Here is a 44,911-nt window from a genome sequence, read left to right as displayed (position 1 = left end):
GACAGACCATTATGCGGGTTCGCGACGAGGGTTCACGATCCGTTCGACCTTAGCGTACGATTTTGCACTGCTCTTGTTCCGACCCCAACTCCTCCCAGCCCTTCGAGCGCGCGAAGGACGTGTCGTGGTTCATCATTTTTAGAAGCTGGAGCGAATAGGGGTGGACAGCGCCCTTTGGATGCGAGCCGGCGGAGAAGGCTCTGAAACTCCCCTGCCCCTCCCGGTTTAGGATCGCCTCGGCGAGGATCGAGCGGGCCGAATTGCCGGTGCAGAGAAACAGGACGTTGAAGATCTGATCACTCATGGCGCGCCGCCTCCCTGACGGCGGTCTTCTTCGGTGTGCAGCACGGTGAAAGATCCGCGATCAGCGGCGTGCAGATCTCCGGGTGACCGCCGCAGCAATCCTTCACAAGGAAGCCGGTGAGATCGCGCACCGCGTCAAGCCTGGCCCGGTAGATGATCGACCGGCTGTGGCGTTCGGCCTCTATCAGCCCGGCACGGCTGAGGATCGCGAGATGCGTGGACATAGTGTTGTGGGGAACCGCCAGATGGCGGGCGATGTCCCCCGCCGGCAGCCCGCCCGGCTCGTGCTCCATCAGCAGGCGGAATACGTCGAGGCGTGTCGCCTGGGCAAGTGCTGCGAAAGCGAGAATGGCTTGCTCTGATTCCATATGTCGAGACTATTCGACAAATGAGCCGGAGCCCAGAGGCCGGTGATCGGCATATGGCCGCTAGTCCTCGATCTCGACGGCTTCCTCCCGGCCATCGGCAAAGTCGGGCATGATGTCGCCGGCCAGCAGCTTTTCCTTGGACAGCAGTCCCGCGTCCTCGAGCGCCTCGCGGTCGGGAAGATCGTGCAGCGTGTCGAGCCCGAACTCGAGCAGGAACTCTTTCGTGGTGACATAGGTGTAGGGCGCCCCGGGCTGCGGCGCGCGCGGGCCGGATGCAATGAAGCCGTGCGATCGCAGATTGCCGATCAGGTCACGGCTGATCTCCTTGCCGAAGAAGGACGACAGTTCTCCACGGGTGATCGGCTGGAAGTAGGCGATGCACATCAGCACCAGCACCTCCGACAGCGTCAGATCGACCGCGCGTTCACTTCTCCCAACCGCGGTGCGGATGACGTCGGCATAGGCGGGCCGGGTCAGGTGCTTCCAGCCGCCGGCGACCGCAACCAGATCGTAGGGGCGGCCGCGCAGTTCCTCGCGGATGTCGTCGATGAGAAGATCGATGCTGCAGCTCTTTCCCACGATCCGCGCCAGCGTCTCGCGGCCGACCGGCTCGCTGGCGGCAAAAATCGTCGCCTCGACGCGGTTCATCCATTCCCGCCAGCGTGCCTCCGGCGGCAGATGGTCGAGCTCCCGATCAAACAGACCGTCGTCTGCTCGTCCCTTCCCCCGCCTCGCGCGCGCCTCCGCCATGGCCGTCAGATCCCGTAAATGCGGAAGGCCGATCGTCCGGAGAGCTCGCGCACGGCGCCGAATTCAACCAGGCGCTCGAACAGGCGGCGCAGGCTGCGGTCGCTCATGCCGGCGATCTTTGCCGAGGCGACGATCGCGTCGTCCGACAAAAGCCGGTCGACGACGACGTCCGCGCCTCGGGCGCGAAGGGCGGGCGCCACGGCGATCAGGCGCTCCGCCCGCCGTTCGATGTCGGCCGACTGGTCGACTGCGCGCACCGCCGCCCGCGCCTGCGCGGCGAGCAGAGCCCTCCCACGTTCGGGATCGGCCTCGCTGCCTTTCGGCGCAAGGACGGTCGCCGCGCGTCGCGGCCGAGCGGAACCATTTGCGCCGGCAGCTTCACCACCGAGCAGCGGCACGGCGTGCGTCCAGCCCAGCCGCTGCGCAAGCATGGCGTCGGCAAACCAAGATCCAACGGTGCGTGGAAGGCCGCGCCGCTCGACGGCCGCAAAGGCGCCGACCAGCGTTCCGACCGCCCCTTCCGTCGCCGCAAGCTGCCGAACCTCGTCGGCCAGGTCGGCCGCCGCCTCGTCATCCCGGGCGAGGCCCAGGGCATCGAGCACGCCGGCGATGCTCGCCTCTGTCAGAAGTTCCTCCGCGGGCCGGGCGGCCAGTCGGCGCCAGGCCAGCAGCACGCGGCCGGCCGGACCGACATCGTCGCCGGGCCGTGTGAGCAGCACGGCGTCGCGCAGCGCCGCTTCGTCCTCGACCCGTCCGGCCTGTCTGGTCGTCACCGCCGCCGCGGCGAGCGCCAGCCGCTGCCGCCATACGCCGGCCCATCTTTCCTGTCGCCGGACCACGGCATCGAGCGCGCCGATGGCGGCCCCCGCGGCGATCGCGACCTCCTCAAGGCCATTTGGCCCATGCCCTTTCGCGGCAAGGCTTTGCGCATCCGGAACGGCGCGGCGCAGCCAGCCCGGCAACGTGACCACCGGCGCGGACGTGGCGGCGCCGAGCGTCGGCGCCTGGTGGCGCGGAGAGGATTTGGGGCGCAGAATCATCGCCAACAAGGATGAATCATGGCGGCGGTTCTGGCAACGAAAATGGGTAAAAAGCGCCGCGCTTGTCGATTGGATAAAACGAGTGATAAAATTGCATTATCCGTCGTTTTCGTCTTTATATAGAGAATGGCCCGAATCGTCGATCAAAACACCGAAAATCGTACTCAGCTCGGCTCCGCTCGATCACAGGAAATGTCCCCAGGTGTCGAACTGGCCGCGCCGACGGGCTCGGCCGAGCACGACGCGCCGATCGCCGACGACCTGCCCGACATCGTCGATGTCGTCCTGGAGATGGGCCGGGCGCCGGAAGAGCCGCCGGCGGAAGCCCCCTCCCCTCGCCTTCCGGTCGTCTTGACTCCACGCCTGCCGGCGCATCTCGACGCGCTCGCCGATCGCGCGCGCGATTATGTCGAGGCGGCGAGCTCGGCGAATACCCGCCGCGCCTACGCCTCGGACTGGAAGCAGTTCGCGAGTTGGTGCCGTCGGCAGGGCGTCGAGATGTTTCCACCCGATGCCCAGGTGGTCGGCCTCTACATCACCGCATGCGCCTCGGGAAAGGCGACCGGCGATAAGAAGCCGAACTCCGTGTCGACCATCGAGCGTCGGCTCTCGTCGTTGACGTGGAACTATGCGCAGCGTGGCCAGCCGCTCGACAGGAAGGACCGTCATATCGCTACCGTCATGGCCGGTATCCGCAACAAGCACGCCGCCCCGCCCCGCCAGAAAGAGGCGGTCCTGCCCGAGGACTTGATCGCCATGCTGGAAACGCTTGACCGCGGCACGCTGCGCGGCCTGCGCGATCGGGCCATGCTGCTGCTCGGCTTTGCCGGCGGTCTGCGCCGCTCGGAGGTGGTCGGCCTCGATTGCGGCCGCGACCAGACCGAGGATTCCTCCGGATGGATAGAGATCTTGGACAAGGGCATGCTGTTGCGGCTGCGCGGCAAGACCGGTTGGCGCGAGGTCGAGGTCGGACGTGGCTCGTCCGATGCGACCTGCCCGGTCGTTGCGCTGGAGACCTGGCTCAAGCTCGCACGCATCGCTCACGGTCCCCTGTTCCGGCGTGTCACCGGCCAGGGCAAGGCGGTCGGCGTCAATCGGCTGAACGACCAGGAGGTCGCCCGTCTCGTCAAGCGGACCGCGCTGGCGGCCGGTGTGTGCGGAGATCTGCCCGAAGGCCAGCGCGGGATGATGTTTGCCGGCCATTCCCTTCGCGCCGGCCTAGCCTCCTCGGCCGAGGTCGACGAACGCTATGTGCAGAAGCAGCTTGGCCACTCGAGCGCTGAGATGACCCGCAAGTATCAGCGGCGGCGCGATCGTTTCCGGGTCAACCTCACCAAGGCGTCGGGACTGTAGAATGCCCCCCTCCCCTCCCCGCTTTCGGCCGTCGAATAGCGGCTCGGGAGGGTGGGGTTTTCAGCTTAGCGCTTCAATTGAAATCGGGAAGTAAAACCGACAGTGGCGCGGGCGACGGGCCCGATCAGGGTCTCCAGAGGAAGATTTGCCAGCGCGTAAGCCATTGATTTCAGGGTAGCTGATTCGCGTTGGTCAAGCTAACCGGTATTTAAGTTGACTTGCAGGGGATTTTCTCCGGCGCGCTTCTCACTATCGATAAGTACCTCTTATCGATAGTGATGGATTTCGCAGCGCAAATCAGCCAGAATCGCGCTTCAGATGGTCGCCGGCGACGTCCCGTGCGGCCGGGATTAAAGCGGAGACGCGGCTTTTCCGCCGCACGAGGAAGGGGCCGGCATGGCCGAGGAAAAACCTGTCCGGCTGCCCGACGCCGCAACCGTCGAGGCCGTGCTCGCCGCCATCGATCCGGCGGCGGCCGACGCCGAGCTCGCCCCTGCCCTTTCCCGCACTTTTCCCGGCTTCGAATTCACGACCGCCACAGTCGACGACTTCTATTGGCGCGGCGACGGTCGCACCGTTTTTGCGGCCGACGGCATGCGGCTTGGCGACCACCGCGCCTGGGTCGAACATGAACTGACCCAAGCCGGCGGCGACCTCACCGCCTTCTGGACAAAACACCGATCGGGCGCGCAAAAATTCGCCGAATGGCGTGGAACCTCCGTCTTCGCCTTCGCCTCCACTGGTCCCGGCGTCGCCGACTTCGTCCAGCTCTCCCTCGGCCGCGATCTCGAATATCTGGCGGGCCCAGTGGTCGATCCCGACTACCGCCCCTGCAGCGCCGACGACCTTTTTGATCCATCCTGGGTACGGCGCGAGCTCGACAGTGCTGCCGAGGTGCTCTCGGGACCCGTCTACCGGCTGCGCGGCCGCACGGGCGGCGGCATCGTCCACATGCGCAGTTTTCTGGCGCGGCGGGCACGCATCGAACGCGAGCAGCGGGAGGCGCGTCGACCGGACCTCGAGAACCGTGTCATTCACGAGGTCGGCTCCGAGGGCATGCGGGACATTCTGTTCCTGGACGCCAATCCCGACTGGTTCGATTTCGTGCCGCGCGAGATCCGCTTTTTTGCCGACTGGGAGCGCTCGAGCGCGGCGGCCGACCGCATTTTTGTCCACTGGGTCTTTGACATCCACGACCTCGAGGGGCGCGGCAAAAAACGCGAGATCGGATTTATCCCGCGGCCGCTGAAGAATCCGGCCGAGCGGCTGCTGCCCGCCGAGGGCGTGTCCGTGCATCGGCTCATGGAGCGGATCGAGGCGATCGACGAAGAAATCGGTCTGCCCTTCGCCTGGTTTTTCCTCATGACCCACGGCCACTGGGTCGATCCGGATGTTGGCCATGCGATCGCGGACGGCCTGCGCGCTGGCCGGGTGCGGCTCCCGGACCGCGACGCCGCCGTGCTGCTGGCCTGGGCCGACAGGCCATATCTGTTCTGAGCCGCCGCCATGGACCTTCGCCTGCCGAAGCCCGCATCCGACCAAAAACTGCGCCGCGCCGAAGCGCTCGACGCGCTGGATTCCGTGCTGCCCTTCGATCGCCGCGAGTTTTTGGCCGAAATCCTCTCCGACGACGACGTCGAGACGTTGCGCCACCTAGCCCGCGAGGGCATTGGCGAGAACTCGTTGCGCGCGCTCGCCTCCGACGTCGGCTATCTGGAAGCGTGGTGTCAGGCGGCAACCGGATCACGCCTACCGTGGCCGGCGCCAGAAGCGCTCCTGATAAAATTCGTGGCGCATCATTTGTGGGACCCGGCCAAGCGCGATCTTTTGTCCACGCATGGCATGCCGGCCGAGGTGGCAACCAGCTTGAAAGCCCAGGGCCTGCTCCGCGCTGACGGTCCGCACGCGCCGAACACGGTGCGCCGGCGGCTGGCGAGCTGGTCGACGCTGACGCAATGGCGCGGCCTCAAGGGAAAAGTTCAATGCGCCCGGGTTGCGGTCGGCGCTAAAACTGGCCGTCCGGGCCAGTCCGCGGCCGCGCGGCAGAAAGAGCCCGAAGTCGGTGACAGCCGATATTCTTGCCGCCGTGCTGAAGGCCTGCGCCGGCGATCGGCTGGTCGACGTCCGCGATCGCGCGCTGCTGCTTGTCGCTTTCGCCTCGGGTGGTCGCCGTCGCAGCGAGGTTACGTCGCTTCGCGTCGAAAACGTTCTTGAGTAAGATCCGGTCCCGACCGATCCGAAAAGTCTCGACGGCGGCACCCTGCCATGTTCGAAAATCCTTCTCGGCCGGTCAAAAACCACTGAGGCCGACGATGACGCGTTTGTGCTGCTGGTCGGCCGGCCGGTGCTGGCGCTCGAGGAATGGCTGGAGCGTGCCAAGATCAGCGAAGGCGCTCTGTTCCGCGGCATTGACCGCTGGGGCCATCTCAAGCGAAGGGCGCTCACTCCGCAAGCCGTTAACCTGATCCTGAAGCGCCGCATCGCTCAGGCCGGCCTCGATCCAAAGGTATTTTCTGCCCACGGCCTGCGCTCCGGTTTTTTGACCGAAACGGCTCGCCGTGGCATTCCCCTTCCCGAAGCCATGCAGCAGTCCCAGCACCGCTCCGTGCAGCAGGCTTCCCGCTACTACAACGACGCCGAACGCCAGCTGGGACGCGCGGCGCGGCTGATCGTCTAGCCGACAGCGCGGTCACCGGTCCCAGCCCCGCTTTTTGAGATTGTCGAGCAGGGCGTTGGAGGACCTCGGTGTCGGCTCCTTCTGCGTGGGAGCAAGACTGCCCTCGCCCACGTCATTCCCGGCCGAACCTTCGCCGGCCATGGCTTTGGCCCGGGCGTCGAGCTTTACTCGGAGCAGCGCCATGATCATCGGCCAGACAGAAAATTTCTGCTCGCGGGCCCGTTCCGTCAGGTTGCGCAGATAGCCGCCGCGGCTGCTGATCTGGTCGGACCGCTCAAGGATCGCGGCGACGGTAATCGCCGCCTTTTCCGCCCCCATGACCTCGACGGCGTCCTGCCAGGCGCTCGGGCTAATCCCCATGGTCGGCCGGGCCACGTCGGCGGCGGCCACAAGATCCCGCCACATCCGGATTGGTCCGCCGCGGGCAAAACTCAAAATTTCCGGGCAGGCATCCAGCACCATTCCCAAGGGCAAATCCCGTTTGGGCAAGCTGTGCACGTTGTCGGTTTTCGCGGCGCTGCCGCTCGCTTCATCTATTTTTCCTAAGCCGTATTCAGATTCATCGGTAGAATTTAAATCTGGGTTTGAATTTTGTATGTGACGCTCAGAATGGGACTCATTGGCGTTCGAATCTTGTGATTCTACAAATAATTCCAACGTCTGATGCACATCGGCCCATAGGTCTTCCAACTCGTCGGCGATCGCTTCGAGCACCTGGCGTGGAGCCGTGCGTGGCAGCCGACCGACAATGGTCTCGTAGCGCCACTGAAACCCGCGCCAGTTACCCGGGACATCTTCGTTGATGCCCGCCTCGATCATCTTGACCACATCTCGCCGGCAGATGGTCAGGCGTTCCTTTACCAGCCTGAAGGCCTTGCGCTCGGCTGCGACCGCATCGGCAAGCTCCCTGAACTCCTCAGCACGCGCGAGGATCGGCGACAGATCGAAACCGTAGGCCTGCTCGATCGCGCCGCCCTGCCCCTTACGAGCGAACCGTTTGCCATTCGGGCTGTCGCGGCGGATCACCAGGCCGCAGGTGACAAGCACGGCAAGATGCCGTCTGAGCGTCGCCGGCGACATGCCGTTCGCGCGGTGGATGAGCTGCTCGTTCGAGGGAAACACGACCAGGTTCCCCTCGCCGGTCAGATCGTCATCCCGATGAAAAGTCAGCAAGGCATTCAGGATCGCCAATGCGCGATCCGTCGCCCCGAGCGCGTCCTTGGCTTCTCGGATGTGCCGAAAGACCTGCCACTTCGAGACCGTGGCGTTGTGTTTCACCGTCTTGGCCGTGAGCTGGCTTGAAATCAGTCCAAGCGTCATCGGCCGCCGCCCAAACGGCGTCGTTGCTGTATGCGTCCCCATTTTCCTTCACCTATCGCTAGGCAAAAGAAATCTGCTCGCCAAACAGGCGCCGTTGACTCTTGACAGTGATTCGCGGATTTGCGATTCTCTAGGTGTTCAAGCTACGAGAAGGGCTTCCGCGACGGCGACGTTCGGGGGCCTTTTTCTTTTGCGGTCTCTACTCTCCTGCTGCTTCCATGTTGGACTTCCGAAAGGCCTCGTAGAGGTCGTCCAGCCGCCCGGTGATGAACTCGGCGAAAAGCGGCGCTTCACCGGATTCCAAGGTGACAATGGCCTTTTTCGCCTTCTTTTTCAGAGTAACGCTGATTGACTTGTCGGCAGGAACCCAAGATTTGGTTGGCGCTCTTTGCGCAAGCGTTGTCTCTTTGCCTGCGGCCTTAGCTGACAGATGTCTAGCCAGCATCTCCAGCCTATCGTCGCTGGTGGCCGCCTTGAAATCGGGAGAGCCAATGAGCTCCCTGACAGACATGCCCCCTCCCCTGATCTTCTTGGCGAGGTCGTACCAACGGTCTCGGCCGCTGTTCTTGGCAGGTCCGACAGCTTTGATGATCTCGTCCGGAATGTCCTTGGTGACAGATATCATCTTCGAGACAACGGTCTTGTCGACGGACAGCGCTGCCATGATGACGTCGCGATCGTAGTTGTTGCGCTCCAGATTGCTGGCAAAGACGGCCTTCTCAATGAAAGAGAGATCCGCCCTCGCGCTGTTCTCCTGCCCTTGGGCGATCACATGGTCTTTGTCGCCAAGATCCTTGACGACTGCCCTCACTGGTCTTCCGAGGACTTTGGCAGCCCGTGCGCGCCGATGGCCGAAAACAGTCATGTAGCGGCCGTCCACTCCGGGATGCGGTCGCACCAGGATCGGACTATCCTGCCCTCGTTGGCGAATGGCTTCTACGAGTTCTTCGAACGCTTCCTTATCCTCGTCCATGCGGTCGGCGACGAACGAAGCATCGATTGTATCGGGATTGAGATCGACAACGGTCTCGCCCTCGAGAAGCCGGGCTTCGAATTCTTTGGCTGCCTGCGCCTTCTCGGCCAACTCGTCAATTGACCTCGTAATGGCCCCGAAAGCTCCCCGGCTCCTGTTCCGTTCGAGCGCTGGCGACATCGAAGTTACCGGATTCCCCGTCGCGGGAGCCGAGTTGACTGCAGTCAACTTTCGATCCGTTAGCGAACTCAGCAGATTCTTTCTGGACATCACCGTCCCCATGCCCTGTGGATCAGACTTGTGATCTCGGCATTCACCCGATGCAGGGATTCCATTGCACGGTCATACGTTGAACGAGTGAACTGGACGCGTTCGACCTCGTAGAGTGATTGCTTTGTGATCCCGGCATCAGAAATGGCCGTGCTCTTGAGCATCTCGTTGACGAGCACGTGCTGTTTGAAAAGCGAACGCATGAAGGCGACCATCTGGCTCTGCGGGCCATCGGTCGGCTCGTAGCGGGTCACCAGGTACCGCAGCCAATCAAGCCGCATATTTGCACCCGCCCGCTTCAGTGTGCCCATGACCTCGCCCATCATCAAAAGGAACTGACACATCGACATCACATCAAGCATTTGCGGATGCACGGTAATCAGGATGCCAGTCGACGAAGAAAGCGCCGTTAGTGTCAGGTACCCGAGCTGGGGAGGGCAATCAATGATGACAACATCGTAGTCCTTCGCCACGTCAGCCAATGCGTCATCGAGGCGGCCAAAGAAGATACGTCCCATGGAGCCGTCTTTCTGCGAAAGGGCGAGGGGGGTGTCGTATTCGAATTCCTGCAGCTCGAGGTTCGCCGGAACGATGTCGAGACCCGGGAAATTCGTCTTCTGAACAAGCGCTGATAGTGGCTTCCGTTCGTCATCGTAGCGGAGGGATTCATAGAGGGATTCGTTGTGATCGATTTCGGGTTGGAAACCGTGCAGGGCAGACAGTGAGGCTTGCGGGTCGAGGTCGACTGCGAGGACCCGATGTCCCGTGAGCGCCAGGTGCTGAGAGAGGTGAGCGGCCGTCGTCGTCTTGGCGGAGCCGCCTTTGAAATTTACCACCGCAATAATCTGCAAGTGTTCGATCCCACGTCGGTGGGGGACATATTTCGCCGCTGTTCGGCTATTTTTGTCGAGGAAATGTCTCATCTCGAGTAATTGCTCGGCGGTGTAGGAGCGACGGCCTGACGGTGTTACCATCGGCTGCGGACCTTTGCCTTCGAGCGACAGATTCTTCAGGTATCCGCTTGTTACGCCGAGATACTGAGCGGCCTCCGATAACTGGAGTGGCCTGAGAGTTTTCTGGGCATTAGGAGGGAACATCTCCAGCCGATGCTCGTGAAGCATGGCAGACAACTCGCGAGCCTGCTCGGTCAACAGCACATCGACCTCTGCAATCTCCTCGCGGAGCGTCGGCTTCACATTCATCGAAATATCCCGCACATGCGCTTTGAAGGCCACTTGAGCCTGCGAACCGCATGTAGCCCTGATTCTTTCGATCCGGCAAGAAGTTTAAGGTTAACGAGAGGTTAACGGAGCCGCCGCTCTCGAGAAAGTTGACCGCAGTCAACTTTGGCTTTCGCAGTTCGACTCACGTGAAACTCGAACGCAAAGTCACCCATGATGGGATAGTAGGGCCAACGTTAAGCCGACTCGATAGGGAGTGATATTCGGATCGCAGTCCCGTTTCCTTGCCGCGAGACAATGCTAAATTTTCCTCTTAGAGCGGCCACCATCTGCGAGCAGCCGGTCAGGCCCAATCCTGTGTGCGATCCCGCTCTGGTCGAGAAAAATGGCGTCCTCGCCAGTGCGAGAACCTCAGGCGACATGCCCTCGCCGTTGTCAAGAACCTCTATCAGCAATTCCCGTCGTCTGCGGAATGAGCCGCCTCTGACCTGTGCGGCGATTGAGATCTTTCCGTCGGGATTGCCGCCGAGGGCTGCGTTCGCATTGTGCAGGAGCTCTTCGAGGATCAGGCGTATCTGTGTCGCGGGCACCATGGCCTCAGCTGCATCCGGATCGACCCGCAGTTCAGGCTTCACTTTATTGGTCCGGATCGCCTCAAGGATAGCTGAGAGCCGCTCACGCCGGGTATCTTTGTGCGCATAGGCGATGTTGCCAAGGCCGTTTGTTATTGCCTCCAGTTGCTGCGCGGCATCCCTTGCAGCGGTCAACATCTCGGGATGCTTGACGCTCGATTGATCCTGGTAACTCAGGAAGAGGTTCAGGGCAGCGACGCGTGACCGCGTCATATGGGCATAGAGCGACGAGAAGGACCTCAGGTACTGGTCCTGCCGCCAGGCAAGGACGTTCCGGAGGTGAATGATCGTGTAGCCGACAGCGGCAAGCACCAGCGCAACCGCAAAGAGGAACCGGTTTCGAGAGGCGGCAGCTGCAATATGCGAGGCCGCGTTCAGTGTCTCAGCATGTGCAACGGCTGTTCCCGAAACCTCGAACATCCGCTGTTCCAGATCCGGCATGGTCCGCAGCGCGCGGTCGAAATCCGTGGCGCCTTCCACAATTGGGGTAAGGTGCGTGGTCGTAATAGCCTGCAGGCCATTCAAAAGTTCGATATCCCGATCCCGCAGAAACTTGGGGGCATACTCCAATTTCAAAAGCTGGCCCACGTTTGCGTTGAGCAGAAACACCTGGCGGCCGAGATCGGAGGCCGTGTGGCCGGTCGCGGCTGCTAGTTGAAGACCGCCGTGAATTCGCGCCAGATGTTCTCTGATTTGGGTGGTCCGCCATTGAATCTCGTATGACTGGCTGAAATTCAGGTCCGACTCCGCCCGGTATTTTTCCGACCGAAGGAAGGTCCAGCCGCAGAGAACGAGAGCGGCTCCTAAGCATAAGTAGGGAAGGGCGGCTTTGACCCGCGGCGCCGTGGGCCTCATTGCACCGGCCGAACGGCAACAACGAACCAAACCCAGATCGAATTTCGAGCGGGCACGTAGGCTGTCGGGAGCCGGTCGTAGGGCCACACAAGGAATATCGGACCCTGCTCGTCGGGAGATAGCGGTGTGAACTGCTGATCGGCCGAGCATCTCCCCAGCTTGCGGTCCATGTTTTGGCAAGCCCGGTCGATCGCGAAAATTGGATTGTAGGTGTTGATCTCCTCGAGCAGGATCTCCGACGTGAAGTTGTCGTACGCGATGAACTGAACCGATTTGCTCGAACTCAGGCCGTGCTTGCGCAAGACGTCAGCGATCCTTGGCCCTCGAAACTTCACCACCTCGCCGTCCTTGGTCCACGGTGTACGCGTTTCGATCTCGATGTTCTGGAACTCGGAACGCAACCGTTCGACAGGATAGCGGTCGGACACAGTCCGTTGCTCTCCTTCGATCGTCAGGATGCTTGGATCGGTGTAAGCAGCAAGCGCCGTGCTGACAACGCCGACCAACCCCGCGATCCCCGCAATCAATGCCTTAGGTCGCATGGGCTATCTCCGCGTCAAATTCCCTTTCGCCATCGTCGACCGAGTACAGGACACAAGGTCCGCTTGATCCCCGTGGATCGTAGATCAGGCCCCGGCGCGCCATGGCCGTTGTGATTGCCTGCACGCCTGCCAGGCCATAGAGATGATCGTGCAGTTCGAGAAAGACGCGTTCTATTCCCGGAAGCTCTGCGTTCTGCAGCAGTTCGAGCTCTGCTCCTTCAACGTCCATGACAAGGACATTGATACCGTGTTTCCCTATAAAGGCGTCGACGTTCCGCGAGGTAATCTCAATCACTCGTTCGTAGGGTCCTTGTTCGACGAATCCCGACGACATCCAGAAGTCCGCCCGCTGATAAAAGGAAATCTTCCTAGGTGGGCCGGCAGCAAGAATCCCGTTAGAAAGGTCGACATTGCCGTTGCAGTTCAAGTCGATCACGCGTTTAGCGAGTTGGACCGTTTGCGGATCTGCCTCAAAACTCCAAACGCGAACATCGTCGATTGCCGCAATGATCGACGTGATGACACCCAATCCAGCACCAAGCTCCAGAACGCGATCGCCCGGCCGGATGGCGCGCGGAATGCGGCGTGCCTCGTTCGCCTCGTAGCGCCCGGTCTTCAGGGCAGACCAGATTTCCTCGGAGACCTCTCCATAGCTGATCGGTACGCGCACCCCGTGGACGTTAAGCTCACCCATCCGTCACAGTCCCTTTGGGAGTCGACCGAGCTTCAGGAGCTTGGCGCGGGCTTGCTTGTAGTATTTTTCAGAGCTTGCGGCGTTTATTCCGAGCTGGTTTGCCATCTCATCAAATACCTCTCGGCGCTTCGTGCCCGGCTCGCGGCGCATCATCATGGCTATGATCTCGTGTTCACGGGGAGTGAGGGTAGGAAAGCGGAGATCCGGATTTGGCGTGTGTGGCTTGGACAGCCGGAGTGAGAACTCGCCCCTGTCGATCTGCTCGAGTACAAGGGGAAGCTCTCCCTGTGATAGACCGGTCTTGCAGACATAGCCTTGGACGCCGAGCAATCGACAGGCCCTTGCCTCATCCTCGTCATCCGATCCCGTGACGACTATGTGCGCGGAGTTGGGCGCTGCTCCGACTATTGTTTCGACGACGTGAAGACGATCCTCCGGAGAAGTTGGATCGAAACCTGGCAAACCGGGATCAGTGATCACAAGATCGAACTGGTCCTCTTCGAGAAGCTGACACGCGACTGGAAGGGCTTGCGCGCCCGCCACGTAGCAATCCCGCAGGCAGGTACGAAGTTCGGCCATCAGGGCCAAACGCATCAGGTCTTGGTCTTCGACAACGAGGGCTCGGTGCACGGGTCGGTCTCCCGATCAATCGAGTCACCCGCCGCCCAACGACGAATATATGACCTCATTTTGCACTGCAAAAAAAGGGGATGGTGGCATCCCCCTTTCCAAAAAACGGGAGTCCGACGCCCCTTTCAATAATTGGCTATTGCTGACAGGACTTGAACCTCTTCAGAGAGCACCGCTCGCACGCGCTGTGACGTCATTTGTCTGAGAGGTCCGGATGCGATTTCAGACCCGCCCTCGTGGCCGAACAGTAGAGAGCATCATCTCTGTTCATCGAAAGACGCGATCTATAAAGTTTTTCATTCAGAACAACTCAACCATTCTTTCGTGGATCGTATTTTCTTCTGCAAATAGACTGGTCGGTCTATACGAAGCGCGAGTTTTAAGAAAACTCATCACAGTCGGTCCCATCACTGCCGAAGATGCCCAGAAGAAGTTACTTTACTTGACCGCGCTCCTCGCAGCCAAGTCAATAGACCCCTCAACCCGCGAGATAGAGGCAGCAATCCGGACATTGCGTCCTTTCAAGGCGGAGTTGGCTGCCACCGTGTGCCGAAGGTCGGACGTTTCAGTTCACCCGTCGCGGTAGCCTGCGGCAGAAGTTGACGTCAGCGACTCAGGCGCGCGGTCACCATCGGCTGGAGAACGATGCGCTTCCACCTGGTGCACATTCCCCAACCGATCATGGCCACGAAACATCGTCTACCAACTCAAGCTGAACCAATGACGCGTAGCATTGCCGTCGTCGTGCCTGATATCGACATAATACGGATTCTCGCGGACAGGGCGAGGCATGCTGACGATCTGCTGGCAGTCCTCGCGACTGCGAAAGCCGGCGGGACAGGTATTGCGGACCTGCACGCAGAGGTTGGGCTCTCCGCCGCCGCGATCCTGATTCCTATAGCCGACACTCCAGCCTTCGGGACACTCGTCGTAGCGTTCATACCCGGGTCTACCCGTGCCTGCCTCAGGACAGGTTGGCCACGAAAAACCCGGCCGATCCATTGCCGATATAAGTCGATGCATAGGAGGATGGCACGCTGGCACACCCCGCCAGGACGGGTCTGACGAAGAGGCGCATAAGAGCACTTCGCATCCCCACTCGCTTGCCTCAGTATGATCGGCGAGCGATGCCCACGCGCCCGTAAACACGACTGTCGCAATCGACGCGAGCTTGGCCACGTTCATCCGACGTTTCCTTCGATCAACCTATCGATCTGTTCGATTTGGGCGCCTGCGCGCATCTTCGAAGGGCGGCGAGATTTCGCTTTGGCGTTCTGCAAGGAGGTTGAAATCTGCAATCGGCTGTCGTGACAGTGTTCGGTCGACGGCTTTTGCGCGCCATTCCGGCATGTCGAGCACATAGGTAGCCCACAGGCCGTGGCGGGCGGACATGGCGTAGTTCTGCCACGTGATATATTCTGCAGGTGCCGGCGGGATCGTCAGGGCCCAGCCGACCCGCAACATCTCCAGAGCAAGGTCACGCCCGCGGACTGTGCAGCGGCCGAGGAGGGCGCCATCGGCATCGTGTGTCTGAACCACGCAGGTCACCTGAGCGCTGCCAACCGTTCGCTTCAACCACGCTTTCGCCAGGGGACCGCATGGAACCGGCTTCGGGATCGAGCTGTCGCCATGCCGGCGGGGGTCATAGGACCACTGCGGCAGTTCGCACGTGTCGATTGAGGCAAGTCGCACCATCTTGCCGCTGTTTGGGAACCAAAGGGTTCGTCCATCAATGACGGACGTGCGGCCGGAGATTTTCAGGGGTGGGGCCGTGTAGGGACCAGTATGAGCGTCGGCCGACGATGGTCCTTGGCCATGTAATAGGTCGGCGGTATGAGCGGGGTAGGGCAGGGCGGTCATCAGCAGCGCGACCACCCTCGACCGGACAGCCACGGATATCATGGTTCGATCCTTTCATGGCCCGCGGCCTGACCAAGCAGAATGGCCGGGTGCTGGACATCGTCAAACTGCCAGAGACCGACTCTCTTCTCCCGCGCGGCCTGCTCTGCCACAGCGTAGGGAGCGTGATAGGGCAGGCCGCGCGCGTCGAGCGAGGCGAACGCAAAACCCGAAGCGATCATGAGATTGGCGAGATCCAGCCGATCCGCTCCGATCGTCGCATAGCAAGAGACGACGACAGTTTCGGCCGATCGTGCAACCTGCGCACATTCAGGTTTCGTGTCGGCAATGTAAGCTGCGAGGACGGCAAGCGATGCCTCCCCACAGTCGCGACGGTTACCAGCTTTGTCGGTATAGAACGTTCCTCGAAGACAGGCCTGCATGCCAAAGAGGCGGAAGTGCTGGTCGCCATCCTTCCAGCTGTCGCCGCTTTCGAGTGTCACACCCGGCTTGAGCCAGAAATAACCTTCGGGTGGAGCGGCCGCCGCCGGCGTAGAACTGAACGCCAGCGCCAGGAAAAGGGCAGGGGACTTCATTGCCCCGCGATCCTTGGATCGGCCCACATGCCAAAACCGCGGCGGCCGATTTCTTCGGCCTCCGTGAGGTCAGTTCGCGCCGGTGTTCCATCTGGCCGGCGGGCAATGCGGTGGCTGCCCAGCGAGACAAGCTGTTCCTCGAACATGTCGATCGTGTCGAGGCTGCCCGGATAGTTGTAGTAGCCGTAGCAAGTGGCGTCCTGCGCCTTTGCGCCTGTCTCGCTGACGAAGGCCCTGCAGTAGATCACTTTCGGCGACCGGAGGAGCGTCTCGAGCCCGCGCCGCGCATAATCATCGCACGAACCCGCGAAACCCTCCTTGCGATTGACCATCTCGCCTTGGCACGGCTCGATGCCGTAGAGGTGAACGGTTAGATCGGCGTCCACACGAAAGTCGGTGGCCGATATGGCCCGGAAGCCAGAGGCGGACGCATAGCCTTTGCGTTCCGATATTTTTCCCTGCCCATCATAGTACTCCATGACCAGGACGGTTTTTCCCGGCGCTGCCAGCGAGCGGATATAAGCCTCATCGACGGGCTCGGCTGCGTAGGCCGGTAGACACACGCCGATAGCCAAGAAGCACCCGGCCGCACGTCTCATTCGCGGTCGTCTCAAGATTGTCATCGTACATGACATTGGCGTGCCTCCATCCGGATTGCAAGAAGAAATCACAACCTATTTGACATTGTTTCTTTCCTCGCATAACGATTCGAACACGCATCGCTACAAGACTCTGGCAGCGACACCATGGCGCTACAATGCTCAATACGATCGGCCGCACCGCTGTTTGCGGTGACACTTCTCACGAGCATATGCGCAATCATACCAGGCGAATCGCACTCATCCGAACCAATGGAGCAGCCGGCAATTCATAAGGCACTCCCAGCAAGGAACGGCAAACGGTGGGCGACTCCGTTCTCTGCCGATAACGTTGCCGAGGCCCGCTGGGCAAGACCGCAGCGCGAGTACGTGCTTGACGGCACCGGTCGAGCTGTTCCTAGCGAGGGGATGGCCGAGGCTGTCACGCCGGACAAGGCCCTAGCGTTCGCGGGCGAACCTCAGAATAATCATTTTGATAGTGTTTTTTCTGGTGAGGCAGTGGGGATCGCAGCTGAATGCGGCCCGTCGCCAGCTACACCCGAAGACATCAGGCGCCTCGTTGTCGAGGCCGCGCAACGACACAAGGTCGACGTTGACTTTGCTGTTGCGATCGCGACGGCCGAAAGCCGGCTCGATCGGCTGCGAAACTCTCCTAAGGGCGCACGCGGACCCATGCAGCTTATACCCGAAACAGCCGAGCGTTTCGGCGTAACGGACATATGCGACCCAGCAGAGAACGTCGATGGCGGTGTGCGGTATCTGCGCGAGCTGGCCGACGAATTCCGCAATCCGCTCCTGGTCGCTGCCGCCTACAACGCGGGCGAGGTACGCGTACGCGAGCACGGCGGCATCCCTCCCTTCAAGGAGACGGTGGGCTACGTCGCGGAAGTCCTCAACATCCAGATGCAACTTGAGGGAAGCGGTTTTGTCGCCCGCCAACCAGACGGCTTGGCCGACGCGCAGCAGCGCCCGTCCAATGTCAGCGGGGTCATTACCGCACGCGAACGCCGCCAGTGGGTCGGCGGGGTCATGCATTTCTAGCCGGAGGCCAACATGAACAGCCCTTCTCACCACTCTGCCCAGATGTCTGCAGGCAGAATGACCGCGCTCACGACAATCGTGCTCTTTTGCTCGATGCTGGCTGATCCAGCCTTTGCCCAGTCCTCTGGCGCGTTCGCACCGCTCGAAACCGCGGTGCAGATGATCGTGGATTTCATAACCGGTCCCTTCGGGCGACTGCTCGCAATCATAGCGGTGATTGCGCTTGGCTTTCTCGCCTTCGCCGGACGCCTCTCCTGGTTCACGGCCGGCGCGGTGGTGCTCGGCATCGGCCTCGTCTTCGGCGCGCCGGCAATCGTCGACGAGATGATTGCGGCCGTGGGGAACTGAGCGATGGTCGAAGTCACGGACGAGAAGCCCCATCTCACGCCGCTGGTGATCGGCCTCACGCGGCCGCCGATGATGTGGGGGATTCCGCTGAATGCCTTCTACATCATCGTCGGTGTCACGCTCATCGCCTTCCTGGTTAGTGGGAGCTTCTGGTCGGCGCTGATAGCGCCGCTGACCTATCTCGCCCTTTTCGCCTTCTGCAGCCGCGACATCAGGATCCTCGACCTTGCCCAGGTCGTCGGACGCCGCACCCCGCGAACGCGGAACCGACTGTTCTGGCGCACCAACTCCTACGGACCGTGACCATGCTGAACATCGTCGCAGACGAACTTGGATTTGGCCGGGAACAGCGCCGCGAACGTCCGATGTCTACCCACATTCCCTATTTGCGCCAGGTCGCCGACACCGTTGTCGGTCTCGAAAGCGGTGCGATCCTGTCGGTGATCAAGCTGGACGGGCTGTTTTTCCAGACGGAGGATCAGGCGGAGCTCAACATGCGCGCCGCCGTGCAGAACACCATGATTAGGGCGCTGGGGTCGAGCCGGTACGCCCTGTGGTCGACGGTGATCCGCAAGGAGGTCAGACCTTCAATCGAAGGGAGCTTTTCGGACCCGTTCTGCGATCTCTTAAACACACGCTACATGGCGTCGCTGCGCGAAAAGCGTATGTTCACAAACGAGCTGTATCTCACGATCGTTCGCTCGGGCATGCGTGGGGCACTGGGAGCAGCCGAGAGCTTTTCGCGTCTGCTCGATCGCTCGTCCGGCGCCGAGGTCCAGCAGCAACGCCTGCACGAGCGCATCAACGAGCTCGAAGAGATTGTCAGTAACATCACTCGCGAGCTCCAGAAGTACGGCGCGCGGCCGCTCGGGATCGTTCATCGCGACGGTCAGCCCTATTCGGAGCCGTGTGCGTTTTTTAACACGATCCTGACCTGCGGCGTCTCCCGCGACATGCGACTGCCGCGGATGGGTATCGGCAGCTATGTCGGCACGTCGCGGCTACATTTCTCGAAGCGGACGATGCAGGCGCAGGGGCCGACCGAGGCCGAGACCCGCTTCGGCGCGATGCTGTCCATCAAGGAGTACCCACCCTTCTCCGGACCGGGGATGCTCGATGGTCTTCTGCAGATGAATCACGAGTTCATCTGTACCCAGTCGTTCACGCTTGCCGACAAGCCGATCGCCCAGGAGCGCATCTCCCGCCTGCAGCGCCAGATCCACGCTTCGGATGAATCCGGCAGCACCGTCGAGACCGACATCGACTTCGCGCTGAACAGCCTGCTCAACCAGGAGGCCGTTTTCGGCTATCACCATTTCAGCCTGCTATGCTTGTCGCGCGATCTCGCCGGTCTCGATAAAGCCGTCGCGGAACTCGGCTCGTGTCTCACCGACATGAACATCAATTGGCTGCGCGAGGACCTCAACATGGAGGCCTCTTTCTGGGCGCAGCTTCCCGGCAATCATGCCTACATCGCGCGCTCCTGCATGCTGTCGAGCGCCAACTTTTCCGGGTTCTCGTCACTCCATAATTTCGCGACAGGCCGGGCGAGGGGAGTTCATTGGGGTCTGCCGATCTCCATCCTTGAGACGACGTCGCAGACGCCATACTGGTTCAACTTCCATCAGCGCGATATCGGACACTTCCTGGTGACTGGCCCGACTGGTTCGGGCAAGACGGTGGCGCTCACCTTTCTGCTCGCCCAGGCTTTCCGCATTTCACCCGAGCCGCGCGCCGTCTTCTTCGACAAGGATCGTGGCGCCGAGATTTTCATCCGAGCCGTCGGCGGCGACTACGAGGTGCTTCAGCCAGGCGTAGCGACCGGCTTCAATCCGCTCCAGATGGAGAACACCGCGTCCAATCGCGAATTCCTGCATCGGCTGTTAAAGGCCATGCTCGATCCCGCCGATGGCCGCGGGTTCTCACAGGAGGAAGAAGACACGCTGGAGCGCGCGATCGGTCGTATCTGTCAGGAACCGATTGAGCAGCGCACCCTAGCCAACCTCTCCGGGCTCCTGATGGGCAGGGTGCGTTCTGACGCGAACGATCTTCAGTCGCGCCTGCGTCCCTGGTTCGAGCGCGAGAAGGCTTGGCTCTTCAACGCGCCGCGGGATGTCCTGTCTTTCTCGGGCCGCCGGATTTTCGGTTTCGACATGACGCACATCCTTGATAATCAGGACGTGCGCACGCCAGCGCTGATGTATCTCTACCACCGTCTTGATGAGTTGCTCACCGGCGAGCCGGTCCTCATTTTCATGGACGAAGGCTGGAAGCTTCTGCAGGACCCGGTCTTTTCCAATTACATTGTCGACAAGATGAAGACGATCCGAAAACTCAACGGGATCGTCGGGTTCGGCACTCAGTCAGCGGCCGACATCGCACGGGCACCGCAATCGCACACGCTGATCGAGCAGTCCGCGACCAATCTGCATTTTCCCAATCCGCGCGCAGACGAGGAAAGCTACATCCGCCGCTTCGGCCTGACCGCCAAGGAGTTCGCCTTCATCCGCAATACGCCGCCCGAGCGGCGGACTTTTTTGATCAAGCACGGCAACGACTCGGTCATCGCCAGGCTCGATCTCTCCTCCATGCCGGACCTCGTGCGCGTGATGTCAGGGCGGAAGGAGACGATCGAGCAATGCGCCGCACTCCGCGCGCGGCTCGGTGACGATCCGGCAAACTGGTTGTCCGAACTCTGCGGCTGGGAGCATGCGGCATGATCAGGCGAGTTTCCATTCTGCTGGCCTTTGCCGCTTCGCCCGCATTTGCCGACATTCCGACCGTCGACAAGACCGTACTCGGGGAGCGTGAAGACCGCGACCAAAAAACCTCCGAGATTGAGAAGGTCGACGAGGATCGATACGCCAATAACCAGAGCGTCACCTGCTCCATGTATCGCCCGGCCAGGAAGGATGATCCCGTCACTGCCGCGAATGCAAATCCGGCGATTGCCGGCCTGGTGCGACGCATCGCCCGCGAGGAGGGAATAGACGAGAACCAATTCCTGGCGCTTGTTTATCAAGAGAGCCGCTTCAATCCATGTGCCAAATCCGGTGCGGGAGCAATCGGACTTGCCCAACTCATGCCCGGCACCGCCGGCGACCTTGGCGTCAATCCCTATGATATCGAGCAGAACCTGCGGGGTGGCGCGCGCTACTACAAGCAGCAACTGCGGCGGTTCAACGGGGACGTCTCGTTAGCGCTCGCCGCCTATAATTCCGGGCACGGCAACGTCCAGAAATATGGCGGCATCCCGCCGTTCCGCGAGACCCAAGGCTATGTCGCCAGCATAACGCAGAAATGGCTCCCAGCCTTCGGTGGCTCCGACAAGTCCGGCATCCCGCTCAACTATGGCGGCGGCGGAGCCTATGAGGGCGCGCGCGCCAGCACCATGAACGCAATGGGGCTGACCTCTGCGATCGGGGAGGGTTCCGGCGACGTGGTGTCGTGGCTCCAGCAGTTCGGAGGGCTCGAGACCGGAACCATCCAAGACAGTTGGGATCACAATTCCGGTGCGCGCAATGCGAACCTCGAACTCATCAACCGGCTGATCTTGCTTAGCACGGCCTTTGCCGATCTCAGCAACTCCAGCAACGCGATGACACTTGGCGACCTGTCAGGCTCAAACCGTTCTACTCGTTACGAGACAGGCGGAGAGGAAGCCGATCGGCCGGTGGCCGGTTTCTGCGATGAGCGGGAGGGCCTCGTCTGGGATGCTGACGCCAAGGGCTGTGTCCAGCGCATCGACACGCAGGCGGAACTACTTCTCGAGACACAGTGATGGAGATCAATATGAAAAGCTTGGCAGTCCTGGCGCTTATCGGCGCAAGTGTCGCCCCTGCCGCGGCCGATATCCCTGTCATCGACAAAACCAACTATGCCGTCGCGCGCGACACTGCCGAAAAGACCGGGAAGATCCTGGATACGAACAAGGAAATCCTGACCACTGTGGAAGAGACGCTGAAGGCCGTGACGGGAGATCGCGGCGGCGACGCCGGACCTCTGAAAGATCTGGCGATCGGCAATGGTTTCAGCGTCTCGTCGATGCCCTCCTTTGACCAACTCCTCAAGGGTGGCACGGCCGATTTTGGTTCTCTCGACTCCAAGGTCGTGCAGGCAGCGACTCTGTTCATCAATGGGCTTCAGCTCGTCCGCTCGCTGTCCGGCAAGGAGGACAGTTCGCTTGCCAGCGACAAATCCTACGAGGAGCTGATGAAGACCGTCATGGGTGTCTCGGCGCTGATCACCGGATCCCAGCAGGCAGTGGAGACGCGTCGCTCCGCCCTTGAAAGCGCCGGCGGGGAGATCGGACGGGCAGAAGACATCAAAGGTTCGATCGATCAGAACACGCAGCTGCAGGTTCAGACGGGGCTCACGCTCAACGAGATGATCGGCGTGCTGAATGCCGGCGTGCAATCGCTGCATGCGGAGAACCAGCGCAAGCTAACCGACATGTCAAACACCCGGAAAGCGCTGCGGTACGAATGAGAAGCGGTCGATGCATCACGACCGCTCTTGCGCTCTCCCTGGCCGTGCTCGCCAGCGGATGCGGTACGCCGCGCGAGAAGACCGCGCCGTGCAAACGCCCGGCCAATCTGACGAGCTATGCCAGCGTGGAGGGAGAGTGCGGACCGATGAAGCCGCTCAATGCGAATCGGGCGGCTGCATTGGCAGCGATCCAGGAGCTGACATCCGGGGACGAGAAATAGGGCAGGGGCGGTGGACGATTTTATCGGCGAACTGCTGGATCGGATCGACGCTTCGGGGCAAAATTTCTCGCAGCGTGCGTTCGAAGCGCTCGGCCAGGATATTGAGCCCCTTCTTCGCCTGCTCTTTGTCCTCGCCGTTCTCTTCTATGGCGTGCAGCTCTTCCTGGGAACGTCTCGGCTCAGCGTTGCCGAAATCATCGGCAGGCTCGCGCGCGTTCTGATCATCTTCATCATCGTCACATCGTGGGCCAACTTCAATTCGCTCGTTTACAAGTGGATCACGACGGTCCCCGAGGGCGCTGGCCGAGCCATCCTCGCAGCGTCAGCAACCGGTGTCACCGAGCCCTCCAACGGGCTTTCACAGATCTGGAAGACGGCCAACGTAGCTGCTGCTGCCTTCTCCGAACAGGCGGGGTACCTGTCCGTCCTGCCTGCTTTGATCGGGCTGATTATCATGGTTTTCGCCGGCCTCTTCGTCGCGGTTGCCCTCGGCATCCTTGTGCTGGCCAAGGTCGTGCTGTGGGTGCTGCTCGGCACGGCGCCGATTTTCATTTCCTGCTTCTTCTTCGACGCGACCCGCAGCTATGCGATGGGCTGGCTGAACCAGTCGCTGCTCTACGCACTCATTCCTTTGTTCGTCTACGTCATCGCGGCTTTCCTAATTGCCGCTATGGAACCCGAATTGACGAAGATCGACCAGATCTCCGGCGATCGAGAACTGAAGCTCAGCGACTTTGCCGCCTTCATCATGCTCTGTCTCGCCGGCAGCTTCGTTCTGATTCAGGTCCAGTCGCTTGCGCAGGGCATAGCCGGCGGATTGGCCACACCGATTGGGCCTCGCTCGCGACAGCTGACTACGAGGGGCATCTTCTGGAGTCGCGAGGCAATCGGCCAATCGGCCAGACAGACGCAAGCGGCCGTCCACCGGGTGCAGGCACGACTTCACTCGCCGAGGCAGGATGGCGCGGCCGCCTCTATGCAGCGGGCGATCACGTCAAACGGAACGCCAAGGCAAACATGATCGGGAGCCGATGGTGAACCTCGAGCGACAGGAAACCAGCAGGGATGGCAGACAAGTCCGAAACCGCACTGCGGTCTTATTTCCAGCAGGGCGATATCTGGGAGCAGGAAATCATCAAGCGGGCGAAGCGCTCGGCGCGCGTAGCTTGGTTCTTCTCGATCGTCTTCGCCGGGATCGCCCTGCTCAGCCTGCTCGGCGTGGTGTTGATGCTGCCGTTGAAAAGCTTCGAGCCGTATATCGTGACCGTCGACCGGACGACGGGCTACATCGAGGTGAAGTCGGGACTGACGCGGCCGGCCAACCTCACGGAGCAACAGGCTGTCACCCAGGCCAATGTGGTGCGCTATATCCGCGCCCGGGAAGGCTACGATCCCTATGCCATCGAGGAGAACTTCGGGATCGCCGCACTGCTGTCCACAGACGAGGCAGCGCGCGAGTTGCAGGCGCTCTACAGCGCCGCCAATGCCCAGAACCCGGCGAAAGTTTACGGGCGCCTGAAACGGGTTCTGGTCGAGATCAAGTCGGTCACCTTCCCCAATACCAGCACGGCGATCGTGCGATTCTCGACCAACGAACGCAGCGACACGGAATCGATCGTGCGTCATTGGATTTCGGTTGTCCGCTTTCGCTACACCGACACGCCGATGCGCAACGAGTGGCGCTTCGAGAATCCACTGGGCTTCCAGGTCTACTCGTATCGCCGCGACCAGGAGACTGTCACACCCGGGGACGCGCAATGAGGGGCCGGTCGTTCACGGCCGCGCTCGTGCTTCTCGGCTCCCTCTGGCCGGCCCTGGCAGCGCAGATGCCTAAGGGCGGCTCGCTCGATGCGCGAGTGACCAGTGTCACCTACCAGGAGAACAATGTCGTCCAGGTTTTTGCGACCTACGGCATCTCGACCATGATCATATTCGACGAGGACGAGAAGTTCGAAACGATCTCGCTGGGCGACACCGAAAGCTGGCAGGTCGTCCCCGCTGAGAAAGGCAACATCCTCTTCGTCAAGCCGATCGCGAAGAATGTGGCAACGAACATGAACGTCGTCACCGACAAGCGCATCTATTACCTCGAGCTGCACGACTTCGCTCCGGAAGCTGGCCGCAAGGTTTTCGGAATCCGCTTCCACTACCCAGAGAAGAACCTCAATTCCGCCTTGCGGAAAGAGGCTGAGCAGCGCGCCGCATGGCCAAACATCTCCGGCATCGACAAGGCCAACGTCAACATCGACTATTCGTTCTCGGGCGATGTGCGCCTGAAGCCCCTCATGGTCTTTGACGACGGCAACAAGACCTTCTTCAAGTTCGATCGTCGCGCGCCGGCGATTTTTGCCGTGAATTCCGATTTTTCGGAGACGCTGAGGAACTTCCGCCGGGAAGGTGAGTACATCGTGGTCGATGGAACGGCGACGCAGTTTACGCTGCGGGACGGTGATCAATGGATTTGCATCTTCAATCTGAGAAAGCCGGATTTCGGGGCTCCGGACCCGGCCATTCTCGGACCGGTTGAGGATGACCAGGCCAAACGACGGCGCCGGAGCGGCAACTGATGAAGCGCGCGCCGGAACTCGACGCCCTTGGCCAAAGCGACAATCCAGTCATCGCTGACACATCGGTCCGGCGAAAGCAGCTGGTCGGCGGCGCGGTTCTGATCCTGCTCGGCCTCATTGCCGGCTACATGGTCCTTGCCGGAAGGCAACCCCCCGTGCGCGATATGCTCGACGGGGACGAGGAGTTCACGACCACGACGTTTCGCCCGCCGTCGTTCGTGCGTGAGGGCGAACCAGAGCCCGAACCGCCGGCGCCGGAGGTGGTCGAGATACCTCCCCCGCCACCACCACCACCTCCCCAGGAGAACAGCGATACGACCCAGTTCGATGTGCCACCCCCGCCGGCGCCGGGTGCAACTCCGCCGTCCCCTGAAGCTGCCGAAACACCTGTTGAAGAGTTTCCGTCGCGCCTCCGCTCGAACATGGTCGTGCTCGACAACCCGAAGACGAGCGAGGCTGGGAGTCTGACCGGAGGAAATGGAGAAGGTCTCACCGTCGCTGGCGAGGATCGCAGCAGCAAGTTCCTCGCCGCGGCTGCAGGCATTGGCGACCGGAGCGCCAAGGCCAGAAAGATCGAGCGGATCGACGCCCTTGTTCCGGAGGGCACGCTGATCCCCGGCATCCTGGAGACGGCCATCGTCAGTGATCTGCCGGGCCAGGTGAGGGCCATCGTCTCCCAGGATGTCTACTCCTTCGATGGCCGACGTGTTCTGATACCGACTGGCACGCGGCTTATTGGCGAGTACCAGTCTGAGATCACGCGCGGCCAGACGAGGATTTTCGTCGTCTGGACCCGCATGCTTCGTGATGACGGCGTTTCCGTACGGCTGAACTCGATCGGCGCCGACAGTCTCGGTCGCGCCGGATTGACGGGGCACGTGGACAAGAAATTTCGCGAGCGTTTCGGTGCCGCCATTCTGCTGTCGATCGTCGGTGCCGGTGCTAGTTACCTGACCGGCTATGGGAGCGAGGCTGCGGCCGGCGACAGTGATGATGCGCAGGAGGCGGAGGAGCTCGCACGCGAGACCATCGCCGAAACGTTTTCAGACATGGCCAACCAGGCCGTGGGAGACTCGTTGAGGATTCCGCCCACAATCAGCGTGAGCCAGGGCGAGCGCATCTTCGTGTTTGTTCGTCAGGATCTCGATTTCTCAGCCATGTACGAGGATCCAGTCACCGAAGCACTGGGGGAGATCCGTCGTGAACGTGGCCTCCCCTGAGCTTGCGTCGGACAACCGGCACTACTTTCTTTATCGCGCGCTGGCGCCGCTGAAACCGTTCCTTGACGATCGCGACGTCGTCGAGATTTCTGTCAATCGGCCGGGACAGGTCTATGTGGAGCGCCTGGGCGCCGCGCACATGGCGTTTCATGAGATTAAGGAGCTCACCACGGCCGAGATCGTCAACATCGGTGAGCGTGTGGCGGCCAGCACCAACCAGTTCGTCAGCCCAGCAAACCCAATTCTCAGCGCAGCACTACCCACCGGCGAGCGTATCCAAGTCGTCTTACCTCCAGCCGCCCCTGACGGCGGCACGCTGTCGATCCGCAAGCAGGTCATCAGCAACTTCACGCTCGAGGATTATCGTGACAGGGGATCGCTCGACCAGGTGACGGTTGCCGTCGGCGGCCTCAGCGAGATCGAGCAGGTGTTGATCGAGCAGCTCTCTGCCAAGGACATCTACGGCTTCATCCGCACAGCGATCGTCAATCGCGTGTCGATCCTGATCAGTGGCGGCACCTCGAGTGGAAAGACGACGTTCCTCAACGCCTGCCTAAAATCCGTTGATCCCCATGAGCGTATCATCACGCTGGAAGACACGCGCGAGCTGTTCCCGCCACAGAAAAATGCTGTTCACCTGCTTGCATCGCGTGGGGACCAGGGAACTGCCAATGTGACGATCCAGTCCTTGCTCGAGGCGTCGCTGCGCATGCGACCGGACCGCCTCTTCGTGGGCGAGGTGAGGGGATCGGAGGCCTTCGCGTTCTTGCGCGCCATCAACACAGGTCATCCCGGGTCTATGTCTACGGTCCATGCCGACACGCCGCTTGGTGCCTATGAGCAGCTCGCCATGATGGTCATGCAATCGGGTCTGTCGGCCGCCTACCCGAAGGCGGATCTGATCTCCTACATCAAACAAGTCATCCCCATCGTGATCCAGTTGCGTAGGGAAGGGGGCCGACGCGGCGTCTCGGAAATCTTCTTCGCGCGCGAACGAATGGAAGTGCCATGACCGGATCGCTGCGTATCTTTTACATCGGCTTCTGCCTGATCGTCGCCCTTGCCGTCTGGCTGCTGGCCTACGGACTCGGGTTGCAGTTGCTCTATGGCGACGGTCGGATCCTGCAGGCGATCATCACGACAGATCCCTTCGCACCATTCCAGCAGCTCATGGCCTATGGGGAGAGCAGCGTCCTCCGCACGATGGCACTGGGCTCACTCCTTCCAGCTGCCCTCGTCGCCTGCATAGTCGCCTATGCGGGCCTTCGCCCGAACGCGAGCCCCCTCGGCGATGCCCGCTTCCAGACGGTGATGTCGCTTCGGCGTGACGGATGGTTCAGGAGGAAAGGAAAGATACTCGGCCGCTTCGGACGCCGGATTCTTCGCGTCGATGACGATCGGCATCACCTGATCATCGGTCCGACGCGCTCGGGGAAGGGGGCCTGCTACGTCATTCCCAACGCGCTCGCTCATGAAGGCTCGATGATCGTTACTGACCTCAAAGGGGAGATCTTCCGCAGCACCGCAGGCTACCGCAAATTGAAGGGCAACCAGGTCTTCCTATTCGCGCCAGGGTCGGACAAGACCCACCGCTACAATCCCCTCGATTTCATCCGGCCGGACCGCGGCGATCGCACCACCGATATCCAGAACATCGCCGCGATCCTCGTCCCCGAGGTCACCGAGTCCGAGAATTCGATCTGGCAGGCGACCGCGCAGCAGGTGATGGCCGGGGTGATCAGCTACATCAACGAAAGCATCTACTTCAAAGGACACCGCAATCTCGGAGAGGTCACAGCCTTCTTCAACAGTGGCACCAATCTTCAGGCGCTCATGACCCTCCTCAAGGAACGCGAGCCCTATCTGTCGCGGTTCACCATTGAGAGTTTCAACGCCTACATCGCTCTGTCCGAGCGTGCGGCCGCATCCGCGCTGCTCGACATCCAGAAAGCGCTGCGGCCGTTCCGCAACGAGCGCGTGGTCGCGGCGACGTCGGTGACCGACATGGACCTGCGCGCTCTGAAGCGTCGGCCGATTTCGATCTACCTCGCCCCCAACGTCACAGACATCACGCTGCTGCGACCGCTGCTGGCGCTGTTCGTGCAGCAGACCCTCGACACGCTCATGCTTGAACATATCGAGCGTTCGGTGCCGGTCTATTTCCTCCTCGACGAGTTCCGGCAACTCAGGAAGATGAGCGAGATCACGACAAAGCTGCCTTACGTCGCCGGCTACAACATCAAGATGGCTTTCGTGATCCAGGACCTCAAGAACCTCGATGAAATCTACGGCGAGACGTCCCGCCATTCCCTGATGGGTAATTGCGGCTACCAGCTCGTGTTTGGCGCCAACGATCAGGTTACCGCGGAAGCTGTCTCGAAAGGTCTGGGCAAGCGCACCGTCCGCTACAAGACCGAATCCCGCACGATCGAACTGATGGGCCTGCATCGCCGGACCAAGGTCGAGCAGTTGCGGGAGCGCGACCTGATGATGCCGCAGGAAGTGCGACAGATGCCGGGAGACAAGATGGTCATCCTGGCCGAGGGGCAGAACCCGATCTTCGCCGACAAGCTGCGGTTCTTCCGGACGGCGCCATTCAGTGAGATGGAAAGGTTCTCCCAGGCAAACTTGCCAGATGTGCCGGCAACAGAGTTTCTGCCGCAACGGCCGATGCCGGCCACGACCTCCGGATATGCCGGCGAAGACACCGATCTCGTAGAATCGGTCCAGCAGAAGGCCGAACCAGATGAGACGGCAAAGCTTCCCCGCCGAAGGCCCTTGGCGGCGGCCAACGCACGGGCCGGCCGGAGCAATAGACAAGTGTCAGCCTCTTTCACCAAGGAAGCGTCGCCGAGGGCGGGCGGTGCCGTGAGGACAACCCCAGTCAAGCTGGACGCGCGCTTCGCAATGGCCGCCAGACGATTGAAGACGCTTGCGAAGGCGCCCGCTAAACCTGGGAGCCAACGCAAGGCAAGCAATTGGGCCCGGGTTTTCGACGAGACGGTCCCTGACGAACTGGAGCTCGCTGAGGCCGAGGCGAGCTGATAGACCGGCACAGCTCCAGCTATGCGATGCCTCGAATTGAGACGTTTATGGACTTCAAGGCATCAATCAGCTCCCGATGACGAATGAGATCAACGGCCGGAGTTGATGCTAGCTTGGTGGCTACCGCGCGATCATACACTGCCAGGCACTGGGCTGAGGTGAGCCGCGATAAATACAGCACGCCGTCGATCGCGAAACGGGCGTAGAGTGCTTTGCTCAACCGTCGACCCGCTTCCTGCTTCTTGGCCCGCGCCGCGTCGGTTGACACACCGAGCCTAAGCAGGCCGGTTGTTCGCAAATCTATGACTTTGAGCGGGCTGGTGGCGAATACCTCTGAGACCGCCCAGTCGTTCAGCTCGGTGATATCGAGTATGCGTCTGACTTTTCCTTGGAACCGGTCCCGAACGACAGTCTCGGCGATCCCCGTGGCTATGTTGCGCGCAAGATAGACCAACTGGAAGGACTTATCGGGAGAAGCGAAGCGCGTCTGCCCAAAGCCCATGCCGAGTGGAGTGGCTGCGTGAGCTTTGGGTATCACCCGCACATATGCCTTGGGAAGAAACGGAGTAACGAGTTCCGCGACGACGTTCGGGTCCAGCTTCACGGTCAGCCGAAATCGCGTTCGGCAGCAGCGATGACCTCGGCAATGTGCCCTTGCTTAAGCCGATCGAGGGGCTTCCCGCCAATGCTGGGCTTGGCCTGAGTGAGCCATTGCCAAGCCACGCGCGGGTTGCCGATCACGCGTGTCACCTCCGACATGCCCTCTATCGGCCGGCCATCAACGAATTGAGCAAGGGGAAACACGTGCTTTCGTTCGCCCTTGAGAAGTCCAATGACGGCCCCGCGCTTGTGCCAGTCATGGAGCGTCGATCGTCTCGTGCCGAAGGCTCGTTCGATTTCGCTTGGTCCGGCGACTGGACCGGCCCAATCTTCTAGCCGAACGGGCGTTGCAATTGCGGCAATCCGCTTGCGACCCTCGTCCTCTTCCAACAGCTCGCCAAGTCCGCCGCCTTGGCTAACCTCGACCGGCTTGTCGAGCTCGAGCTGAATCAGATTTTCACTGCTTTTGTCAGCAAGATCCGCGACGGCCGTTTCCATCGCTTCAACCAGGTTTTCTTCATGGGCCAGGATTTGTCGCTGCTGTTCGTCCGAGAGCCTGACGGCAGCTGCGGTAACTGCAGCCACTATCCTGCTCTTGCCTTTCAACGCTGTTCTGGAAATCCCGGGGTTGTGACGGGCCAGCACATCAAGAATGTCGGCAACCGCCGCGCGGCTCACGTTTACCTGCTTCTCGGGACCAGATTTGCGAACTGTTGCGACCATGATAGCCTCCACACTGTGCCCTCAAGATAGTGCGGATTGTCCGAAATGTCGAGATTGCTCGGAGGGCTCCATTCATCAAATGAACATGCGCGGTTTGGGAGGAAACAGGATTGAGACAAGATATCACTCTCAAATTGTTTAGTGATATCAATCACTTAGTTCCATAAACTATGTTATGCGACTTGTAACTGTAGCTATATTGAGATGCGACAGTTGAGCAAGTTAGAGATGCGACAGCCCCCGACTTTCACATCTCCAGCCCTCGTCGACGGGGTCTTGTTCGGACCGTTTCGCTACCCGAAAGCCAACTCTCTGATCGGAGCAACCCAACTGTCAATCATGCGATAAACGTCAACGATCCAAGCTTCGATCACACCGAGCTGAGGGCCGAAGTAGATCAATGGGGCAACAACGGCGAACGCCAAGATGGCAAGCGATATGAACCCATCCGGTCGATCTTCCGAACCGTCCGGCGGAGGAAGTTGGGTGTGAGGCCGTTCATCTGTCATGTTCGGCTCCTACCGTTCACGATCGTCGCGATCGCGGTCGTTGCGCTCTTCAATCTCCAGTTCGATCTGACGCAAGCGCGGCACGTGCTGCTGCGGAGGATCCGACCGCGCGGTGTCCGCCGTCCGCTCAGCGCCGTCCCGAAGAACCGCTGGCGACACATGTTGCCTCTCCGAAACTGAGAGATTACCGTCGCGTTCACGTGCGATCTCATCATGGGCTGGCTGGGCGATACGGTCATCATCACCGCCGCGCTCGTGTGCTCGATCGTCGTTGGCTGACTCTGCGGCAGTCGCCGGGCCTTCGCGCCTCTGCGCCGCCTGCCCTTGTTCGGCCTGAAACGCCTGAAGTTCGCTGCTTCGCTGGTTGAAGTTCTCCCATGCGGCATCCGAATCCTCCTTGGTCCAGGAGCCGTCGGCGCGACCCCAGCCCACTGACCCAATCCCGTTCTCCGCATCGGTGACGGCGATCTCCATTTCGAGCGCCCTGAGCCCCTGCTCGTACCGTCCGAGCAGTTGCACATCGCCCTTCGCGATGTCCGGGATGGGCCTACCCTCAAAACCGTTATTGTATGAGGCGTCGCGTTCCTCTCGCATTTTCTCAAGCAGCTTAATCCGATCCGCGAGCTGTTCGTCGTTCGTTGCAGCTTCCCGCACATGCCTGTTATCGTGCTCGACGGCTAGTTCCGCCGCCCGCCACAGGCCAAGATTGAGGTTCTCGCGATAGGCCTCGACCGATGCCGCGGAGTGCTCACTGCTCCCGGCGCTGATCAACGTTTCACGCGAAGACCGGATCTCGGCCAGAACCTCGTTCGCCGCTTCGGCCGACTGTCCGACCGGCGTCGGGTCCGCGCCAGCCTTGCGGCCGTGCAAATCATCCGCATCGCGATACTCCTGCCGCGCGCCCCGAGGCTCGGGCGAGAGCTGCCGTTCGGCGAGATCCAGATACTCGCGACGAATCTCCACCACTTCGCGCGCCGCGGCAGCGACCTCGTCGAACTCCTCGCGCTCTGCTGCGTCAAGGGTCTGCTCTACAGAAGCAAGAACCGCTTCCACGCGTTTTTCGTAGGCTTCGAATTCCGGACGCGTCATCTCCCGCATCTGTCCATCCTCACCGTTCACGATCTGGATCAACTCTATCATATTGGCTGTGTTTTTGACAGCTTTTAACTCTGATCCTTCAAAAATCATATCAACTCGATTGATGTCGGCAGCGCTTTCGAGACGGGCTTTTTGAAGCACCGCAAACTTACCTTCCGTGTCGCCCGGCCTCTCGCTCGCCAGGTCGCTCCAGGCCCGCGCTGCCGTCGCCGCGTACTGCCTGCTACTGTCGGACGTCGCCGGGCTCAACTCATTCGAGCGCTTCGCCTGATATCGAGCGTGAGCCACAGCGCTCGTGCCCTCATGCTCGGTTCGGCCACGATAGCTGACGGGCCGCACCTGGTTGCGTGTGTAGGCCGGCGCGCTTGCGAACTCACGCCGATCGGTCAGCTCCATGTCGATGCCCTGCTCACGGGCTTTCTCTGCCATCAGGGAACGCCATTCCCGGAACAGCTGCGGGCTGGTGACGATGCGCTCACCCGTTTCGGAACGCATCGTGATGATCGCGTGCGCGTGAATATGCGGGCGTTTGCCGCCCTCGGTCATTTCCTTTGGATCAAGCGCCGGATCGTGGACGGCAAACACATAGCGATGCCCCGTAAACTGCTCTCCCAGGAACTCACGAACGGCCTCTTCGAATGCGGCCGCACCCGTGCCGGCGCGCGCCGAGACAATGAGGTGCATGACGTCCCTGCCCTTGCGGCTGTGCAGTTCCTTGCGCCATTCCTTCTGCACGAGATCGCCGGCCTGCGTCGCATCACCGATCAGCCGGCCGGTGTCGTCGCGTACCTCCTCGTCGGTTGACGCGACCAGTTCACGAATCCGTGCAGTGCCCCACTCCACGCCGTTGCCATAGCCATGAAAGCGGAACCATGCTTCGACACCCCGTCCGACGTCGGAATCGTCAAAGCGCTGCTGCACGATTTCTGCGGCTTTCCGGTCGCCGGTCAGTCGTTCCCCAGCCCCATTCCGCAGCACGACGACGCCGGTCACATGGAGCTCCCCATCGGATTTCTCGCGCGCCGCATAGACGAATGGACGACCGCCAAAACCAGATCGCAGTATCTCGCGCAACTGATCGTCCTGGTCGACGTCGTAGGAGATCGAAGCTGTGTCTATCGAGACATGGAAGATGCCGAGATCCCGACTGGCGGCACGGTTGTCGAAGAGATGCTCCCATTCCGCCCGCTGTTCGGCGAGTGCATCCCGGCCGAGCACGCGCTCGCCGCGCTCGTTTTCGACGGCAAGCTCCCCTCCCCGTGACGTGTAATTCATCATCGCCGCAGCACGCGCACCACCGCCATAGGAGGCGAGCTTGACCACCGCCGGCTGGCTTCCGCGCGCCAGCGCCGCGAAGCGCGTCCGCATCGAGCGGCCGGCCGAGCCTGCGCCGTCGCACGACCACCGCGCGCGACCCCCACTATGCCGCCGCCGCGCTCTCCCAAAGCCGCCGAGACCCTCATCCGGAAGCCGGGACACCCCTCCCTTTCGCGGCTCGTCCCAGTCGGCCTGCCCGGTCTGACCCATCTGCATTTCGTGCAGCAACATGGCGCGGCGGCGCTCCCACTCCTGCTCGAAGGCGCCGGGAAAGAATTCCATCAGATGCCCTCCCCCCGCCGGGTTGCCGCGGAGCGCCTGATCATTTCAGCAAGCTCGACAGCGAGAGCCGTTGCCACCCCATGCGCATCCTTGATGCTGCCTGCGACGTCTTCTTCGGTAGGCATCCTGCCGGTGTTGATGCCGCGCGCGATCTGGTTGAGGTTTCCACCGATTGCGCGCATTCCGTCGGCAAGCAGGCCCAAGACGGCACGGTCACTCTCCCCGAGGAAAGGTCGCACGCCGGCGCCCTCCATCGAGAGCGACCGGACGAACGCCGAAACGGTCATGCCGGCGGCCTTCGCTGCCGCCTCAAGAGCATTGAACTCGGCCGGGGAGAAGCGGATATGCGCTACCCTGTCCTTCCGGTTCGATGTGGCGGATCGGCTGCCAGCCATCGGGTTTCTCACCCTTGATCATGGTGATCGCGGCCGCAGGCCGCGGATCGAGGGCTTGTCCCTCGATCGTCAGGAAAAATGTATCACATTTTTCCGTATCCTGCCAACCGATATAACATAGATTTTTGCGATATCAGGTGAATTTGCCTGCTTTTCTATATCAATATAATTGTGTTTTTCCATGTTCGTGTGTTTCTATATCGATGTGAATCCACGTCCACACGGATATGGATTCGTGTGTGAGTAGAAACACATTTTCGTGGAGATGAACCGATGACCGTCGTGATCGCCGCCATCAACGGCAAGGGAGGCGCGGGCAAGACTACCGCGCTGATGAACATCGCCGGCGAATATGCCTTGCGTGGCGGGAGCGTCGCCATGATCGACATGGACGCTCGCAACAATCTGATGAAATGGTGGACGGACTGTCAGGAGAAGGATGCGCAGCCCGAGGGGATCGAGGTCTACAGCCACAAGACGGCAAAGGGGCTGGAGCGCTGGATGGATGACCACCGCCGAGCGTTCGATCACGTGCTGATCGACACCCCAGGCGAAGACTCTTCTATCGTCGACCCTGTGATCGCTTCGGCCGAACTGGTGATTTCGCCGATCCAGCCGTCAAAGCGCGAAGTGCTCGGGGCCATCGACAGCTTTGAGAACGTGCTGCGCGTCAACGAGGCGCTTGGGCGGGGATGCCGGCATGGCGTGCTGCGGACGCGGATCACCGTGACCGTGCGGCACACGGAGCTCTACCGGAAGATCAGGCCGATCATCGAGGACAAGGTCGGAACCTATCTGTTTCGCACCGAGGTGTTCGAGCGCAATGTCTACAAGGACATCCACAACGGAATCGGAACGCTTCAGATGCAGGAGGTAACGGACGCGATCGCCAAGGCCCGGAGGGAGACGCAGACGCTGGTGGAGGAAGTCGACGAATTGCTCCGAGGTGAGTTGACAGCGGGGCGTGCTGCATGAGCGGCAAGGAAATCCTTTCGCTTGATGAATTCGCCACCGCGCCGCGCAGGCAGCGGGCGGCGACCGAGGGTCCGCCAAGAGTGTACGTGGAAAGGATACGCGAGCCTGCTCCGACATCGGATACGACCAGCAAAGAGCGTCCGGAAGCGGGCACGGTGCAGACGGAGGCGAGCAAGGCGCTGCGCCAGATGAAGCGTGCTCGCATGAAAGGGGCAAGCCATTTCGTGAACGTCAATCTGGACCGAGAAACCAAGAGGCGGCTGAAGCTGGCCTCGTTCAACATGGACACGTCCATGCAGGCAATCATGGAAAAGGCCATCCGGCAGTTTCTCGACGCGAATGGCTATTGAAGGGAACGCAGGCGCGGCTAGATCGAACGGCGAGTTGAACTTGAGTCTGAATCCCTGCTAGGAACACAATCGTTTTGGCTCTGTTTTAGGGGACTTTGAGCCAGTTTGGGGTGTTTCCTCGTCTTTTTGACGGGGTTGCGGCAGCGGATTCGGGTCGAGCCAAGCGGATGGCGATCAAGGACGTACAGACTTACATCGACAGGCGCGGGCTTGTCGAAACGAACGACTCCGAGGTCGACAAGCCGATCTATCGCAAGCCGGGCTTCAACGGTGTCCGCAGCCTTCTGGAAATGGAGGAAGAGCTGAGCCGCTATCTGCGCGAACGTCGCGACGCGCAGAACCTCAATCGCGAGCAGGTCGGCATGATGGTCGGCATTCACCACGAAATCTACGCGCGGCATGAGCGGGCGGGCGCCAAGCTCAGGGTCACACGGCTGCTTCACCTAGCCGAGCTACTCGATTTCTCGCCGATTGAGGCGCTCTATGCGGCCGCTCCACATTTGTTCGGAGAGAGCGAGCAGGAGGCAGAGGTCAAGCTGAAGCTGATCCTGCGGATGCTCGATCTGCCGGCATCGACGGCCCAACACCTTCTGATGATGATCGAGGAACTTTCGCCGGACAGCAGCGTGGATGATTCGCCGAAACGTGGGAGAACTAGGCGCGAGGGCTAGTGCCGAGCGCCCCGCGAGAGGGATCGTCACCGAAGGCCGAGACGGCGAAGCCGGCTCGGGGAGCGGCGGCACGCCGCGAGTAGAGCCCGCCCACCGAAGGCGGCTCGCCCAAATCGGTAGCGACCTCCGACGTATCAGCGTCTTGAATCGATAGGGCCACATCGATTCGTCGAAGTCGTTGGACGAAGCGGGCAACAGTCCGCGAATGTCGCCTTATGCCGACAGAAGCCGCCGCATATCTCCATCGTATTGATCCCGCACGCAACATGGCGCGGTTCTACAAACTTTCGGTCGGGCGGAGTCTGTTCGGCGACATCGCAGTCGTTCGAGAGTGGGGCAGGATTGGGACCATCGGACGCGTGCGCATCGACCTTTTCGCGGATGAGAATGAAGCGCTGGTCGCCCTCGACGCCATCGAGCAGGCCAAGACCCGGCGGGGCTATCGGGAGATAGGCGGCGCGGTTTGCGACGATTATGTAGTTGACCCGTCACCGCGGGCGAAAAAAGGGCCGGCAACGGATTGCTCCGTCGCCGGCCCTTCTTATGGAGCGCGCGCCTAGTCTGGCTGATTGAGGCGCTTGAGAAGTTCGCCGATTGCTCCGTCTGGGTTCGGTCGACCGGCGGCCGCGCCTTTGTCGGCGACGAGCTTCGCGGCGACCCCGGACGGCAGCGGCATGAAGTCGTATCCTTCGGCGAGCGCTGCGCGATGGAGGTCGTCGAGCGTCTCCATCTCGTGGGGCTTGGTGCCGATCCAGAGTGCGGGGTCGTCGGTCTCCTCATGCGGGAAGGCTTGCAGGAAGTAGGTCTGAAGCGGCGGGTCGTAGCCGATGACGGCCTCCGGATCGGTTCGGCTTTCGCCTGTGACGGTGATGACGTAGCGGCTCATGGCATCCTCCTTGCGTGACGGGTGGAGAGGGCCGACCCCTCGCGAGACCGGCCCGTCCTGCCTCACTGCGGGTTGTTCCAGAGGATGACCTTCTTGCTCTCGTCGCCGCCGGGGGCCGGGGCGAGGTTGCCGAAGATCACGCCGATCTCGGGCGCCTCGAGCTTGACGGAGAGCGTCTCCTTGCCCGTGCGTTGCGAGGTGCGGAACCAGCAGGCGCCGATCTCGAAGCCAGTGCGCTTGTTGAGGATGCGGTAGTCGGGTGCGTCCTCGCTAGACTTGCTGGCGTTCGGGACGAGGGTGATCGGTGCGTTGACCCGCAGTGTGGCGAAGACGCCCTCCATCGAGCCGTCTGCCTTGGTGGTGAGGTTTGCGATCGTGGTGGCCATGGTACTTCTCCTTCGGTTGCATCGGGACCATTCCCGATGGCGCCAAAGGAGAGGACCGTCCTGCTGCGGTCATCTCGGCGAAAATTCTGGAAAATTCTATTTGCCGAAAAACGCGGGCAGGCCCTTCGCCTGCCCGCAAACAAAGAACCGAAATCGAATTTTTCTGAATTTTTGCCGAGAGTACCCCCTTGGGGGTTGACCGCAAAAGGCAGGCGGTCCTCTACAAAGGCGACATGACACGGGAATGGTCCGGATGCGGCCGATGGCGCTGGATCACCGGCCATCATCGCAGACCCAGCGCCAGGACACCGGCCAGATGGATGGGACGCTGCACCCGCTGCGCGTCACCGGCCCACCACGCTCTCCCCACGTGACCAAGTCGCGAGGAGAGCACCCGACTACAGGGTCATCAACAAGCGCACCGGCTTCGTGATCGCGACCGGTGGCGATCCGGCCTCGCAGCGCATGGGGATGGATGCGCATCGGTCCTGCCTGGCCAGGTGATGGACGTGCTCTTGGCAGTGTCGTTCCTGGCCCGCTGACGGGCGACAAAGTGACGATCAGCCTCTGGAACAACCCGCAGTGAGGCAAGCAGGGTCGGCCCCGCGAGGGGTCGGCTTTATGCCCCGGTGCCGTCGAGGGGCAGGCGCGGACGAACGATCAAGCGCCGTTGCGAAGGCGAGGTCCGGCGCCGGGGCGGGGCGGGACGGTGGACGTGCCAATCACTCAGCGAGCGCCAGACGCTCGTCCGGCGTCATGCGGGTCTCGATCTGCCGGCGGACCTCGGCGCCGGCATTGTCGAGCATGGCTTGCCAATCGGCGGCGCTGTATGTGGTCGTCACCATGCTGCGCATCGTATCGTAGACGACGCACGGCGATCCGATCAACGCGAGACGGAGCACGTTGAGGGCGGTGCCTGGCGAGATGCCGTTCCAGATCATGAGCCCGTAGTCGGCGCGCCGGGCCATCTCACGATCCTTCTCGGCATGAACAGCAAAGCCCTTTGCGCCGGCTGGCGGGGGGATGTGGTAGGCAGCCCAGTCGCCGAGATTGTTGCGCGGCTCCCTGCCGGCATGGAAGACGCCGACATGCTCGTAGCCGTAGCCCGCGAGCAGGCTTTGCGCCTCCGCATCGGCTCCTGGCGCGTCGCCGATCAACACGCCGTGCTCGGCAGCGACGATCGATGCGATGCGTTCGATCGCGGGGTCAGGCAGGGCGACGATGTCGCGCGACCCGCCTATGAATATCATCGCCATGGTGGCTCTCCTTTTTCCTGCAACGCCCCACCCCTATCCCACCCGCCTCTCCCTCTGGCGCGAAGGTGACATGGTGAGCTGCGTCGACTGCCGTCGTGCGACGCGTCGTCGCCGGCGCGTCGCGATAGGGGCGACGCTCACGCGCCGCCCTCCGTGAAGCGCCAGACGGGGATGCCGAACCGACGCGCCTTGTCGGCCAGGTTCTCAGTGATGCCGGAGCCAGGGAAGACTATGACACCCACCGGCATCACCGACAGCAGCTGGTCGTTGCGCCGGAACGGTGCCGCTTTCGCGTGCCGGTTCCAGTCGGGCTTGAAGGCGATCTGCGTGACCTTGCGGTTCTCGGCCCAGCAGGCGGCGATGCGTTCCGCGCCACGTGGGCTTCCGCCGTGGAGCAGCACCATGTCGGGATGCTTCTCGCGGGCCTTGTCGAGCGCGTCCCAGATTAGCTCGTGATCGTTGAAGTCGAGCCCGCCCGCGAAGGCGATCTTGGTGCCGGCCGGGATAAGCACCTCGGTCTCGGCGCGGCGGCGTGCAGTGAGGAAGTCGCGCGAGTCGATCACCGCGGCTGTCATCGCCTGGTGGTTCACCTTGGAGCCGGTGCGTGGCCGCCAGGCCGACCCGGTATGCGCCTCGTAGAGGTCGGCCGCCTCGTCGCGCATGATCTCGAAGGCGTTGCGGCGCTCCAAATAGGTGATGCCCTCTGCCGTGAGCCGTTCCAGCTCGACGGACTTCACTTCCGAGCCGTCCTGCTCGCGCTGGCTCGAGCGCTGCGCCTCCTCGTTACGGTCGAGGTCGCGTGCGATGCGCTCGGCCGCGCGATGGAAGACGTTGGCGAAGGACCAGAGCAGGTCGTCGAGGTCGGGTTCGAGCCTGGTGTCGCTGAGCATGCCAGCGAAGGTCTCGACGATCCCTGCGAGGCCGGCCCGGATCACCTCGTCGTCGGGCAAGGGTCTGGGATCGGGCTCGTCCTGATGCGGGCGATGGCCGTACATCTGCAGTTCGAGGATGACGCGGTCGGTCGGCGAGGAGGCGTGGTAGGGCTCGTAGGCGTCATCGAAAGGAAGCTCGTAGGTCATGGCGTGTCTCCGTCGGTTGTGGCCGCGCCGATCGCGGCCTGACAGCGCATCCCGGCCGCGCCCCGGGCGCGGCCGCACCGAAGGCCGGAGCGAAGCGGAGGACGGCGCAGCCGTTGCGGCCGTGACCGGGGGGTGGCAGGGATCGCCTCTCAGGCAGGCCGCGGGCGCGGCCTCTCCGCCGGACCAACGCCATGCCTGCCGGTCTTCCGCTGACGCCACCCCTGCCCGCCCGCCGGCGCGGTCCGTTCATCCGGACGGAGGCAAGAGACCGGCATCGTCCGGGATGAGCTGGTCCCGCAGCCAGGCGACGAGGCTTGCCGGGCCGAGATGGCGCAGATCGTCGTTGAAGTCGCCGAGCTGCGGCCGCAACGCCAGTGCGAGAATACCGGCCTCGCCGGCGCGCTGGCTGAGCCGCTCGATGCCGTGCCGGCCGGCAGCGTCGGCATCGGCCGCGATGTAGAGGCGACGGCAGCCGGGCGGGAAGCAAAGGCCCGCAAGGTGATTGGCCGAGGTGGCGGCGGCAACCGGCAGCGAAGGCATTACCGTGCGGAGCGATGCCATCGTCTCGAAACCCTCGCCTGCCGCCATGACCGGGACGGGCGTGCCGGGGTGGAGGCCGAGCCAGATGCCGTTGCCCAGCAGGTGGCCAAGCGAGCGGCGCGGATCGGCGAGTTGCGCCTTGCCGTTGCCTGCCGGATCAAGCCAGGTGCGCTGCAGGCCGGTGATCCTACCGTCGAGGCCGGTGACTGCGGCGATCAGGGCGGGAAGCGTGAGCGTCTCGCCCGTCAGAAGATCCCGGTAGTAGCAGCCGGGATGGAAGCGCAGGGATCGCTCGCGAGGGCCAAGCAGGATGCCGCGGCCGGCAAGATAGCGCTCGGCAAGCGTGCCGGCGATCGGCTGCGACATGGCGAAGAGGCGACGCGCGGCGTCGGGCGAGCCGCGTGCCGCGGCGGGCTCGCGCTCCGCGCGCACGGTTTCGGGGCGCAGCAGGGCAAGAAACCGCCGGGCTTCATCGGCGACGTGGCGGAACTCGGTGAGACCACAGCTATGCTCGATCACGTCGAGCAGATCACCATGCTCGCCGCTTTGCTCGTCAACCCACTTTCCAGCTGGACCTTTGGCATTGACCCTGAGCCGCACATGCATGGAGCGGCCGCGCGTGTTGCGGACATCGCCGACGATCCAGTAGTTGCCGGCGCGATGGCCATTGGAGAGATATTCGCGGCACACGGCCTCGGCATGGTCGCCAAGGCGGCGCGCCAGCTCGGAGGCCGAGCCGGTCATGATCACCTCCCTCGCTCAAGCGGCCGAGGAACGGTCGGTGATGCCGACCACCGTATGGCGGTCGAGGAGCGAGGTAAGGATGGTGGAGCCGCCGGCGCCGGTCGGGATGAACAGGCGCAGCTTCCAGGAAATGATTTCCGGGGTCAGGCCAAGGGCCTTCAGCCGGGGAACCGTCGCATCGGTGAAGCCGATCAACTCGACGCGATAGTCGTTCATGACCCGGCTGCGGCGGACGACCAGTCCGTCTGTTAGCTGCAACCCAATGCGCCCATCGATGAGGCCGGCCCACGCATCATCGGTGGATAGCGAAGGAACATGGTCGATACCGAGATTGCGCAGCATGGTTGCGACCAGGGTCGGCGCGATGTGGCGGCCGATGATGCGTTCACCGGCGTCGGTCTGGATCCGGTAGACCTGGCAATCGTGATCGGGAAGCCGCCGCCAGATCGGCAAGAGCAGGCCGGTGACGATGTGGAAGCTGCTGGTGGTGAACTCAGGGACCGTTGCCACCTCCGCCTGCCAGAGCTCGCAGAACAGTTTCCGGTCGGCTGGTTGCCAGTGCGTTTCGGCAAGGGCATTGAGACCGAAGCGCAGCTCGTCGGTCGGCCGCAGGAGACGAACACGATGCTCTATCGCGCCGTCATCGAGCATCAGGCTCGCCGTCGGCAGCTGGATCGCCGCGCGGTTCGACCGCGTGTTGACCAGCAGGACCGACTGCGGCTCCGCGCGGGCGATAGCCAACACGTCGGCCAGGCCGAGAGGACGAACGCGGTCCTTCCGCGCCACAGTCAGCACATGCGACTGCGCACCCGAGACCGGATGGGTGTAGACGGTCCGGCGATCGGTGACGACGATGCTTTCCGCCGTGATCGTCTCCAAACCCCTGTCGTAGGTGCCGGCAGCGATGGCGCCTTCGATTTTGGCCGTCATCAGCTGCTCGAACACCTCGAACAGCAGGTTCTGGGTTTCGATGCGCAGCGCCAGCAGCCGGTTGAGCCAGGTGGTGATCGGTGGCAGCTCGTCGCGCAACCCGCCCTCGTCGGTGGTCAGCGATAGACCGGTGACGGTCTCGAAGGTCGTCAGTGAGCAGCCGTCGACCTTGCCCTGATGCAGCAGATAGTAGAATTGGCGCAGCGCCGCCCGCGCATAGGGGCTTTCGAGATTGTCCTCGGCGCGAAACAGCCCTGCCCCGCCCGTCTGGCGCTGGCCGCGGGTGATCGCGCCCAGCGTGTCGAGACGCCGCGCTATGGTCGACAGGAATCGCTTGCCGGCTTTGACATTGGCGGCCATCGGCCGGAACAAGGGTGGCTGCGCCTGGTTGGTGCGGTGGGTCCGTCCGAGACCCTGGATGGCGTTGTCGGCGCGCCAGCCGGCCTCGAGCAGATAGTGCTTACGCAACCTCTGGTTCCGGGCCCCGAGATCCGCGTGGTAGGAGCGTCCGGTGCCGCCGGCATCGCTGAAGATCAGGACGCTCTTGTCGTCATCCATGAAGCTTTGCGTCTCAGCGAGATTGGCAGAGCCGGGACGGTTCTCGACCGCCAGCCGGTCGACGCCGTCGCGGCCGGTCTTTTTGACGATGCGCCGTGAGCGGCCAGTCACCTCCGCGACGATATCCGTGCCGAAATGGTGGAGGATCTGGTCGAGTGCGCTGCCGACCGGCGGCAGCGAGGCCAGCCTTTCGATCATCTCGTCGCGCCGGCGGACAGCCTCGCGGCATTGAACCGGGTTTCCGTCCTCGTCATGCACGGGCCGTGAATAGACATTGCCGTCGGCGTCGGAATATTCCTCGAAGAGCTGTGTCGGGAAGGAATGCATCAGATATCCGCCGACGTACTCGCGCGGCGTCACGTCGACATGCAGGTCGGACCATTCTTCGGTCGGAATGTCGGCCAGCCGGCGCTCCATCAGCGCCTCGCCGGTCGAGACGATCTGCACGACGGCCGAATGACCGTCGGCACGGTCCTGCTCGATCGCGCCGATCAGCGTCGGCGTCATCATCGAGGTGATGAGGTGAGAAAAGAACCGCTGCTTGGTGCTTTCGAAGGCCGAGCGGGCCGCAGCCTTGGCGTTGCGGTTCAGCGTGCCGCTTTCGCTGGTGATATTGGCGGCCTCGAGCGCGGCGGTCAAATTGTTGTGGATGACCTGGAAGGCGTCCGCATAGGCATTGTAGATGCGGATCTGCTCCTCGGTCAGCTCATGCTCGAGCAGGTCATATTCGACGCCGTCATAGGAGAGCGAACGCGACGTGTAGAGGCCAAGCGACTTGAGGTCGCGGGCGAGCACCTCCATCGCGGCGACGCCGCCATCCTCTATCGCCGCGACGAACTCTGCGCGGTTGGCGAAGGGAAAATCCTCGCTGCCCCAGATGCCGAGGCGCTGGGCGTAGGCCAGGTTCTCCACCGCGGTGGCGCCGGTCGCCGAGACATAGACGACGCGGGCGTCGGGTAGCGCATGCTGCAAGCGAAGTCCCGCCTTGCCCTGCTGCGAGGGCGCGACATCGCCGCGTTCGCCTTTGCCGCCGGCGGCATTGGCCATGGCGTGTGCTTCGTCGAAGACGATCACCCCATCGAAGGGCTTTTTCGTCCCTGTCGCGCCTTCGGCGCTCCCCGCCTCTTGGCTCACCCAGTCGATGATCTGGGCGATGCGGGACTTCTTGCCGTCGCGCTCCTGGGAGCGCAGCGTCGCATAGGTCGTGAAGAGAATGCCTTCGGCAAGACGGATCGGCGTGCCCTGCCGATAGCGTGACAATGGCTGGACAAGGAGACGTTCCTCGCCGAGTGCGGACCAGTCGCGCTGGGCGTCTTCCAGAAGCTTGTCCGACTTCGAGATCCAGACCGCTCGCCGACGGCCTTGCAGCCAGTTGTCGAGGATAATGCCGGCGACCTGCCTGCCCTTGCCGCAGCCGGTGCCATCGCCGAGGAACCATCCGCGGCGGAAGCGGACCGCGTTCTCGGCGCTTTCAGGTGCGGCCGAGACGACGTCGCAGGTCTCGTCCACCGTCCAGGCGCCGGCGAGATGGCCGGAATGGGCCTCGCCGGCATAGATGACGCTTTCGAGCTGTGCATCGGACAGCAGCCCCTCGCTCACGATCGCGTCCGGCAAAACCGGCCGGTAGGACGGGCGCGGCGGGGCGACCGCAGCCATCGCGGCCGACTGCACAAGGGGCGTCGGGTGGGGCTGCGCGCCGGGAATGTGGATCGACTGGAGTGCGTAGGGCTCGTAGATAGAGTCGGACAGCCGACCGCCCTCTTCGGGCGTCCAGTCGCGCAGTTCATAGGCGAGCGGGATCGAAGGAGCGTTGACCGCCTCGATCGGGCCAAGTCGAGCGGAGCGCGCGATCTTGTTCGCCGGTTGTGCGGCTTTGCGGATGTCCTGACTGGCCACGGCGGTGTGGGAGCCGGCCGCCCGCGACCGGCTGGTCATTCCGGCGGCCGCGTCGCGCAGGATGCTGTTCGTCAGCGCTCCGATGGAATCGGGGTAGCTGCCGGGCGTTCGGGGTGGCACGTCGGAGACCCAGGACAGCAGCGTCTCAACATCCGGAGCCTTGC

General features: G+C 62.1%; 42 protein-coding genes and 2 pseudogenes (1 of these 44 only partly in view). 20 read left to right on the top strand and 24 right to left on the bottom strand.

All coding sequences use genetic code 11. From position 1 onward, the window contains the following. Positions 1 to 88 precede the first annotated feature (88 nt). The 4 genes and pseudogenes from GNP00_RS20335 to GNP00_RS20320 form a co-directional block, all read right to left on the bottom strand. A pseudogene (locus GNP00_RS20335) lies at positions 89 to 304 on the bottom strand (arsenate reductase/protein-tyrosine-phosphatase family protein); the annotation flags it as partial. Continuing rightward, positions 297 to 671 carry an ArsR/SmtB family transcription factor gene (locus tag GNP00_RS20330; RefSeq protein WP_011578662.1) on the bottom strand — a complete coding sequence of 125 codons (375 nt, stop codon included), beginning with the start codon at positions 669 to 671 and terminating at the stop codon, positions 297 to 299. The pseudogene GNP00_RS20335 and the gene GNP00_RS20330, both read right to left, overlap by 8 nt. Before the next feature lie 60 nt (positions 672 to 731). Then, positions 732 to 1,421 carry an SMC-Scp complex subunit ScpB gene (gene scpB, locus GNP00_RS20325; protein WP_011578661.1) on the bottom strand — a complete coding sequence of 230 codons (690 nt, stop codon included), beginning with the start codon at positions 1,419 to 1,421 and terminating at the stop codon, positions 732 to 734. Between the two features lie 5 nt (positions 1,422 to 1,426). Then, positions 1,427 to 2,461, bottom strand: coding sequence for a DUF1403 family protein (locus GNP00_RS20320; RefSeq protein WP_011578660.1), 1,035 nt, complete (start codon positions 2,459 to 2,461; stop codon positions 1,427 to 1,429). Between the two features lie 126 nt (positions 2,462 to 2,587). Between GNP00_RS20320 and GNP00_RS20315 the strand changes: the two genes are divergently transcribed. The 3 genes and pseudogenes from GNP00_RS20315 to GNP00_RS20305 all read left to right on the top strand — a co-directional run bounded on the left by GNP00_RS20315 (position 2,588) and on the right by GNP00_RS20305 (position 6,491). After that, a complete protein-coding gene (locus tag GNP00_RS20315) occupies positions 2,588 to 3,814 on the top strand; it encodes a site-specific integrase (protein ID WP_011578659.1) in 1,227 nt (408 codons plus the stop codon). 396 nt (positions 3,815 to 4,210) lie between these two features. Beyond that, positions 4,211 to 5,311 (top strand): hypothetical protein, encoded by a 1,101-nt coding sequence (locus GNP00_RS20310; protein WP_011578658.1) that lies wholly within the window; start codon positions 4,211 to 4,213, stop codon positions 5,309 to 5,311. A gap of 9 nt (positions 5,312 to 5,320) precedes the next feature. Further along, positions 5,321 to 6,491: pseudogene (locus GNP00_RS20305) on the top strand (site-specific integrase). A 12-nt stretch (positions 6,492 to 6,503) separates the two neighbouring features. On the opposite strand, the gene repC reads toward GNP00_RS20305, so the two are convergent. From repC to GNP00_RS20255, 10 genes are all read right to left on the bottom strand, one after another. Continuing rightward, on the bottom strand, positions 6,504 to 7,853 hold the full coding sequence (gene repC, locus GNP00_RS20300) for a plasmid replication protein RepC (RefSeq protein ID WP_011578657.1): 1,350 nt from the start codon (positions 7,851 to 7,853) through the stop codon (positions 6,504 to 6,506). Positions 7,854 to 8,010: 157 nt separating this feature from the next. Continuing rightward, a complete protein-coding gene (repB, locus tag GNP00_RS20295) occupies positions 8,011 to 9,054 on the bottom strand; it encodes a plasmid partitioning protein RepB (protein ID WP_011578656.1) in 1,044 nt (347 codons plus the stop codon). Beyond that, positions 9,054 to 10,256: a plasmid partitioning protein RepA gene (gene repA, locus GNP00_RS20290; RefSeq protein ID WP_011578655.1), complete on the bottom strand. Its 1,203-nt coding sequence runs from the start codon at positions 10,254 to 10,256 to the stop codon at positions 9,054 to 9,056. Before repA ends, repB begins: the two co-directional genes overlap by 1 nt. Positions 10,257 to 10,471: 215 nt before the next feature. Beyond that, complete coding sequence (locus GNP00_RS20285; RefSeq protein WP_011578654.1) at positions 10,472 to 11,722, bottom strand: ATP-binding protein; 1,251 nt, start codon at positions 11,720 to 11,722, stop codon at positions 10,472 to 10,474. Beyond that, positions 11,719 to 12,264, bottom strand: a complete 546-nt coding sequence (locus GNP00_RS20280; RefSeq protein ID WP_011578653.1) for a putative pterin-binding protein — start codon at positions 12,262 to 12,264, stop codon at positions 11,719 to 11,721. Before GNP00_RS20280 ends, GNP00_RS20285 begins: the two co-directional genes overlap by 4 nt. Beyond that, a complete protein-coding gene (locus GNP00_RS20275; protein WP_011578652.1) occupies positions 12,254 to 12,958 on the bottom strand; it encodes an FkbM family methyltransferase in 705 nt (234 codons plus the stop codon). Before GNP00_RS20275 ends, GNP00_RS20280 begins: the two co-directional genes overlap by 11 nt. A 3-nt stretch (positions 12,959 to 12,961) precedes the next feature. Beyond that, on the bottom strand, positions 12,962 to 13,588 hold the full coding sequence (locus tag GNP00_RS20270; protein ID WP_011578651.1) for a response regulator: 627 nt from the start codon (positions 13,586 to 13,588) through the stop codon (positions 12,962 to 12,964). 1,206 nt (positions 13,589 to 14,794) lie between these two features. Beyond that, the gene (locus GNP00_RS20265) at positions 14,795 to 15,490 is read right to left on the bottom strand and encodes a thermonuclease family protein (protein WP_011578648.1); all 696 of its coding nucleotides are present in this window, start codon (positions 15,488 to 15,490) and stop codon (positions 14,795 to 14,797) included. Next, a complete protein-coding gene (locus GNP00_RS20260; protein WP_011578647.1) occupies positions 15,487 to 16,023 on the bottom strand; it encodes a thermonuclease family protein in 537 nt (178 codons plus the stop codon). Before GNP00_RS20260 ends, GNP00_RS20265 begins: the two co-directional genes overlap by 4 nt. Next, complete coding sequence (locus GNP00_RS20255) at positions 16,020 to 16,622, bottom strand: hypothetical protein (RefSeq protein WP_157037961.1); 603 nt, start codon at positions 16,620 to 16,622, stop codon at positions 16,020 to 16,022. Before GNP00_RS20255 ends, GNP00_RS20260 begins: the two co-directional genes overlap by 4 nt. 498 nt (positions 16,623 to 17,120) lie before the next feature. On the opposite strand from GNP00_RS20255, the gene GNP00_RS20250 reads away from it, so the two are divergent. The 13 genes from GNP00_RS20250 to GNP00_RS20190 are packed head-to-tail and all read left to right on the top strand — an operon-like array spanning position 17,121 to position 29,552. Next, positions 17,121 to 17,663 (top strand): lytic transglycosylase domain-containing protein, encoded by a 543-nt coding sequence (locus tag GNP00_RS20250; protein ID WP_343034331.1) that lies wholly within the window; start codon positions 17,121 to 17,123, stop codon positions 17,661 to 17,663. Positions 17,664 to 17,705: 42 nt separating this feature from the next. Continuing rightward, the gene (locus tag GNP00_RS20245; RefSeq protein WP_049764559.1) at positions 17,706 to 18,011 is read left to right on the top strand and encodes a TrbC/VirB2 family type IV secretion system protein; all 306 of its coding nucleotides are present in this window, start codon (positions 17,706 to 17,708) and stop codon (positions 18,009 to 18,011) included. Positions 18,012 to 18,014: 3 nt separating this feature from the next. Further along, the gene (locus tag GNP00_RS20240) at positions 18,015 to 18,314 is read left to right on the top strand and encodes a VirB3 family type IV secretion system protein (RefSeq protein WP_011578643.1); all 300 of its coding nucleotides are present in this window, start codon (positions 18,015 to 18,017) and stop codon (positions 18,312 to 18,314) included. Positions 18,315 to 18,316: 2 nt separating this feature from the next. Next, the gene (locus tag GNP00_RS20235) at positions 18,317 to 20,731 is read left to right on the top strand and encodes a VirB4 family type IV secretion/conjugal transfer ATPase (protein WP_166016247.1); all 2,415 of its coding nucleotides are present in this window, start codon (positions 18,317 to 18,319) and stop codon (positions 20,729 to 20,731) included. Then, positions 20,728 to 21,792: a lytic transglycosylase domain-containing protein gene (locus GNP00_RS20230; protein WP_011578641.1), complete on the top strand. Its 1,065-nt coding sequence runs from the start codon at positions 20,728 to 20,730 to the stop codon at positions 21,790 to 21,792. The genes GNP00_RS20235 and GNP00_RS20230 overlap by 4 nt, the downstream gene beginning before the upstream one ends. Before the next feature lie 11 nt (positions 21,793 to 21,803). Next, complete coding sequence (locus tag GNP00_RS20225; RefSeq protein WP_011578640.1) at positions 21,804 to 22,499, top strand: type IV secretion system protein; 696 nt, start codon at positions 21,804 to 21,806, stop codon at positions 22,497 to 22,499. Then, complete coding sequence (locus GNP00_RS20220; protein WP_041544156.1) at positions 22,496 to 22,720, top strand: hypothetical protein; 225 nt, start codon at positions 22,496 to 22,498, stop codon at positions 22,718 to 22,720. Before GNP00_RS20225 ends, GNP00_RS20220 begins: the two co-directional genes overlap by 4 nt. Positions 22,721 to 22,730: 10 nt before the next feature. After that, positions 22,731 to 23,741, top strand: a complete 1,011-nt coding sequence (locus tag GNP00_RS20215; protein WP_011578639.1) for a type IV secretion system protein — start codon at positions 22,731 to 22,733, stop codon at positions 23,739 to 23,741. A gap of 44 nt (positions 23,742 to 23,785) precedes the next feature. Then, entirely contained in the window at positions 23,786 to 24,481 is a 696-nt protein-coding gene (locus GNP00_RS20210; protein ID WP_011578638.1) for a VirB8 family type IV secretion system protein, read from the top strand. Next, positions 24,478 to 25,287, top strand: a complete 810-nt coding sequence (locus GNP00_RS20205; RefSeq protein ID WP_011578637.1) for a TrbG/VirB9 family P-type conjugative transfer protein — start codon at positions 24,478 to 24,480, stop codon at positions 25,285 to 25,287. Before GNP00_RS20210 ends, GNP00_RS20205 begins: the two co-directional genes overlap by 4 nt. After that, positions 25,287 to 26,507 carry a type IV secretion system protein VirB10 gene (virB10, locus tag GNP00_RS20200; protein ID WP_011578636.1) on the top strand — a complete coding sequence of 407 codons (1,221 nt, stop codon included), beginning with the start codon at positions 25,287 to 25,289 and terminating at the stop codon, positions 26,505 to 26,507. The genes GNP00_RS20205 and virB10 overlap by 1 nt, the downstream gene beginning before the upstream one ends. Beyond that, positions 26,488 to 27,519: a P-type DNA transfer ATPase VirB11 gene (gene virB11, locus GNP00_RS20195; RefSeq protein WP_011578635.1), complete on the top strand. Its 1,032-nt coding sequence runs from the start codon at positions 26,488 to 26,490 to the stop codon at positions 27,517 to 27,519. Before virB10 ends, virB11 begins: the two co-directional genes overlap by 20 nt. Continuing rightward, positions 27,516 to 29,552 carry a type IV secretory system conjugative DNA transfer family protein gene (locus tag GNP00_RS20190; protein WP_011578634.1) on the top strand — a complete coding sequence of 679 codons (2,037 nt, stop codon included), beginning with the start codon at positions 27,516 to 27,518 and terminating at the stop codon, positions 29,550 to 29,552. Before virB11 ends, GNP00_RS20190 begins: the two co-directional genes overlap by 4 nt. Positions 29,553 to 29,571: 19 nt before the next feature. Here the strand turns inward: GNP00_RS20190 and GNP00_RS20185 are convergent, their stop codons facing one another. The 4 genes from GNP00_RS20185 to GNP00_RS20170 form a co-directional block, all read right to left on the bottom strand. Then, positions 29,572 to 30,156 carry an RES domain-containing protein gene (locus GNP00_RS20185; protein WP_011578633.1) on the bottom strand — a complete coding sequence of 195 codons (585 nt, stop codon included), beginning with the start codon at positions 30,154 to 30,156 and terminating at the stop codon, positions 29,572 to 29,574. A 2-nt stretch (positions 30,157 to 30,158) separates the two neighbouring features. Continuing rightward, positions 30,159 to 30,875: an antitoxin Xre/MbcA/ParS-like domain-containing protein gene (locus GNP00_RS20180; protein ID WP_011578632.1), complete on the bottom strand. Its 717-nt coding sequence runs from the start codon at positions 30,873 to 30,875 to the stop codon at positions 30,159 to 30,161. A gap of 518 nt (positions 30,876 to 31,393) precedes the next feature. Beyond that, positions 31,394 to 34,081: a relaxase/mobilization nuclease domain-containing protein gene (locus GNP00_RS20175; protein WP_011578631.1), complete on the bottom strand. Its 2,688-nt coding sequence runs from the start codon at positions 34,079 to 34,081 to the stop codon at positions 31,394 to 31,396. Next, complete coding sequence (locus tag GNP00_RS20170) at positions 34,081 to 34,476, bottom strand: plasmid mobilization protein (RefSeq protein ID WP_011578630.1); 396 nt, start codon at positions 34,474 to 34,476, stop codon at positions 34,081 to 34,083. The genes GNP00_RS20175 and GNP00_RS20170 overlap by 1 nt, the downstream gene beginning before the upstream one ends. Positions 34,477 to 34,749: 273 nt before the next feature. Here GNP00_RS20170 and GNP00_RS20165 point away from each other — a divergent pair, with 273 nt between their 5' ends. The 4 genes from GNP00_RS20165 (at position 34,750) to GNP00_RS20150 (ending at position 37,032) form a co-directional block, all read left to right on the top strand. Next, positions 34,750 to 35,451: a ParA family protein gene (locus GNP00_RS20165; protein WP_011578629.1), complete on the top strand. Its 702-nt coding sequence runs from the start codon at positions 34,750 to 34,752 to the stop codon at positions 35,449 to 35,451. Continuing rightward, a complete protein-coding gene (locus tag GNP00_RS23175; protein WP_011578628.1) occupies positions 35,448 to 35,801 on the top strand; it encodes a hypothetical protein in 354 nt (117 codons plus the stop codon). The genes GNP00_RS20165 and GNP00_RS23175 overlap by 4 nt, the downstream gene beginning before the upstream one ends. A 167-nt stretch (positions 35,802 to 35,968) precedes the next feature. Next, entirely contained in the window at positions 35,969 to 36,472 is a 504-nt protein-coding gene (locus GNP00_RS20155) for a helix-turn-helix domain-containing protein (protein ID WP_011578627.1), read from the top strand. A gap of 215 nt (positions 36,473 to 36,687) precedes the next feature. Then, positions 36,688 to 37,032 carry a WGR domain-containing protein gene (locus tag GNP00_RS20150; RefSeq protein ID WP_011578626.1) on the top strand — a complete coding sequence of 115 codons (345 nt, stop codon included), beginning with the start codon at positions 36,688 to 36,690 and terminating at the stop codon, positions 37,030 to 37,032. Here the strand turns inward: GNP00_RS20150 and GNP00_RS20145 are convergent. The 6 genes from GNP00_RS20145 to GNP00_RS20120 form a co-directional block, all read right to left on the bottom strand. Then, positions 37,029 to 37,358, bottom strand: coding sequence for a hypothetical protein (locus tag GNP00_RS20145; protein WP_011578625.1), 330 nt, complete (start codon positions 37,356 to 37,358; stop codon positions 37,029 to 37,031). The genes GNP00_RS20150 and GNP00_RS20145 overlap by 4 nt on opposite strands. A 62-nt stretch (positions 37,359 to 37,420) precedes the next feature. Beyond that, entirely contained in the window at positions 37,421 to 37,744 is a 324-nt protein-coding gene (locus GNP00_RS20140; protein ID WP_011578624.1) for a DUF736 domain-containing protein, read from the bottom strand. Between the two features lie 722 nt (positions 37,745 to 38,466). Then, entirely contained in the window at positions 38,467 to 39,000 is a 534-nt protein-coding gene (locus tag GNP00_RS20135) for a hypothetical protein (protein ID WP_011578623.1), read from the bottom strand. 137 nt (positions 39,001 to 39,137) lie between these two features. Then, on the bottom strand, positions 39,138 to 40,079 hold the full coding sequence (locus tag GNP00_RS20130; RefSeq protein ID WP_011578622.1) for a DUF2493 domain-containing protein: 942 nt from the start codon (positions 40,077 to 40,079) through the stop codon (positions 39,138 to 39,140). Positions 40,080 to 40,325: 246 nt separating this feature from the next. Then, positions 40,326 to 41,363 (bottom strand): DUF7146 domain-containing protein, encoded by a 1,038-nt coding sequence (locus tag GNP00_RS20125; RefSeq protein ID WP_011578621.1) that lies wholly within the window; start codon positions 41,361 to 41,363, stop codon positions 40,326 to 40,328. 15 nt (positions 41,364 to 41,378) lie between these two features. After that, positions 41,379 to 44,911, bottom strand: the 3' portion of a protein-coding gene (locus tag GNP00_RS20120) for a bifunctional class I SAM-dependent methyltransferase/DEAD/DEAH box helicase (protein ID WP_011578620.1). It continues 964 nt past the right edge of the window; 3,533 of the gene's 4,497 nt are visible here — the last part of the coding sequence; its start codon lies off the right edge, out of view; the stop codon is at positions 41,379 to 41,381.

The sequence above is a fragment of the Chelativorans multitrophicus genome (assembly GCF_011317445.1).
Taxonomy (GTDB): domain Bacteria; phylum Pseudomonadota; class Alphaproteobacteria; order Rhizobiales; family Rhizobiaceae; genus Chelativorans; species Chelativorans multitrophicus.
Note: the sequence above shows the minus strand (reverse complement) of the source record. Positions and strands in the feature narration are given on the sequence as shown.

Coding starts and splice junctions, on each gene's coding strand:
- GNP00_RS20275 (WP_011578652.1), bottom strand. CDS start 12,958: ATGGGTGAGCTTAACGTCCACGGGGTGCGCGTACCGATCAGCTATGGA.
- GNP00_RS20130 (WP_011578622.1), bottom strand. CDS start 40,079: ATGACCTACGAGCTTCCTTTCGATGACGCCTACGAGCCCTACCACGCC.
- GNP00_RS20255 (WP_157037961.1), bottom strand. CDS start 16,622: ATGAGACGTGCGGCCGGGTGCTTCTTGGCTATCGGCGTGTGTCTACCG.
- GNP00_RS20280 (WP_011578653.1), bottom strand. CDS start 12,264: ATGCGACCTAAGGCATTGATTGCGGGGATCGCGGGGTTGGTCGGCGTT.
- GNP00_RS20240 (WP_011578643.1), top strand. CDS start 18,015: ATGGTCGAAGTCACGGACGAGAAGCCCCATCTCACGCCGCTGGTGATC.
- GNP00_RS20170 (WP_011578630.1), bottom strand. CDS start 34,476: ATGGCTGGCAGCCGATCCGCCACATCGAACCGGAAGGACAGGGTAGCG.
- repB (WP_011578656.1), bottom strand. CDS start 9,054: ATGTCCAGAAAGAATCTGCTGAGTTCGCTAACGGATCGAAAGTTGACT.
- GNP00_RS20155 (WP_011578627.1), top strand. CDS start 35,969: ATGGCGATCAAGGACGTACAGACTTACATCGACAGGCGCGGGCTTGTC.
- GNP00_RS20205 (WP_011578637.1), top strand. CDS start 24,478: ATGAGGGGCCGGTCGTTCACGGCCGCGCTCGTGCTTCTCGGCTCCCTC.
- GNP00_RS20210 (WP_011578638.1), top strand. CDS start 23,786: ATGGCAGACAAGTCCGAAACCGCACTGCGGTCTTATTTCCAGCAGGGC.
- GNP00_RS20285 (WP_011578654.1), bottom strand. CDS start 11,722: ATGAGGCCCACGGCGCCGCGGGTCAAAGCCGCCCTTCCCTACTTATGC.
- GNP00_RS20315 (WP_011578659.1), top strand. CDS start 2,588: ATGGCCCGAATCGTCGATCAAAACACCGAAAATCGTACTCAGCTCGGC.
- GNP00_RS20265 (WP_011578648.1), bottom strand. CDS start 15,490: ATGATATCCGTGGCTGTCCGGTCGAGGGTGGTCGCGCTGCTGATGACC.
- GNP00_RS20190 (WP_011578634.1), top strand. CDS start 27,516: ATGACCGGATCGCTGCGTATCTTTTACATCGGCTTCTGCCTGATCGTC.
- GNP00_RS20230 (WP_011578641.1), top strand. CDS start 20,728: ATGATCAGGCGAGTTTCCATTCTGCTGGCCTTTGCCGCTTCGCCCGCA.
- GNP00_RS23175 (WP_011578628.1), top strand. CDS start 35,448: ATGAGCGGCAAGGAAATCCTTTCGCTTGATGAATTCGCCACCGCGCCG.
- GNP00_RS20235 (WP_166016247.1), top strand. CDS start 18,317: ATGCTGAACATCGTCGCAGACGAACTTGGATTTGGCCGGGAACAGCGC.
- GNP00_RS20330 (WP_011578662.1), bottom strand. CDS start 671: ATGGAATCAGAGCAAGCCATTCTCGCTTTCGCAGCACTTGCCCAGGCG.
- GNP00_RS20150 (WP_011578626.1), top strand. CDS start 36,688: ATGCCGACAGAAGCCGCCGCATATCTCCATCGTATTGATCCCGCACGC.
- scpB (WP_011578661.1), bottom strand. CDS start 1,421: ATGGCGGAGGCGCGCGCGAGGCGGGGGAAGGGACGAGCAGACGACGGT.
- GNP00_RS20245 (WP_049764559.1), top strand. CDS start 17,706: ATGTCTGCAGGCAGAATGACCGCGCTCACGACAATCGTGCTCTTTTGC.
- repC (WP_011578657.1), bottom strand. CDS start 7,853: ATGGGGACGCATACAGCAACGACGCCGTTTGGGCGGCGGCCGATGACG.
- GNP00_RS20140 (WP_011578624.1), bottom strand. CDS start 37,744: ATGGCCACCACGATCGCAAACCTCACCACCAAGGCAGACGGCTCGATG.
- GNP00_RS20225 (WP_011578640.1), top strand. CDS start 21,804: ATGAAAAGCTTGGCAGTCCTGGCGCTTATCGGCGCAAGTGTCGCCCCT.
- GNP00_RS20135 (WP_011578623.1), bottom strand. CDS start 39,000: ATGGCGATGATATTCATAGGCGGGTCGCGCGACATCGTCGCCCTGCCT.
- GNP00_RS20180 (WP_011578632.1), bottom strand. CDS start 30,875: ATGGTCGCAACAGTTCGCAAATCTGGTCCCGAGAAGCAGGTAAACGTG.
- GNP00_RS20145 (WP_011578625.1), bottom strand. CDS start 37,358: ATGAGCCGCTACGTCATCACCGTCACAGGCGAAAGCCGAACCGATCCG.
- GNP00_RS20125 (WP_011578621.1), bottom strand. CDS start 41,363: ATGACCGGCTCGGCCTCCGAGCTGGCGCGCCGCCTTGGCGACCATGCC.
- GNP00_RS20320 (WP_011578660.1), bottom strand. CDS start 2,461: ATGATTCTGCGCCCCAAATCCTCTCCGCGCCACCAGGCGCCGACGCTC.
- GNP00_RS20260 (WP_011578647.1), bottom strand. CDS start 16,023: ATGAAGTCCCCTGCCCTTTTCCTGGCGCTGGCGTTCAGTTCTACGCCG.
- repA (WP_011578655.1), bottom strand. CDS start 10,256: ATGAATGTGAAGCCGACGCTCCGCGAGGAGATTGCAGAGGTCGATGTG.
- GNP00_RS20175 (WP_011578631.1), bottom strand. CDS start 34,081: ATGGAATTCTTTCCCGGCGCCTTCGAGCAGGAGTGGGAGCGCCGCCGC.
- GNP00_RS20220 (WP_041544156.1), top strand. CDS start 22,496: ATGAGAAGCGGTCGATGCATCACGACCGCTCTTGCGCTCTCCCTGGCC.
- GNP00_RS20165 (WP_011578629.1), top strand. CDS start 34,750: ATGACCGTCGTGATCGCCGCCATCAACGGCAAGGGAGGCGCGGGCAAG.
- GNP00_RS20310 (WP_011578658.1), top strand. CDS start 4,211: ATGGCCGAGGAAAAACCTGTCCGGCTGCCCGACGCCGCAACCGTCGAG.
- virB10 (WP_011578636.1), top strand. CDS start 25,287: ATGAAGCGCGCGCCGGAACTCGACGCCCTTGGCCAAAGCGACAATCCA.